General features: G+C 35.8%; 46 protein-coding genes and 1 tRNA gene (2 of these 47 cut by a window edge). 17 read left to right on the top strand and 30 right to left on the bottom strand.

Going from position 1 to position 57,671, the window contains the following annotated elements; translation table 11 throughout:
* From KIK00_RS21310 to KIK00_RS21280, 7 genes are all read right to left on the bottom strand, one after another.
* Window positions 1-329, bottom strand: partial view of a peptidylprolyl isomerase gene (locus tag KIK00_RS21310; RefSeq protein WP_255814268.1) — the 5' portion only. The gene continues 1,039 nt to the left of window position 1, outside the view; only the first 329 of its 1,368 coding nucleotides appear in the window; it begins with the start codon at window positions 327-329; the stop codon falls past the left edge of the window.
* Window positions 330-415: 86 nt separating this feature from the next.
* A complete protein-coding gene (locus tag KIK00_RS21305) occupies window positions 416-1,339 on the bottom strand; it encodes a PfkB family carbohydrate kinase (RefSeq protein WP_255814267.1) in 924 nt (307 codons plus the stop codon).
* A gap of 27 nt (window positions 1,340-1,366) precedes the next feature.
* Complete coding sequence (gldD, locus tag KIK00_RS21300) at window positions 1,367-1,924, bottom strand: gliding motility lipoprotein GldD (protein WP_223600534.1); 558 nt, start codon at window positions 1,922-1,924, stop codon at window positions 1,367-1,369.
* Between the two features lie 44 nt (window positions 1,925-1,968).
* On the bottom strand, window positions 1,969-3,003 hold the full coding sequence (gene mutY, locus KIK00_RS21295; RefSeq protein ID WP_255814266.1) for an A/G-specific adenine glycosylase: 1,035 nt from the start codon (window positions 3,001-3,003) through the stop codon (window positions 1,969-1,971).
* A gap of 76 nt (window positions 3,004-3,079) precedes the next feature.
* Complete coding sequence (locus tag KIK00_RS21290; RefSeq protein WP_255814265.1) at window positions 3,080-3,541, bottom strand: hypothetical protein; 462 nt, start codon at window positions 3,539-3,541, stop codon at window positions 3,080-3,082.
* Window positions 3,542-3,619: 78 nt separating this feature from the next.
* Window positions 3,620-4,981, bottom strand: coding sequence for a DUF5458 family protein (locus KIK00_RS21285; protein WP_255814264.1), 1,362 nt, complete (start codon window positions 4,979-4,981; stop codon window positions 3,620-3,622).
* Window positions 4,982-5,001: 20 nt separating this feature from the next.
* Window positions 5,002-5,448, bottom strand: a complete 447-nt coding sequence (locus KIK00_RS21280; RefSeq protein ID WP_172625737.1) for a type VI secretion system contractile sheath small subunit — start codon at window positions 5,446-5,448, stop codon at window positions 5,002-5,004.
* Window positions 5,449-5,801: 353 nt separating this feature from the next.
* Here KIK00_RS21280 and KIK00_RS21275 point away from each other — a divergent pair, with 353 nt between their 5' ends.
* Window positions 5,802-6,848 carry a hypothetical protein gene (locus tag KIK00_RS21275; RefSeq protein ID WP_255816692.1) on the top strand — a complete coding sequence of 349 codons (1,047 nt, stop codon included), beginning with the start codon at window positions 5,802-5,804 and terminating at the stop codon, window positions 6,846-6,848.
* A 61-nt stretch (window positions 6,849-6,909) separates the two neighbouring features.
* Here the strand turns inward: KIK00_RS21275 and KIK00_RS21270 are convergent, their stop codons facing one another.
* From KIK00_RS21270 to KIK00_RS21255, 4 genes are all read right to left on the bottom strand, one after another.
* Entirely contained in the window at window positions 6,910-9,006 is a 2,097-nt protein-coding gene (locus KIK00_RS21270; protein WP_255814263.1) for a M13 family metallopeptidase, read from the bottom strand.
* A 284-nt stretch (window positions 9,007-9,290) separates the two neighbouring features.
* Window positions 9,291-11,348: a M13 family metallopeptidase gene (locus tag KIK00_RS21265; protein ID WP_370647719.1), complete on the bottom strand. Its 2,058-nt coding sequence runs from the start codon at window positions 11,346-11,348 to the stop codon at window positions 9,291-9,293.
* 180 nt (window positions 11,349-11,528) lie between these two features.
* Entirely contained in the window at window positions 11,529-14,927 is a 3,399-nt protein-coding gene (locus KIK00_RS21260; RefSeq protein WP_255814262.1) for a polysaccharide deacetylase family protein, read from the bottom strand.
* A gap of 87 nt (window positions 14,928-15,014) precedes the next feature.
* Entirely contained in the window at window positions 15,015-16,265 is a 1,251-nt protein-coding gene (locus tag KIK00_RS21255; protein WP_255814261.1) for a CinA family nicotinamide mononucleotide deamidase-related protein, read from the bottom strand.
* A gap of 115 nt (window positions 16,266-16,380) precedes the next feature.
* On the opposite strand from KIK00_RS21255, the gene KIK00_RS21250 reads away from it, so the two are divergent.
* Entirely contained in the window at window positions 16,381-16,854 is a 474-nt protein-coding gene (locus KIK00_RS21250) for a hypothetical protein (protein WP_255814260.1), read from the top strand.
* 62 nt (window positions 16,855-16,916) lie between these two features.
* Here KIK00_RS21250 and KIK00_RS21245 read toward each other — a convergent pair whose 3' ends face one another.
* The 3 genes from KIK00_RS21245 to KIK00_RS21235 all read right to left on the bottom strand — a co-directional run bounded on the left by KIK00_RS21245 (window position 16,917) and on the right by KIK00_RS21235 (window position 20,185).
* Complete coding sequence (locus tag KIK00_RS21245; protein WP_255814259.1) at window positions 16,917-17,459, bottom strand: lipocalin family protein; 543 nt, start codon at window positions 17,457-17,459, stop codon at window positions 16,917-16,919.
* 75 nt (window positions 17,460-17,534) lie between these two features.
* Window positions 17,535-18,269, bottom strand: a complete 735-nt coding sequence (locus tag KIK00_RS21240) for a LytTR family DNA-binding domain-containing protein (protein ID WP_255814258.1) — start codon at window positions 18,267-18,269, stop codon at window positions 17,535-17,537.
* Between the two features lie 122 nt (window positions 18,270-18,391).
* Window positions 18,392-20,185, bottom strand: coding sequence for a histidine kinase (locus KIK00_RS21235; protein WP_255814257.1), 1,794 nt, complete (start codon window positions 20,183-20,185; stop codon window positions 18,392-18,394).
* A 295-nt stretch (window positions 20,186-20,480) separates the two neighbouring features.
* Between KIK00_RS21235 and KIK00_RS21230 the strand changes: the two genes are divergently transcribed.
* Together KIK00_RS21230 and KIK00_RS21225 are read left to right on the top strand one after the other, a co-directional pair.
* Entirely contained in the window at window positions 20,481-21,155 is a 675-nt protein-coding gene (locus KIK00_RS21230) for an SIMPL domain-containing protein (RefSeq protein ID WP_255814256.1), read from the top strand.
* Window positions 21,156-21,357: 202 nt separating this feature from the next.
* Complete coding sequence (locus tag KIK00_RS21225) at window positions 21,358-22,548, top strand: VWA domain-containing protein (RefSeq protein ID WP_255814255.1); 1,191 nt, start codon at window positions 21,358-21,360, stop codon at window positions 22,546-22,548.
* A 296-nt stretch (window positions 22,549-22,844) separates the two neighbouring features.
* Here KIK00_RS21225 and KIK00_RS21220 read toward each other — a convergent pair whose 3' ends face one another.
* Window positions 22,845-24,050, bottom strand: a complete 1,206-nt coding sequence (locus KIK00_RS21220; RefSeq protein ID WP_255814254.1) for an FAD-binding oxidoreductase — start codon at window positions 24,048-24,050, stop codon at window positions 22,845-22,847.
* A gap of 115 nt (window positions 24,051-24,165) precedes the next feature.
* Between KIK00_RS21220 and KIK00_RS21215 the strand changes: the two genes are divergently transcribed.
* Window positions 24,166-24,546 carry an STAS/SEC14 domain-containing protein gene (locus KIK00_RS21215; protein ID WP_223600550.1) on the top strand — a complete coding sequence of 127 codons (381 nt, stop codon included), beginning with the start codon at window positions 24,166-24,168 and terminating at the stop codon, window positions 24,544-24,546.
* A gap of 73 nt (window positions 24,547-24,619) precedes the next feature.
* Here KIK00_RS21215 and KIK00_RS21210 read toward each other — a convergent pair whose 3' ends face one another.
* On the bottom strand, window positions 24,620-25,822 hold the full coding sequence (locus tag KIK00_RS21210; protein WP_255814253.1) for an MFS transporter: 1,203 nt from the start codon (window positions 25,820-25,822) through the stop codon (window positions 24,620-24,622).
* Between the two features lie 182 nt (window positions 25,823-26,004).
* On the opposite strand from KIK00_RS21210, the gene KIK00_RS21205 reads away from it, so the two are divergent.
* Window positions 26,005-26,904: an AraC family transcriptional regulator gene (locus KIK00_RS21205; protein WP_255814252.1), complete on the top strand. Its 900-nt coding sequence runs from the start codon at window positions 26,005-26,007 to the stop codon at window positions 26,902-26,904.
* Between the two features lie 261 nt (window positions 26,905-27,165).
* Here the strand turns inward: KIK00_RS21205 and lipA are convergent, their stop codons facing one another.
* A complete protein-coding gene (gene lipA, locus KIK00_RS21200; RefSeq protein ID WP_002981042.1) occupies window positions 27,166-28,032 on the bottom strand; it encodes a lipoyl synthase in 867 nt (288 codons plus the stop codon).
* A 114-nt stretch (window positions 28,033-28,146) separates the two neighbouring features.
* Here lipA and KIK00_RS21195 point away from each other — a divergent pair, with 114 nt between their 5' ends.
* Window positions 28,147-28,779 carry a hypothetical protein gene (locus tag KIK00_RS21195; protein WP_255814251.1) on the top strand — a complete coding sequence of 211 codons (633 nt, stop codon included), beginning with the start codon at window positions 28,147-28,149 and terminating at the stop codon, window positions 28,777-28,779.
* Between the two features lie 72 nt (window positions 28,780-28,851).
* Here the strand turns inward: KIK00_RS21195 and KIK00_RS21190 are convergent, their stop codons facing one another.
* Window positions 28,852-29,412 (bottom strand): RNA polymerase sigma factor, encoded by a 561-nt coding sequence (locus KIK00_RS21190; RefSeq protein ID WP_047420407.1) that lies wholly within the window; start codon window positions 29,410-29,412, stop codon window positions 28,852-28,854.
* Between the two features lie 186 nt (window positions 29,413-29,598).
* Between KIK00_RS21190 and tyrS the strand changes: the two genes are divergently transcribed.
* Window positions 29,599-30,894, top strand: a complete 1,296-nt coding sequence (gene tyrS / locus KIK00_RS21185; protein ID WP_255814250.1) for a tyrosine--tRNA ligase — start codon at window positions 29,599-29,601, stop codon at window positions 30,892-30,894.
* A gap of 70 nt (window positions 30,895-30,964) precedes the next feature.
* Here the strand turns inward: tyrS and KIK00_RS21180 are convergent, their stop codons facing one another.
* Window positions 30,965-31,384, bottom strand: a complete 420-nt coding sequence (locus KIK00_RS21180) for a hypothetical protein (RefSeq protein WP_255814249.1) — start codon at window positions 31,382-31,384, stop codon at window positions 30,965-30,967.
* A gap of 200 nt (window positions 31,385-31,584) precedes the next feature.
* Here KIK00_RS21180 and KIK00_RS21175 point away from each other — a divergent pair, with 200 nt between their 5' ends.
* Both KIK00_RS21175 and KIK00_RS21170 read left to right on the top strand, forming a co-directional pair.
* The gene (locus KIK00_RS21175; protein WP_255814248.1) at window positions 31,585-33,558 is read left to right on the top strand and encodes an ATP-binding protein; all 1,974 of its coding nucleotides are present in this window, start codon (window positions 31,585-31,587) and stop codon (window positions 33,556-33,558) included.
* Window positions 33,548-34,201 carry a response regulator transcription factor gene (locus KIK00_RS21170; RefSeq protein ID WP_255814247.1) on the top strand — a complete coding sequence of 218 codons (654 nt, stop codon included), beginning with the start codon at window positions 33,548-33,550 and terminating at the stop codon, window positions 34,199-34,201. Before KIK00_RS21175 ends, KIK00_RS21170 begins: the two co-directional genes overlap by 11 nt.
* A 30-nt stretch (window positions 34,202-34,231) precedes the next feature.
* On the opposite strand, the gene KIK00_RS21165 is transcribed toward KIK00_RS21170, so the two are convergent.
* Window positions 34,232-34,663, bottom strand: coding sequence for a hypothetical protein (locus KIK00_RS21165; RefSeq protein ID WP_255814246.1), 432 nt, complete (start codon window positions 34,661-34,663; stop codon window positions 34,232-34,234).
* A gap of 246 nt (window positions 34,664-34,909) precedes the next feature.
* Between KIK00_RS21165 and KIK00_RS21160 the strand changes: the two genes are divergently transcribed.
* The 3 genes from KIK00_RS21160 (at window position 34,910) to KIK00_RS21150 (ending at window position 37,520) form a co-directional block, all read left to right on the top strand.
* On the top strand, window positions 34,910-35,548 hold the full coding sequence (locus KIK00_RS21160) for an alpha/beta hydrolase (protein WP_255814244.1): 639 nt from the start codon (window positions 34,910-34,912) through the stop codon (window positions 35,546-35,548).
* Between the two features lie 120 nt (window positions 35,549-35,668).
* Window positions 35,669-36,988 (top strand): PDZ domain-containing protein, encoded by a 1,320-nt coding sequence (locus KIK00_RS21155; RefSeq protein ID WP_255814243.1) that lies wholly within the window; start codon window positions 35,669-35,671, stop codon window positions 36,986-36,988.
* Window positions 36,989-36,992: 4 nt separating this feature from the next.
* Window positions 36,993-37,520 (top strand): hypothetical protein, encoded by a 528-nt coding sequence (locus KIK00_RS21150; RefSeq protein ID WP_255814242.1) that lies wholly within the window; start codon window positions 36,993-36,995, stop codon window positions 37,518-37,520.
* On the opposite strand, the gene KIK00_RS21145 is transcribed toward KIK00_RS21150, so the two are convergent.
* Complete coding sequence (locus KIK00_RS21145) at window positions 37,513-38,541, bottom strand: L,D-transpeptidase (RefSeq protein WP_255814241.1); 1,029 nt, start codon at window positions 38,539-38,541, stop codon at window positions 37,513-37,515. The genes KIK00_RS21150 and KIK00_RS21145 overlap by 8 nt on opposite strands.
* Before the next feature lie 302 nt (window positions 38,542-38,843).
* A complete protein-coding gene (locus KIK00_RS21140; RefSeq protein WP_255814240.1) occupies window positions 38,844-39,017 on the bottom strand; it encodes a hypothetical protein in 174 nt (57 codons plus the stop codon).
* Window positions 39,018-39,212: 195 nt separating this feature from the next.
* On the opposite strand from KIK00_RS21140, the gene KIK00_RS21135 reads away from it, so the two are divergent.
* From KIK00_RS21135 to KIK00_RS21125, 3 genes are all read left to right on the top strand, one after another.
* Window positions 39,213-40,262 (top strand): helix-turn-helix domain-containing protein, encoded by a 1,050-nt coding sequence (locus KIK00_RS21135; RefSeq protein WP_255814238.1) that lies wholly within the window; start codon window positions 39,213-39,215, stop codon window positions 40,260-40,262.
* A 135-nt stretch (window positions 40,263-40,397) separates the two neighbouring features.
* A complete protein-coding gene (locus tag KIK00_RS21130; protein ID WP_255814237.1) occupies window positions 40,398-43,244 on the top strand; it encodes a TonB-dependent receptor in 2,847 nt (948 codons plus the stop codon).
* An 18-nt stretch (window positions 43,245-43,262) separates the two neighbouring features.
* On the top strand, window positions 43,263-44,444 hold the full coding sequence (locus tag KIK00_RS21125) for a phosphatidylinositol-specific phospholipase C domain-containing protein (protein WP_255814236.1): 1,182 nt from the start codon (window positions 43,263-43,265) through the stop codon (window positions 44,442-44,444).
* Between the two features lie 77 nt (window positions 44,445-44,521).
* On the opposite strand, the gene KIK00_RS21120 is transcribed toward KIK00_RS21125, so the two are convergent.
* Complete coding sequence (locus KIK00_RS21120) at window positions 44,522-44,848, bottom strand: helix-turn-helix domain-containing protein (protein ID WP_255814235.1); 327 nt, start codon at window positions 44,846-44,848, stop codon at window positions 44,522-44,524.
* Between the two features lie 484 nt (window positions 44,849-45,332).
* Here KIK00_RS21120 and KIK00_RS21115 point away from each other — a divergent pair, with 484 nt between their 5' ends.
* Complete coding sequence (locus KIK00_RS21115; protein ID WP_255814234.1) at window positions 45,333-50,033, top strand: T9SS type A sorting domain-containing protein; 4,701 nt, start codon at window positions 45,333-45,335, stop codon at window positions 50,031-50,033.
* Window positions 50,034-50,186: 153 nt separating this feature from the next.
* On the opposite strand, the gene KIK00_RS21110 is transcribed toward KIK00_RS21115, so the two are convergent.
* From KIK00_RS21110 to KIK00_RS21080, 7 genes are all read right to left on the bottom strand, one after another.
* A tRNA-Asp gene (locus KIK00_RS21110) sits at window positions 50,187-50,260 on the bottom strand.
* Window positions 50,261-50,578: 318 nt separating this feature from the next.
* A complete protein-coding gene (locus tag KIK00_RS21105; RefSeq protein WP_255814233.1) occupies window positions 50,579-51,763 on the bottom strand; it encodes a glycosyltransferase family 4 protein in 1,185 nt (394 codons plus the stop codon).
* Between the two features lie 669 nt (window positions 51,764-52,432).
* Window positions 52,433-53,539: a right-handed parallel beta-helix repeat-containing protein gene (locus KIK00_RS21100; RefSeq protein ID WP_255814232.1), complete on the bottom strand. Its 1,107-nt coding sequence runs from the start codon at window positions 53,537-53,539 to the stop codon at window positions 52,433-52,435.
* Window positions 53,536-54,621 (bottom strand): glycosyltransferase, encoded by a 1,086-nt coding sequence (locus KIK00_RS21095; protein WP_255814231.1) that lies wholly within the window; start codon window positions 54,619-54,621, stop codon window positions 53,536-53,538. The genes KIK00_RS21100 and KIK00_RS21095 overlap by 4 nt, the downstream gene beginning before the upstream one ends.
* Window positions 54,596-55,909, bottom strand: a complete 1,314-nt coding sequence (locus tag KIK00_RS21090) for an O-antigen ligase family protein (protein WP_255814230.1) — start codon at window positions 55,907-55,909, stop codon at window positions 54,596-54,598. Before KIK00_RS21090 ends, KIK00_RS21095 begins: the two co-directional genes overlap by 26 nt.
* The gene (locus KIK00_RS21085; protein ID WP_255814229.1) at window positions 55,887-56,906 is read right to left on the bottom strand and encodes a glycosyltransferase family 2 protein; all 1,020 of its coding nucleotides are present in this window, start codon (window positions 56,904-56,906) and stop codon (window positions 55,887-55,889) included. Before KIK00_RS21085 ends, KIK00_RS21090 begins: the two co-directional genes overlap by 23 nt.
* A protein-coding gene (locus KIK00_RS21080) for a polysaccharide pyruvyl transferase family protein (RefSeq protein ID WP_255814228.1) crosses the window boundary here: on the bottom strand, window positions 56,896-57,671 show its 3' portion. 220 nt of this gene lie beyond the right edge of the window; the window shows 776 of its 996 coding nt (coding positions 221-996); its start codon lies beyond the right edge, outside the window; the stop codon is at window positions 56,896-56,898. Before KIK00_RS21080 ends, KIK00_RS21085 begins: the two co-directional genes overlap by 11 nt.

Here is a 57,671-nt window from a genome sequence, read left to right as displayed (position 1 = left end):
GAAAGCAACTGACGGTATTTTGCGTTAGCCTGTTCTTTGATTGCTGCAGAACGGTTTTCAATTAAGGTATCTTTTTTTGCTTCGTATACAAGAAGCTTGTTGCTGATAAGGTTTTCCAGGAACTCACACTTATCTGTATTGGCAGCTCCCTGCTGTTTCCCATAATTCATTTGTTCAAGTACATCAGATTCCAAAACAATCTCATCCCCGATAACAGCTGCAATACCATCCACCAAATCTCCTTGTTTTAACTGAGCATTCATCATATTTGAAGAGAATATCATGATGAAAACCCCAAGAAGAAAAGTGATTTTTAGTTTATTTGTCATTTTACTATTTTAACAAGTTGCAAATTTAGAATTCTTAACGAATTTCACTCAATTTTTTATTATAAATATTTCTTAAAAAGACTTATTTACTGCAGTTCAACATCAAAAGTCGTTAATTCTTTGAATTGTCTCAATCTGCTGAACATATCTGCTTCGCTTACTTCCTCTATTCTTTCTGTCCCGAACTTCTCCACAGTGAATGAAGCCATAGCAGATCCTACGATAAGAGCTGATTTCATTGTATCGAAATCTATTTTCTCTTTTTTAGCAAGATATGCTGCAAAACCTCCTGCGAAAGTATCTCCAGCTCCTGTTGGATCGAAAACATCTTCTAATGGAAGTGCCGGAATAGCAAATACTTTATTGTCATGGAAAAGTAAAGCTCCGTGTTCTCCTTTTTTGATGATTACGTAATCAGGTCCCATTGTATGAATCTTTTTAGCTGCTTTTACTAAAGAATATTCTCCTGAAAGCTGTCTTGCTTCTTCATCATTGATGGTAATTACATCTGTTTTTGCAATCATATCCATTAGGATATCCCATGCAGAATCCATCCAGAAATTCATGGTATCAAGGATTACCAGTTTAGGACGGTTGTTCATTTTTTCAAGTACGGATAACTGAACTCCGGGGTGTAGGTTTCCAAGTAATAAAATTTCGGCATCCTGCATTGAATCCGGGATTTTTGGATCAAAATTCTCCAGCACATTTACTTCTGTAACCAAAGTATCTCTTGTGTTCAGATCGTTGTGGTATTTTCCAGACCAGAAAAATGTTTTTCCTTCTTTTACAATTTCAATTCCTTCGATATTTACACCTCTGTCTGTAAACATATCCAGATGTTCTTGTGGAAAGTCTCCTCCTACTACAGAAACAATTCCGGATTTAACGCCTAAAATTGATGAAGTGATTCCGATATAAGTGGCTGCACCTCCTAAAATTTTATCCGTTTTACCAAATGGTGTTTCAATTGCATCAAATGCAACACTTCCTACAACTAAAAGTTTCATATATTTTTCAATGTATATTAAAAGTAATTATTTTTTCCATTCAAAAGAATCCAGCATGTGTTTCATATCATTCTTGATATAGTTCACTGCAGGCGCCAGAGAGTCCGGTTTCGGTCTCGTATTAAAGTATAAGTAAGCAGTAACGAAGTGTTTCGTACTGTCTGTAATGTAAAACTGAAGGTTGGAAGCACTCTGTCCTTTCAGTTCATAGAAGTTTCCGTATACTTTCTTTTCAGGGTATTCAAAGGATTTCGTATCTATGGAACTGGCTTTGATGGTATGCTCATATACCATTTTTTCAGCTTCTTTTATATGGTCTGCAAAGTCATTTTGTATAGGGTAATAGGTAACGAAAAGCTTCGCCTTCATTTTAGGATAATTCACATAGAACCAGCAAGGTTTTTTAGCAGGTGCAATAGAAGCAAAGTCCGAGTACTCAAAGGTATAGGCACAATCGTTTTCAAACTTTTGGTATTTCGGTGCTGGATATTCAAGACGCAGTTCTCCATAAGGTTTTGGGGAAGGGTCTTTTCCACATGAAATTAAAAGCAGTGATACAAAAATAAAAATGACTTTTTTAATCATTTTGCAAAAGTACAAATTAGATTTCAGATTTCAGAAGACAAATTTCAGTCTTTCAGAGAGTTTTGAATGTAATTTTCCAGAGGCTTTGGAAACGATTTTTCATGAGAGCCTTCAACATCTGTAATCAGGTATTGATTTTCAGCTATAAAATCATTCCATATCTTTTCTGAAGTGACTTCAACATTCAATATTTCAATACTTAAATTCTTATGAGTCAATTTATGATTGACTGTTTTTGAACCTGTAATGAATGCTTCCATTTCCGAAGAAATAGTGTCAGGAAATTCAAACAGTTTTTTCCAAATGAAATCATCTTTTCTCTGACGAATTAAAAACTTTCCGTTTCTATGAACAAAATAATAGGTCAAAGCAAGATCTTCTGCTTTTATTTTTTTTGTTTTTACCGGATAGTCTGAAGTTTTCTGCATAGAAAATGCAAGGCAGTCTTCATTCACAGGACACTCCCCGCAAAGTGGATTTTTGGGCTTACAGATTTCTGAACCTATGTCCATCATCGCCTGATTAAAATCACCCACATTTTCCGGCATCACCAAAGCAGCCAGTTCAGAAAAATAAGTGAAGGCTCTTGAATTCGAAATATCAAAATCATCTGCAAAAAGGCGACTCAGAACGCGGTAGAAATTCCCGTCAACAGCGGGCATTCTTCCACCAAAACATATGCTTGAAACAGCCGCAGCAGTATATTTCCCTACTCCTTTTAATTTTAGAATTTCTTCATACTGATTGGGAAACACACCCTGATAATCATTCATGATCTGTTGGGAAGCTTTATGAATATTGATGGCCCTTGAATAATAGCCTAATCCTTTCCAATAAAGTAAAACTTCATTTTCCTCAGCTTCCGCCAGCGTTTTTACATCGGGAAATCTTTTAATGAAATTATTGTAATGATTTAGTCCCTGACTGATCCTCGTCTGCTGAAATACAATTTCACAGATCCAGATTTTGTACGGATCTTTTGTCTGTCTGAAAGGCAGATCTCTTGCATTATTACTGTACCATCCCAGAATTTTGCTGCCAATGTGTAGAAAATCTGAATTGCTGTTATCCTTCTCCAAAAATTTTTATTTTGCTTTTTATGAGATACTTCATGAACATAACTTACGAAGCATTTTCAATTTGCAAAGATAAAATTTATTTATCAGCTTTTACGGAATATACGGGCGCTGCTTTTAACCATTCATATTTAAGGTTTCTGTCTTTAGCTATAAAACGGTACCCTTCCAGTTTTTTCAGATAAACATACATGGAATCAGTATTTTTTATCTTTAATTTATATTGGGACAAAAACAGCATTGGCATTTCTACGGTGGAATCTCTTACTGTTTTCAATACTTTTCCTGATCTTACTTTGTAAAGGAAGAATGATTTTCCACGGCCTTTGGAACTGTCTGTCAGTTTTACATCTGAACTTGAGATGACAAGCTCACTGCCATCAAAGCATTCGTCCTTATTCATGATGTATGCTTTTCCTTCCTGATGTTCGTCTGCAAAAAGATCGTTTTCGTATTGTCCGGGACTTTGGTATTTTTTTTCACAGCTTATCAAAATCACCATTAATATAGCAGGTAAGCTAATGATAAGTTTCTTATTCATATTAAATTTCATAGGTGTTGGTTGAAAAAAAACCGATGTAAAATTGCATCGGTTTTTGTTATATAAAGTACGTTTATGTTACTCCTGAGTGTATTCTGCATCCCATTCGTTTCCATCATCTCCTTTGTGTCCGTCAAGTTTAATAACAAAACTCTTTGTAGGGAAATAAGGTGTCATACGGATATCCAGCCATACTCTGTCTTTGTTTACTCTATCCTGCTCGAAACGAACAATTTTGAATTTTTCGATCAATTTGTCCGGTCCTTTGATATTATCAAGGAAGGTTACGATCTGTCTTCTCAAATCATCTTCGTTTTTAGCATTCCAGTTTTCGAAAGCTCTTCTGTTAAGGAAGTCAAGTAATACTTTAGTCACATAGTCGAATACACGAACTACGGAATACGTCTGAAGACCGATATTGTCTCCTGTAAATAATGTCTTCGCAGAGAAAGCCATAATTTTTCCGTACTCGTTTACCATTGGTACAAGACCCATTTTTTCCAGCTGAGAAATTTCACTTTTCTTCAATTCAAATTTTACAGCGTCTACTTCGTTGATGTTACCATGTTTTTTACCTGCTGCTACCTGAGACATCAGGGTTTTATGGATTTTTCCGGCTAATGAAGTGGAAGGTGGAAGTTCTACGTTTTCTTCTTCCCCTACTTCTTCAGCTTTACCACGTCCTACCAGCCAGTTACACGTCATAATAACGTTACTTCTGTGAAGTTCACCTCCTGTAAGGTTGGCAGAGTGGAATAAATCTACCACGTCATCCGGCTTATCAAGGTTGGCGAAGTCTGTAACCATCATTACTTTGTTTTCGTTACAGATTTTTGCCCATTTCTCGATTACCTTATTGGATCCTAAATATCCTGGTATTGCAAGGATGGAGTAGTTATCTCTAAGGTCAAGACGGTCGTAGTAATTTTTAAATTCTTCTGAGATTGCATCAATGAACAGAGGATTGTCCAAATCTGAAACCTGTTCAATGCTTGCGTTTACAATACTTACGTTGTCCACTTTATCCAATTCTGTGTTTTTGTAGAATTGAGCTACTGTTCTGTAGTTGGTTTCCAACAGACGAACAGCATCCAGTGTATTTTTTAAGTTTGTCTTTAAGTTTTGGTCGGCCTGCTGTGCTTTACTCTTGCACGTATCGGCCATTTTATCAGCAGATTCATTACCTTCTAAAAGGTTTACCCAAAGATTGATCTTCTGAAGAAGTTCTTTTCTTTCATCTGCTTTATTGCTGTCATTCAGGAAGATTTCTTTTCTTGCCTTTCTTGTTGGGTTCATATTGGCAATACCGTCTACAACGGATTCAACAAAGCCAAATCCTCCCATTTTATTGAGCTCTGCAAGCGGGTTGCCTTTCGGTTGTCCCGAGTGTTGCTGCTGACCCTGCTGCTGGCTTTCTTGTGCCTGTAATTTGCTATCCATGATTTAATGTAAGTCTTTAATTATTTTTCAAGTTCTTGTGCCACTTCTTTCAATACATCTATGAACGCCGCTCTTGTCTGATCGTTCTCCAGCATATTGCGTAGAATTTTGTTTGTTTTCAGCTGACGTACTATTTTGTTGTACTGCTCCTGCTCCATGCTCAGCTGCTGCAGATAATCTGACTTCTGAGTAAGGCTTTTAGGGGTAAAGTCTCCAAGGTTTTGAAAACGGAATTCTTCTTCTACCATTCCTCCGTCTTCTGTTTCGTGTTGTACCGATATTGAAGGCTGAAAATGTTTGAAAACGTCTTCCACTGTTTTTAATCCTGTTACGATTTCAGGGGTATAAGACTCTTCTGTTGTAAGCTGGCTTACTATCAGTGATTTATTTTCCTGTATTTCCTGAATAGCTTCATTAGCGTCTACTTTTACTTCGTTTCCGCCAACACCATAATTAAACATTGCCATATTATTGTTATTTTGAGATTTCTTATTTTGGTTTGGATCTGTCTTTGAGTAATTTACAGATGAATCAAATAAATTACCAATCCAGTGTTTAAATTTAAAAAAAAACTGTAACATAAAAAATTTTACTAAGATTTTTCTTGAATCATCTAAATTTATCTACATTTATTCAACATAAAATCACCATATTACGATATCACTAAGCTATGAAAAAATAAATAAAAAAATTCAAGAAAAAATAAATAAAATTTTTGTTCGCTTTATTCTTATACAAAAGTATCCAATGAATGTTAAAATAAGGATTCCTCAATTATTACAAAAAATATTCTTTATATTTAATGAAAGTGAACAGTGTCATGAAAGATGTAAAAATAGCGTTCAGAAAACCGATATTTCCAGTTTCAGAAGCATTACAGCAATATTTGGAAAAATATAACCGAACTACCAAGATTAAGTTTTTGTACGAAGACCTTCTAAGGTTCAGTGACAGTGTGAGTATTCTGGATAAAGACGGAAAAGATACTTTGTGGCTTGGTGTATTATATCCTGAATTTGAGTTTAAAGAAATAGAGGCAAATTTAAATAAGATTTATACCCTCCTTCATTCTGATGGAGACATCGCTACTTTACCTTATCTGAAAGTGGATACGATCGACTTTTGTACCTTCGGAAATTCTAAACCTTTTCGGGTTCGGGTGAGAAATATCCTTAATGATAATTATACTTATTTTTATATTAAACAGGCAGATGCTTCCCGAATATTCGGGCTGGAACTTGAAGACCTGCTTTCTCCCAACCGAATTAATTTTCTGGTTTATAAAAACACTTTGATTGAAGAGCATATTTTAGGAATTCCCGGGGATGTTTTTATTCAGAAGCATATGTTCAGCTGTACGGAATTGGAAAAGGCACAGATTTCCAAGGAATTTGTGAAATTCAATGAACGTTGTCTTATCGGGCTTCTTGGTGATATGCGTTCCTATAATTATGTTGTTATTCCCATACATGATTTCGACCAGGTAATTTACAGAATTCGTCCCATTGATTTTGACCAGCAGTCTTATGAGGGAAATCTGAAAGTCTATCTTCCACAGTATTTCAAAGAAAACAGTCAAATGGTGAATATGGTACTGGAAAAACTGAAACCCAGCTCTATAGAGCAATACCGTAAAGAAGTACGTTCACAAATCGTAAAAAGAGTGACGAGCAGCCAAAACAGATTCGATGAACTTATTTCTATTATGAAAAAAGATAATATTGCACCGGAAGCCAATGTTACAGAACTAAAAACAGCTTTACAAAAACTTACTTATGATGTAAATTTCAAGTATTGCACAACAATGGGAGACATTATAGAAACCGGAATAAAATTTGTGCTCCGGAATTATAAGAAAGAATATTAAAAAAGAGAATCCGTCTCACATTGAGGCGGATTCTTTCTTTTCTAACAATTTTCAGGTAAAATTACCAGATTTTTATTCTGTCCTGAGGAGCTTTATATAGTTTATCTCCCGGTTTGATATCAAATGCTTTGATGAATGAATCCTGGTTTACCAGTGGCCCAAAAGCTCTGAACATTCCCGGAGAGTGCGGGTCTGTTTTCACCTGATTGATCATGTACTGATCGGTAGCTTTTGTTCTCCAAACAGTAGCCCAGCTCATAAAAAATCTCTGATCCTGAGTGAATCCGCTGATCTTACCGGGGTTTCCTTTATCTTTTAAATACATTTGAAGGGCGTCGTAAGCAACAGCTACTCCACCTAAGTCACCGATGTTTTCACCACTTGTAAATTTACCGTTTACGAAGCTTCCTTTTACAGGTTCGTAAGCACTGTACTGAGCTGCCAGCTGACCCACTTTTGCATCAAAGTTTTTACGGTCTGCATCACTCCACCAGTTATTAAGGTTACCATCTCCATCGAAACGGGAACCACTGTCATCAAATCCGTGAGAAATTTCGTGACCGATAACGGCTCCAATACCTCCGAAGTTTACTGCGGCATCAGCTTTAGGGTTATAGAAAGGCGGCTGAAGAATAGCTGCAGGGAACACAATTTCGTTGTTTGATCCGCTGTAGTATGCATTCACAGTTTGTGGAGACATTCCCCATTCTGTTTTGTCAACAGGTTTTCCTACTTTATCTAAACTTCTCTGATACTGCCATGCAGCTACATTCTGAAGGTTAGAATATAGTGTGGCACCTTCTTTTGGGGAGTCTACTTTCAATTGGGTATAATCTTTCCATTTATCAGGATAAGCGATTTTCACGGTAAACTTGGATAGTTTTTCCTGAGCTTTTACTTTAGTTTCAGGAGACATCCAGTCTATATTGGCGATGTGCGTTTTGAATGATTTTAAAAGGTAATCAATATAGGTCTCCATCTGCTTTTTAGCTTCCGGAGTAAAATATTTGTCTACATACAGTTTCCCGAAAGCTTCTCCAAGAACACCATTCACAAGGGTAAGCCCTCTTTTGTTCATCGGACGCTGCTCTTTCTGGCCCTGTAAATATTTAGCATAGAAATCAAATCTGATCTGCTCTAAGCTGTCATCCAGATTGCTCGCATTTCCATTGATGATATGGTATTTAAGATAGTCTTTCAGCAAAGGAAGATTTTTCTGTGTAATGAACTGATCCATATTCTGGTAGTATTTCAGTTCTCCGATGATTACTCTGTCTGTATTTACGCCTGCATCTTTCAGATATTTTGCAAAGTCTACATTCTTAACAAGCCCTGATAATTCAGATACATTTTTAGGATTGTATCTTAAATTGGCATCTCTGTTCTGCTCAAGCGTTAATAAGTAGTTAGCAAGCTGCTTTTCAAAGTCTACCACATTCTGTGCAGCCTGAGTAGTATTTTTATATCCTAAAACTCCGAATAGTTTTCCAACGTAAGTCTGGTATTCTGCCAGTGTTTTAGTATTGGCTTCGTTTACTTTCTGATAATAATCTCTTCCCAATCCCAGATCAGGACCACCAAGATACACTGCATTCATATTGGAATTCTTCATATCAGCACCCACTCTCCATCCGTAGAAAGAGTTATCACCTAATCTTGTAGCATCCAAAAGGTATTTCTGAAGGTCACCAAGACTTTTAATAGCATCTACTTTGGCAAGATCAGCTTTGATAGGCGCCAGGCCTTCTGCATTCCTCTTGTTGGTATCCATAAAAGAGGCATACAAATTCTGGATTTTCTGCCCTTCAGATCCGGCTGGATATGATTCTGTAAGAATTTTGTTTAAAATATCTAATGAAGCATCATCCACATTTTCTCTCAACGCATTGAAAGAACCCCAATTGGCTTTATCGGAAGGAATCTGAGTAGTCTTTACCCAATTCCCATTCACATAGCTAAAAAAGTCATCCTGTGGACGGACACTGGTATCCATATATGATAAATTAATCCCCTCCTCTTTTGCTTCTTCTTTTACCGGTTCAGCCACTTTTGCTGTAGCTTCAGTTTTATTGTCTGTCCCTGCAGTCTTAGCTGCACCACACGAATTAAGAAATACAATACCCGAAAGAGCAAGTATTCCAATATTTAGCTTTTTCATTAAAGATAATTTTTGATTTTACACAAACTTATCAAATATACAAACTTTAGTGATATGTAATGAATGATAATTGATAATTCAGGGTTTAATGTTAGTTTAGAACTACCCCGTCAAAAATTCTTTGAATTTTTACCACCCCTCCGAGGGAGGGGAATGATGGAAGCCGTTATTACGAATAGAAGTCTGCTGATCTCCTAATTCCTAGCTCCTGTCACCTACTACCTAACATCTGCCACCTGCTACCTAAAAAAACAAAACCGCCCATTGCTGAGCGGTTGTTATTTTTACCAGATTTTGATTCTGTCTTCCGGAGTTTTATATAATTTGTCTCCTTTTTTCACATCGAATGCTTTGTAGAAGGCATCAACGTTGATTAGCGGACCAAAACTTCTGAAATATCCAGGAGAGTGCGGGTCTGTTTTCACCTGATTCACCATATATTTCTCGCTTGACAATGTTCTCCAAACTGTAGCCCAGCTTAAGAAGAATCTCTGATCCTGAGAAAATCCACTGATTTTCCCTGGGTTTCCTTTGTCTTTTAAATACATCTGAAGAGCGTCATAAGCGATGTTTACTCCACCTAAGTCAGCGATATTTTCACCGTTTGTGAAAGTACCGTTTACAAAAGTACCTTTTACAGGCTCATATTTGTCATATTGAGAAGCAAGAGCTTTTGTTGCTTTTTCAAAGTTCGCTTTATCTTCCGGAGTCCACCAGTCTACCAGGTTACCGTCTGCGTCGAACTGTGCTCCTGAATCATCAAATCCGTGGCTCATTTCGTGACCGATAACAGCACCAATACCTCCAAAGTTTACAGCTGCATCAGCTTTAGGGTTGAAGAATGGCGGCTGAAGGATTGCTGCAGGGAATACAATCTCGTTGTTTACCGGGTTGTAATATGCATTTACAGTCTGTGGAGTCATTCCCCATTCTGTTTTATCTACTGGCTTACCAATTTTAGCTAAGTCTTTGTTATACTGCCATTCTCCAATGTTCTGAAGGTTTTTGTAAAGGTTTCCACCATTTGCTTCAGAAAGGATATTTAACTTTGAATAGTCTTTCCATTTGTCAGGATAAGCAACTTTTACAGTGAACTTATTCAGTTTCTGCATTGCTTTTTCCTTAGTCGTTGAAGACATCCAGGCTAAGTTATTGATATGAACTGCGAAACTTTTCTTTAAATAGTCGATCAATTCTACCATCTGAGCTTTTGCTTCAGCAGGGAAATATTTCTCAACATATAATTTTCCGAAAGCTTCTCCCAAAGTACTGTTGATCAGCTCAAAACCTCTTTTATTAAGAGCTCTTTGTTCCTGCTGTCCTCTAAGATATTTACCATAGAAGGCAAATTTCATGTTTCCTAAATTTTCACTTAAGTAAGAAGCGCTTCCATGAATCATGTGGAACTTCAGATAATCTTTGATTACAGGAAGGCTCTGAGCATTGATTAATTTATCAAAGTTCTTATAGAATCCTAATTCACTGATAATTACTTTGTCAGAATTTACACCTACTTTTTTAAGGTAACCTGGAAGATCAACATTTTTTACCAGTGCAGAAAGTTCAGCCATCGTCTTAGGATTGTACTGAAGCGTGTTATCACGGCTCTGCTCGTTTGTAAGGTAAGTCTGTGCAATACTTTTTTCAAAGTTAACGATACCTTTTGCTGCTTCATCAGCATTTTTGTATCCTAATTCTTTTAGCATTGAAGCTACATATTTCTGATATTCAGCAATAGCTTCTGTATTTTTCTCGTTTACTTTCTGATAGTAATCTCTTCCTAAACCTAGAGAAGCGTTTCCTAAGTAAACGGCATTCATCTTAGAATCTTTAAGATCTGCATCAACTCCCCAACCGTAAAAAACGTTTTCACCTTCTTTAGTTACAGAAGTAAGATAGCTCTGAAGATCAGCCATGTTTTTAATGGCATCAATTTTATTTAGGTTTTCCTGAATAGGTTTAATTCCATCAGCATTTCTCTTCTCCATGTTCATGTAAGTAGCATACAGATCCTGGATTTTTTTACCTTCACTTCCGTCAGCAAATTTATCTTTCAAAAGAGAGTTCAGGATTGTCATGGAATTGTTATCCGTGTCCTCAGCCAGTTTGTTGAAGCTTCCCCAAGTTGGTTTATCAGATGGAATTTTGGCAGTTTTCATCCAAGTTCCACTCACATAGTTGTAAAAATCATCCTGAGGACGCACTGAAGTGTCCATCAAGCTAAGGTCTAAGCCTTTGTCTGTGTTGTTCACTGCTACTTTAGCAGCTTTAGCTTGTGCGCTCATTGTAGTCTGAGTGCAGATCCCTGCTATTAAAAACAAAGAAAGCGTTATTTTTTTCATTATGATAACAATTTTTAGAATATGTATGATTTATTTCTTATTTGTTACTTTTCAAGGAAACAAATTTAAACAAATAACGTCATAGCATGATAAGAATTTATAAAAGCTGGAAGAATGAAGCTGGAAGTTATTATATGATTTTCATAACTCTCAGTTTCCTCCTCCCAGTTCCCCAACTTCTTAAGAAGTTGCTATCTCTTTTACATTCCCTGTTCTTTTCAGAAATCCCCAGGACTGCATTTCGCCTTTCAATGCTTTTCTTAAACTTTTAAACAATACAATATACATCAGCCATCTATACCCGAATCTCTGCGGAATAATATACAACAGGTTGATTAATTTTTCGCGCTGCATGATGAATGCCACTAAAGCTAAGGAAGCGTCCACCAGAAGAAAAATCAGGTAATAAGTAAATATCTTATCTCCGTTTCCGGATAGAATTCCAAAGAACATAATCACGTCCGCCAATGGCGAGAGAAATGGTATGATATATTGGAATAATAAAATATTCGGCATTGCCCAAAGTCCCAATCCTTTATATTTGGGGTTAAGGAAAGTCTGTCTCTGTTTCCAGAACATCTGCATAATCCCGTATGTCCAGCGGAAACGCTGTTTTAAAAACTGGCTTGCAGTTTCCGGAGCTTCAGTAACTGCAACAGCTCTGTTTTCATTGGCAACCGTATATCCTGCTTTTAAAATCTTCACGGTTATGTCACAATCTTCTGCTAAAGTATCAGATGAATAGCCTCCGGTTTCCATGATCACAGATCTTTTGAATGCCCCGATAGCGCCCGGAATGACAGTAATCGCATTGATATTCGCGTATGCCAGTCTGTCAAAATTCTGACTTGTTGTATATTCTATAGCCTGCCATCTGGTGAGCCAGTTTACTCTGTTCCCTACTTTCACATTTCCTGCTACGGCTGCAATTTTTTCTTCCGGATTTGAGTTCAAAAATCTTGCAATCAGGTATTTTACAGCATCCTGCTGCAGTTTGGTATCAGCATCAATACATACTACATATTCTGCTTCAGTTTCTGAGATTCCGAAGTTTAAAGCTGTGGCTTTCCCACCGTTTCTTTTGGTGAAAATTTTCAGTTTCGGATGATCCGGGAATGCTTCCAATGCTTTTTCATAAGTAGAATCCTTACTTCCGTCATCTACCATAATGATGTTAAAATTCGGATAGGTCTGCTTCAACAGATTCTGCAGTGAAGAAACAATATTCACTTCTTCATTATAAGCAGGCACAATAATGGAAACTTTCGGATAGGATTCCAGAACCGGAAATCCTCCCAGTTTTTTTTCTTTTTTTCTTTCTTTAAAAGCCCAGTACGCCATCAACAACAGTCTGATTAATCCTAACACGATAAAAATGGTAAATAATGCAACCAGAAAATGGCTTATTCCATAAATAACGGTGGCCAGTACAAGGTTAAGCTGCATAATGTAATACGACTTTGTTTTCGGAACCTCAGGCATCAGCTCGCTTCTGGTTTTATGCAGAATACTGGTCAGATTTGTAAAATGATAGCCCTGTTTCTGAAGCGTAGGGATCAGGATTTTTAAAGCTTTCACTGTTTCTTCTCTGGTATCTCCGCCCGCATCATGAAGAAGGATGATATTCCCTCTCTGCAGTTTGAGCCCGGCCATCACACGTTTTACAATTTCATCTGCTTTTATTCCCGGCTGCCAGTCCTCAGGGTCAATGTTTTCCCCTATATCCAGATAATTTTGCTGTCTTGCCAATGCTACCGGGATAATCTCTTCCGAAGTGGTAGGCTCAGAGTCTGCGTTATATGGAGCTCTGAACAGAATCGTGCTGTGCCCTGTCACGCATTCTATCAGTAATCTTGTCAGTTTCAGTTCCAGCAGGGCTCTTTCTGGACTTACTTTCGCTACATTTTCATGGGTGAAGGTATGGTTTCCGATCTCATGTCCTTCACGGTAAATGCGTTTAACAAGCGGAAGATTCTTTTCTGCATTTAATCCTACTAAAAAGAAAGCTGCCGGAACATGGTATTTAGACAGCACATCCAGTATCTGTGGAGTATATGTTTCGTCCGGACCGTCATCAAAAGTAAGCACCAGTTCTTTTTGTGGAGCACTTCCGTATTTTTTTACTTCGTAAGAACTTGGATAGGTAATATAATTTTCATCTGTGATTATTTTTTCTTTCGGATCAATTTCCAGTGCTATTTTTCCATCATGAGGTGTATTCAGAACATCCAGCACTTCTCCGTCTCCGATGTAGTCTACCATCGTCTGCCCTTTTACATTTTCAAGGGTTTTCAAGTTCAGTTTGGAAAGACCGCCAAACGTAAGGTCTTTATCATAGAAATTCCAGACTCTGCTGTCTTCACTCCCCAGTCTCCAGAGTGCAGTTCCCGCCAATGGATATTCTGAGGAAAAACGCATTGTATTGAAAATGGAAGCCGCATCATTGAAAAATACGGTATGAGTGAGGTTTTTAGAATCTGTATAGGAATAATTTAAATTAAAAGTATTGTCATTAAAATCAATTACGGCTTTGCTGGCACTGGCTTTCGTAATCGCCTGCATGTAGGTAACAGAGGTGTTATCATCTTTATTGGAGCTCCAATCGTATCCATAAGCTCCCAAGCCAAGTATAATTTTTTGCGGAGAGGTTTGTTTTACGATTTTTCCTGTCTGTTCTTCTATCCATTTTTGAGAAGAAACCGGACCGGCATCACTTCCTGCAGAATATTCGTCATAAGCCATCAGCACGAAGTAATCTACATAAGGATTCAATCTGGGGATGTTGTAATCATCATTATCCGTCATGATATCCATCGTTACCAGCAGCTGGTTCTTTTTGAAAGTTTCTGAAAGTTCTTTCATAAAGGCAATCAGGTTTTCATCAGAATTCAGGTTCATGTCCTCAAAGTCAATATTAATTCCTTTGAAATGATATTTTTTACACTGCTGGGTAATTTTTTGGATCAGATGTGTTCTTTTCTGAGGATCATTGAGTACTTTCACTAATCCTTCTGAATGAAATTCCTGATCAGAGTTGTTACTCAACATTGGCATTGCGGCAACTCCTGTTCTTTTGATCACTTTGTATCCTTCCGGATCTACATTGGTTTTCAGATCACCTGTTTTGGGATCAAGGAAAAACCATTCCGGGAAAACCAGATTAACGTGTCTGATATTTCGTTTCAGAGACATCAGAGACTGAGGATCCCATGCCACATAAAATGCAGACCGGATTCCCCCTGGAAACTGAGCCCAGTTTCTGTTCTGATTTTTATATCTTTCTGCTCTCGCCTTCTGAATTTTATCGAGGTTGGTATGGATTGTCTTTTCCGAGATAAAGCTTCTGAAGCCTTTATATTCTTTGGAAATTTTGTTCTCCTGAAGATACGGTTTATTAGCAGTAATTACAGCTTTATAATCTTCTTTAAAAGGAATTTTAGGACTTCTGTCCAGGGTCATCATCAGCCCCAAAGCAAGCAAAAGCAGTATTCCTACAAAGATAAAAATACGGCTTCCCCATTGTACACTTTTCCAGCGTTTCTTACTGTTGGTCTGAAAAATCTGTTTGGAATTTTCCACGATTTTGAAATTTATTGAATGACTCTCAAAAAGTGTGAAAAACTCTACTAAAATTAATTAAAAAAAAATTAAAAAACAGAAATGTATCTAACTGTTTATAAGAAGGCTTACAAGATCCTGAATCACCTTTTGGGAAACGAAATCCATGAAATCTACTCTTTCCAGATGCGGCATGTATAATTTGGACGTTACCGCTTTGTCATTAATTCTTATGGTATAGTAAACCGTCCCTATATCTTTACCGTCTTCTCCTTTTCCCGGGCCAGCCACGCCTGTTGTAGAAAGAGATATATGGGTTTCAAATAATTCCTGACAGCCTTTCGCCATTTCCTGAGCAACCTCTTCACTTACCACAGTAAAATGATCTACGGTTTCTTTAGAAACATTTAAAATTTTAATCTTTTTTTCTGTAGCATAAGCCACCACTCCGCCAAGGAAATATTTTGAGCTGCCGGAAACTGAAGTGATCATTTTTGCCAGCTCACCTCCGGTACAACTCTCTGCAGTTGAAATCGTCAAGCTCCTTTCTGTAAGCATTTCTGCAAGAATATTTTCAATTTTATCTTCAGATACTGCAATTACATGGCCTTCTACCAGAGGAAGCAGTTTCTGGATTTCTTCTTCTGTTCTTTGTTTCAGCAATTCTTCATTCTCACCGGAAGCCGTCAGACGAAGCTTTACACGGGTTCCCACCGGAAGATAAGACAGTGCAGTATTTTCCGGAAGTGCCAGTTCCCAATCTTCAATGATGTCTGCAAGGATACTCTCAGGAATTCCCACCACAGAAACAATTCTTGTATGGATATAATGAAGGCTGAATCTTTGCTGTAAATAGGGAATAATCTGATCTTTAATAAGCGGTTTCACCTCGTAAGGAACTCCCGGAAGGCTATAGCACAACTTTCCGTCCTGCTCCATCATCATACAGGGTGCCGTTCCGTAATGGTTCTGAAAAACGATGGATTTGGTAGGTACAAAAGCCTGCTCTCTGTTTCTTTCGAGAATATCTGCTCTTCCTCTTCTCTCCATATATCCTTTAAGATGATTGAATGTTACCTCATCCAAAGCAATTTCATCATTAAAATACTCTGCCAGTGCCTTTTTGGTTTTGTCATCTCTGGTTGGCCCAAGTCCCCCCGTTGTAATGACTAAGTCACCTGCTTCAAAAGCAACATTCAATGCTTCTTTAATGGTTTCAATTTCGTCTGAGATTGTAAGAATCTGAGTAACTTTTATTCCTATGTTTTTAAGTTCAGCAGCAATAAAATTAGAATTGGTATCTACCGTGTTTCCCGAAAGGATTTCATCACCAATGGTAATCAGAACAGCTTTTTCCATATGCTTTTTTGTTGAAAAAAATTCTATGCAAATGACGGAAAATTATGTGGCAGCGGCAATATAAATTGATTTTTTCTATTTTTGACGAAATTTATTTAAAACAACAATAAGAATTATGTCTAAATATGATGATGCTTCATGGCATTATGGTGGTGATTTTCCTGAAGGGCTTCCTCATAAAAACGGAGCAACACATACAGGAATGTTCCTGAACTGGTGCATTCACAATGATCTGATTTCTGATGAACTGAAAGAAGATAGTGAAGAGAAAATTGAGAAATTAAAACGCAGAGAAATTACTGGTGCAGAATTCATCATGGATTCCTGCGATGGAAAATTTTCAGAATATGACCTGAATGAGCTGGGAAATCTTTTTGCAAAGGATTATTACGCAGATGATACCGATTTCGGAAACAGATACAGCTCGTTTGCTGATGATTATGTGAATATTTTTGATGCTAAAGCAGAGGAAAATGACTATGAATATGAAACATTCTACCACATCGAAGACACCTACGAAAACTATGATCTGATGAAACAGGTTATTGACCACCGTTTTGAAGAATGGAAAGAGTATATTAAAAACTAAAGAGAAGGAGAGCAAAATCACTGAAAATCATCAATTTTTCTACGATTTTGCTCTTTTACTTTTTATTGATTATGCTTCACCCAGATCAGTTCATCGGTATTATAACCGATTTTTTTTGCTTTCTGAATGAAACGCTGGCGGATGCTTTCAGGAATGTTCGGCGTGCGAGAAAGAATCCATAAATATTTTAAACTGCTTCCTGCCACCAGAGCATATTGATAGTCTTCATCAATATCTATAACGTTGTAACCAGCCCAGATTGGTTTAAAAAATGAAACTTTCAGCCGGGCTTCCGTGGTATCTTTTACAAATTTTGCTTCACCAATAGATTCATTCCATACTTTTTTAACGTAGTCATAACCTTTATTTCTGACCTGAACTGTTCCATCCGGATTCTCCGTATATTCTGCGGTAACATTATCCATGTTTTTTTCGAACCTGTAATCAAAACGGGCTATCTCATACCATCTGCCAAGATATTTTTTAAGATCAAAATTCTTTACCGCAAATGCTCCTCTGGGAATTCTTACAGAATAGGAATTGAAAACAATAAGCCCCAATGCTCCTAACGAAACGGGAAGTATAATTTTATGAATGGTTTTCATGATGGGAATATTTTTGTGTGGTTCTTATAAAAACTTCAAAAATAATGCCTTAAATCTTTTAAGGAATAATGAATTCTATGAAAATACTTTCAGGAAATTATCTTTAAAACTTCCTGAAACTTCAATTTCAGTATCGTCAGACAACATTACGGTTCCGCTTTTATGGTAGGATTTTACAAAACCTGTATTAATGATATGGGAACGGTGAACTCTCACAAACGGGTTTTCCAACAGGTCATCGAAATGTTTTAAAAACCGGCACACCATTTTCTTGGAACCGTTGGTAAGATAGACTTGCGTAAAGTTTCCATCAGCCTGAAGCCTCACAATATCTTCAGTCTTTACAACATCAAATCCCTGCAGGGTTGGAAGAATCAACTGCTGCTTTTCAGGTTTTAATTTCAGATTTTCAAGCAGAATCTTATTCCGGTTGAGCTCTTCTTTTTTCTCAAGGCTTTCCAACACTTTATTGACCGCAAGAATCAGCTCCTGAATATCAATGGGTTTTAAAATATAATAACTTGCCGATTTGTTTAATGCCTGCAAAGAGTATTGTGAAAATGCAGTAATGAAAATGGTTTCATAGGAGAAATCTTTGGTAGCTTCCAGAACGTCAAAAGCATTTCCAAAAGGCATTTCTACATCGAGAAAAACCAATTGAGGCTGCTTTTCAGTAATCAATGGTACGGCTTCTTTAATATTTTCAGCTTCACCCAAGATTTCCACCTGCGGGCAGTATTTGGTAAGATAGCTTCGTAAAACTTCTCTTGCTATGAGTTCATCATCTACAATTACAGCTTTTATTTTCATTACGTCAGATATTAATAGCAGGCAATAGGTTACAAGTGCAAATTAGGAATATTTAATCAATCTTACAATCTAATCATACAACTTCCTGAGCTATATTTTCTTTCATTTCCATTGAACTCAGCTTAGCTCAGATTGATTTGAATTGTCACCAAAACGCCACTATTATTTTCCTTATCTTTTACAGAGCAGGTAATATCTTTTTTATACAAATCGTTGAGAAGCTGAATTCTTTCCACAGTATTCTTCATTCCTCTTCCCTCTCTGGTCTTCTGATGCTGGGTTTTCTGCTTTTTACTTTCTTCAATTCCTATTCCGTTGTCTTCGATAAGAATCTTCAGATGCGATTCATTTTTTTCAAAGTTCAATTTTAAAAATCCTTTTTCTGTTCTGTAGCGGAGTCCGTGCCATATTGCATTTTCCAGAAACGGCTGTATCAGCATTCCCGGAATCTGCAGATTCTGCATATTAAGTGCTTCATCTACAGCAATCTCGTAATCAAATTTATCAGCAAAACGCGTTTTTTCAAGGGCAAGATAATTTTGGAGAAGGTCAAGCTCCTGCTGGAAAGGAATAAAATCTTCTGTAGAGTTCTCCATCACGCCACGCATCAGCTTAGAGAATTTTGTCAGATACTGGTTGGCCTCCAGTTCATTATTGGTTGCTATAAAATGGTTGACACTATTTAAACTGTTAAAAATAAAATGCGGATTCATCTCTCTGCGCAGCGACTGAAGTGCAATCTTTTTATTCTTCGTCTGAACCTTTTTCAGGGTTCTGAAAATAAAGATAACTAATCCGGTCAGCAAAATTAAAACTCCGATCAGGCTGTAATTAAAGACATTTTTCTTTCTGATAAGCTCGTCTTTCAGCTCTCTTTCTTTTTCCAGCTGTGAAATTCTCTGCTCTGTATCTTCCAGAATTTTATTATCAACAAGACTTCTGTCTTTGGAAACAAGATTCGGTAGTTTTCCCAAAAAATCTCTGTACAATTGAACGGAGGCATCAATATTACCTGAAATAGCATACAAACTGTCCAGCTTTTTTACGCTTTTCTGCGCTTCTAATGTATGCCCTTTGTCCAAAGCAATTCCGTAGGCATTTTTCAACAGATCCACTGCTTCTTTCGGATCATTTTTCTTAATATAAATATCTGCAAGCTCCTGGATCTGGTTAACTTTTTCCTGAGAATTTTCTTTTACAAAGTCTTCTTTCAGCACCTTCTTTTTGGCTTCAATAGCTTTCTCAAAGTTTTTGTTTTCAACGTAGAGATCTGCAAGTTTTTGATTGATGGCCAAAGCTTGCTGCGGAGCTTCTTTTTTAGAGATTTTATAAGCTGTATTCAGATTTTCTTCGGCACTGGAAACATCTTTCTGTTTCAGATTGACATCAGCCAGCTGGCTATAGCTTTCCGCAAGATCTCCCTGTTCATTTTCTTTTTTAGTCAGATTGATATTATTCTGAATTGCTTCTGCTTTCAGTTCGGGGGTAGGAGAAGAAAGTCTTGCAGCATCATTAGAATTCACTGCTTTACTTTTTTCGCTATAACTCACTTGTGCTGCCATACTGTAATTGCTGATGGCAGGCGTTATTTTATTCTGTTTTTCCTGTGACTGGGCTAATCTTCGGGTTGCTTTTTCAATATTGGGTTTGTCATTGAGTTTTTCATACAGTTTTTTGGCTTTTGTATAATACTCTTCACTTTTAGGGAAGTTCCCTCCATTAAAAAATGTTTCACCGATATTATAATAAGAATCTGCCTGGGCAGGCTCATTTCTCTTATCCATTGCTTTTTTCAGCTTCTTCGTTTCTACCTGCACTTCTTCCACAGCGGCACTGCTGTTATTAGTGGTTTGGGAATAAATTGTATTTCCCAAAAGCACCAGTAAAAAGACAGTAAAGAGTTTAAGCATTTTCATAAAACAAAGATATACATATATATAGTCTGCTCAAAAACTATTCACCAAGTGAAGCATCTCTTTCACCAAGTTTAGTCATTGATCCTGTGAGCATAAGACTCAGTTTGAGGTGTGTTAAAATGAATACTCACCGTCATATAAATAACTTAAAGCATCTTAATGGTTCAAAAGGACACTTTTATTCTTTTTGTAAAGACTCACCAAGTGAAAGCTCCATTTCACCAAGTCTCCCTGTTTTGGGCTTCTGATCGTCGTAATTTTACATCAGAATTTAAAATTAAAAAAACAGGAAATTATGAAATTGAAACATTTTTTATTAATCGGAATTTTAACTCTTGGAAGCTTTATAAACGCTCAGGAAGTAAAGAAAAACGCAATTGAAGTAACGGGCGTTGCCGAAATGGAAGTAGAACCGGATGAAATAATCTTCAGCATCGGAATAAAAGCAGATAACAAAAATGATCTGGCGGATAATGAGAAGAAGTTATTTGAAACTTTAAAAAATGCAGGAGTAAAGAACGAAGACATCAAGTTCAAGTCAATGTACCAGAATATTTATTCCAAAACAGCTAAGTTTTCTAAAAACTATCAGTTTAAAGCCAGCACAAAATCAAGTCTGAGCAAAATTTTTGAAGATCTGAATCAAAAATGGGTAAGCAGCCTGAACATTGCAGAGGTAAAGAGTACTAAAATTGCAGATTTCAGAAAAGCAGTTAAGATCAATGCTTTGAAAGCCGCAAAAGAAAAGGCAGATTATTTACTGGAAAGCATGGGTAAAAAGACAGGAAATGCCATTGAAATTGTAGAAATAGAAGACTACACCAGCGATATGATCATGCCGGCAGCTTATAAAGGAAGAGTAAGCAATATCCAGATGGAAATGGCTGATGCTCCGGTAGATTATTCTTTTGATAACATTGAAAACATCAAGCTGAAATACAGCATAAAAACACGATACGAAATTCTTTAAAATAACAGATAAAAAAAAAAGACAGTTCCTCTAGAGCTGTCTTTTTTTATCTGTTGCCAAGTTCACCAAGTCAAACTACTGATTCACCAAGTTTCCCGATTTACAGTCATAAATAGGGATAATTTTACTTTAGGAATTAAAAATAATAACCTCTGAATTTCTATTACCCAATTACAGCAGACAACTTATAAAAAATAATAATATGACAACTTTAAAAATCTTAGCACTTGCAGCGGGTACAGCTTTTTTAAGCCACGGTAATATTCCGGACAGCCGCTCTACACAAAGTAATGTTGACAGTCATTTACCAGTACAAAAAACAGCAGTAGTTCCGGCCAGCTCAACCCTAAAGGACAATAAAATTCAGGTCGCTCTTTTACTGGATACTTCCAATAGTATGGACGGGCTGATTGATCAGGCAAAATCCAGGCTCTGGAATATTGTGAATACATTAACAACTTTAAAATACAACGGAAAAGCTCCCCAGATTGAAATTGCCCTGTATGAATATGGAAACGACGGAATCCGTGATGAAAATTACATCCGCCAGGTTGCTCCTCTTACTCAGGATCTTGATCTTATTTCCGAAAAACTATTTGCCTTAAGAACCAATGGCGGCAGTGAATATTGCGGTGCTGTTATTCGTGATGCTTCTGTTAACCTGAACTGGGACAGCAATGATAAAAGTATGAAACTGATTTATATTGCCGGGAATGAAGCATTTGATCAGGGAAAAATAAATTATAAAGATGTTGTTTCAAAAGCAAAGGATAAAAATATTTATACCAATACCATTTTCTGCGGAAGCCGGGAAGAAGGAATCCAGACGTTTTGGCAAAACGGAGCATCATTGGGAGGTGGAAAGTATTTCAATATAGACAGTGACAGAAAAGTAATCTATATTGAAACGCCTTATGATATCAGAATTTCCGAATATAATGCAAAACTGAATGATACGTATATCTATTATGGAAATCACGGTTCAGAATACAGACTAAAGCAGATCACGCAGGATAAAAACGCAGAATCACAATCAGCATCCAACTTAGTGGAAAGAGCCGTTGCCAAATCTAAAAAGAATGCATACAAAAATGATCACTGGGATCTGGTAGATAAAGCGGAAAAGGATGCCGGATTTATTGCCAATGTAAAAGAAAGTGAACTTCCTGCCGAGCTGAAAGGAAAAAGCAAGGAAGAAATTCAAAAAATGATCACGGAAAAATCTGCCGCTCGTGATAAAATTCAGAAAGAAATTGAAGACCTTTCCAAAAAACGTCAGACCTATATTGACGGAGAAATGAAGAAACGTGGGACTGATGATTCTGACGATCTTGGAAAAGCAATTGAGAGTTCTATTCTTGAACTTGCGAAAAAGAATGGGTATAGTTTGTAGTATTAAAGCGGGGTAAACCCGCTTTTTTAGTTTTATTCAATTTATTTTATAAACCACCCTGTCAAAAATTCTCTGAATTTTTGCCCCCTTCCGGAGGAGGTGAATTGAGCATCTTCAATTGGAATATTTGTTGGAGATCTTTATTATTATTTTTTTCAAATAATTTAAGCAGAATTCCTACGGAATGACACAATTGGAATAATTGTTTATCCGGATAGCCTCATTCCGTAGGAATCTAAATAAGCTTTTGTGTACTGGATATCCGTAGAACCTGAGGCTTAAAATGAAACATAAATTTATCTCCCAAATTTAAAATACCTTGACAGTGGATGTTTTTTGTTCTTCATAAATAGAGAAGCCATCTCCATCCCTGTTACTGAAAAAGTAATCCCATTTCCTCCGAAGCCTAATACGAAATAAGAGTTTTTAAACTTTTCATGTTCGCTGATATAAGGTAAACCATCCTTCGTTTCACCGAAAGTTCCGGCCCATGTGAAATCTGTATAAAAATGATAATCAGGTTTTATTTTCTTTAGCTTTTTAAGGATCTCTTTTTCTTTTTTATTAAGGAGCGCGTCCCGTTTTTCAGCCCCATAAAAATCCTCGTCCCCTCCTCCGATAAGAATTCTTCCATCATCAGTAGTCCGCATATAGAGATAAGGCTCATCGGTATTCCAGACCAATGTACTGCTGATATTTTTAAACTTGTCTTTGTCTATTTCAGAAACGATCGCATAGGTACTTTTCAGATTAACAAAGTTTTCTTTCAGCAGATTTTTACTTTCATAACCAATGCAGTAAATGATCTTTTTTGCTTTGATCTTATATCCGCTGTTTACGGTAACCAGATTAAAACCTTTATGCTCCTCCACTTTTACCATTTCAGTCTTATCAAATATCTTCAGTCCTTTTTTCGTATTATGCATAAACAACTCATGGGCGAACTGAAAAGCGTCAATACTTGCTCCCTGTTCTGATAAGATTCCACCGTAGGTATTCTGAAATTCAAATTTTTCCAGAATATGTTCTTCTTCCAGCCACTGTACTTTACATCCGTTTTGTTTTCTGGCTTTATATTCTTTCTTCAGCCATTCCGAATCTTTCTTTTTTGAAGCAAAATACAATGATTTTTTTCGTTTGAAGCCTGCTTTCGACTTGATCATTTTTGTAAGTTTTTCTATTGAATCAATCGCATCACTGCAGGCTTTATAACTTAGGACAGCGCCTTTCTCACCTATTTTTTCTATTAATTCATAGAGTGGAACATCTATTTCGTACTGCAGCATTGAAGTCGTAGCAGAAGTGCTTCCATTACAAAGCTCTCTTTTATCAATAAGGATTGTATCATACCCGTCTTCTATCATTTGATGGGCAATCACGCTTCCGGTAATACCGCCTCCCACAACAAGAACATCACATTTTTCATTTGATTTTAAAGACGGATAAGATGCTATTAACCCATTTTTCAAAAGCCAGAAAGGTTCATTTGATTTGAGATCCATATTAATATTTTATATTAAAAGTAACAATATTTATACCTTTTTTAACAATTTTTCATTAAATTATGGTTTAATTATTGTAGTTCTTCTAAACTCAAACCACCATAAAATATTTATTATGATAACAATTATTCCAGAAGCCCCGGAAAATGTTGCAGCATTCAATGCAACGGGAGAAGTAACGAAAGAGGATTTTGAAAGACTGGTTATTCCGCGTGTAAAAGAGAAGGTAGAGCAATTCGGTGAACTGAATTATTTATTGTATTTGGATACCGATCTGGATAATTTTACCATGGGAGCATGGCTTGAAGATTTGCTGTTAGGATTGAAAAATCTTACCAACTGGAATCGGTCAGCCATTGTTACTGACAAAGAAGGTATACGTAATTTTACCAGTATTTTCAGTGTTCTGATGCCGGGAGAGTTTAAATCTTTCCCCAAGGAAAATTTATACAATGCCCTCTACTGGTGCAAAAACGGAGATGAAGTGGAGGCATAAACTCATTTTATACAAAAAAGCCTGTTTCTTATGGAAACAGGCTTTTTTTATATTCAATAATATCATTACATTTTTATTTATCACACGAAACACATTCTGTAACAGTTTCCTCTTCATTTTGAGTTGCTGAGCCATACAGATACATATACCTTATACTTATCACCAATCCTATAAAAGTCATCCCTACTCCTACCAGCGATGGATAGTTGAATGCGTAACCGTATTCCAGAGGAATTCCACCCAGGAAAGCTCCCATTGCATTGGCAATATTAAAACCAGCCTGCATAAAAGCAGCAGCCATCATTTCGCTTTTTGGAGCGGCTTTCATCATCATAATATTGATAGGTGATGCAATAGACATAGACAAAGCACCACACATAAAGGTCAGTATAAGAGCAATATTCTGATGTTCAGCAAGCAGGAAAACTCCTCCCAGAGAGATCATCATCAGAAAAATGAGGAGAGCGCAGGTTTTTTCAGGTCCTAATTTATCTGAAACAATACCTCCCACCAGATTTCCAACTACCATTCCGGCTCCGGCAAGAACCATCACATAAGCCATCTGACTGCTTTTGATTCCGGCAACAACAGTCATCAACGGTGTAATATAGCTTAACCATGTAAAAAGACCTCCAAACCCTATCGCTGTAATGGCAAGGACCAGCCACGACTGCTTATTCTTAAGGAACTTCAGCTCTTCCATGAAGTGTGTATTTTGGTTGGATTCCATCGCCGGAAGCCACAGTTTCAGAAATAATATGGCAAAAAGACCAATGGCAGCTACGATAGCAAAGTACAGTCTCCAGTGGAATGTATGCCCAATGTAGGTGACCAGGGGAACCATAGCCAGGTTGGCGACCGTGAGCCCCGTAAACATCATCGATATATAAAATGCTTCTTTTCCTTTACCGGCCATTTTTGAAGCTACTACTGTTCCTACTCCGAAGAATGCTCCATGAGGAAGCCCAGACAGAAAACGGATAATCAGCATACTGTTATAATCGGGAGCGATAGCAGAAAGTCCATTAAATATTGTAAAAAGGATCATAAAAGCTATCAGAACTTTCTTCGGAGGAAATTTTACTGAATACCCGATCAGAATCGGAGCTCCAATAACTACTCCCATAGCATAAGCAGAAATTAAATGTCCGGCCTGCGGGATCGTGATCTGTAATGTTTTTGCAATATCCGGCAACAGTCCCATTACGGTAAATTCCGTAGTTCCTATTCCCAAACCACCTATAGCCAGTGGTATTATTCTTTTATCAATCTTCATTGTATCTAAATCTTTTTTCTGAATTAATTTCTTTCAAATTAAAAATATCTGCGCGTCTTCATTTTGAAAGTGCAAAAATCGAAAGAAAGTTTGAATTTCACACCTCTTTGAATGATAAAAATTTGCTCCATATTAACCTTTTTATTTAATTTTATATTCAGAAACAATCAAATGAGAACAAGATGAAAATCCAGAAGGAAATTATTGAATTTGAAAAAGGGAAATCATTCAAACTATTTGCCCCTTCTCTGAAAAACTGTTTTTTCTGGCATTATCATCCGGAAATAGAGCTGGTATACGTAGAAGCGGTGAACGGAATCCGACACGTGGGAAAAAATATTTCAGGCTTTACAGACAGTGACCTTCTATTGATTGGCTCTAATGTTCCCCATCTTAATTTCGATTACGGTATTCAGACTGAATGTAAACAGCTGGTGCTGCAATTGCGGGAAAGCTTCCTTCAGGATATTATTCTTCCTGTTCCTGAGTTTGAAAATATTAAAGCACTTTTAGAACGTTCATATCTTGGATTATCATTTTCCGGGGACACTAAAAATATTGTGGTTGAAAAGCTACAGATTATTAAAGACAAAAGCTCCTTTGAATCATTAGTTGGATTAATTGAAATTTTACAAATTCTCGCAGATTCATCAGAAGTGAAGGAACTCAATAAAGAAGATACCAGAATCAAATGGTTTTTGAATGATAAAATCAGAATGGGAACCATCTACGACTATATCCACGAAAATTACGACAGGAAGCCCAATGTAAATGAAGTGGCCAAAGTTGTGAGTTTGAGTACTCCTGCTTTCTGTCGATATTTTAAAAAGCAGACGAATATGACTTTTACAGATTTTGTCAACAATTACAGGATCAATCAGGCTAAAATATTCCTGTTGAAAGATTATTCTGTGACTGAAGTTTGTTTTCAGGTAGGATTTGAAAGTCTTTCTTATTTTAATAAACTATTCAAACAGCATACGGGAGAAACGCCTTCTGAATTTAAGAAGAAACATTTTAAACCGATTGAAATCAATGGGCGGATTGGAGTGATCACAAAGGAAACGGCTTGTAATAAATAAGATTCTTCCTTCGTCAGAAATCAAAGATTCGACGTAGTCAATGACGTTTAGTTTTGAGACAACCTCTACTATTGATACACATGTGAGTGTTGCATTGTAAGCCACACCATCAAAAATTCTTTGAATTTTCGCCACCTCTCTGAAGGAGGGGAATGACGGAAATCGTTATTACAAATGGAGTCTTTCATTCCCTAATCCCTATAACCTGCTACCTTCAATCTTCTAAAAACAAAAACCGTTCATTTCTGAACGGTCTGTATATTAATGAATATGTTTTTCTGCGTGGTAAGAGCTTCTTACAAGAGGAGAACTTTCAACATGTCTGAAACCTAAGCTTCTTGCAAAATCTCCGAACTCATCAAATTCTTCAGGAGTGATGAATTTTTTTACAGGAAGATGTTTTTTAGTTGGCTGCAGATATTGTCCAAGAGTAATAACATCTACATTCGCGTTTCTGATATCCTCAATCGTCTGGAAAACCTCATCTTTAGTTTCACCTAATCCAAGCATTACTCCTGTTTTGGTTCTTCTTTGCCCGGCTTCTTTCAAATATCTTAATACCTCAAGGCTTCTTTCATATTTTGCCTGGATTCTCACTTCTCTGGTCAGACGTTTTACAGTTTCCATGTTGTGAGAAATCACTTCCGGAGCTACTTCTACCAGCCTGTCAAGATGTTTTGTGATACCCTGAAAATCAGGGATAAGAGTTTCCATCGTAGTTCCCGGAGAGATTCTTCTTACAGCATTCACTGTTTCTCCCCAAAGAATAGATCCCATATCTTTCAGATCATCACGGTCTACAGAAGTAAGAACGGCATGTTTGATCTTCATTAATTTGATTGATCTTGCTACTTTTTCAGGTTCATCCCAATTTACATCAAGGGGTTTTCCTGTTTTTACGCCACAGAATCCACAGCTTCTTGTACAGATATTTCCTAAAATCATAAAAGTAGCTGTACCTTCACCCCAGCATTCTCCCATATTCGGGCAGCTTCCGCTTTGGCAGATTGTATTTAATTTATATTTATCAACCAAAGTTCTCAGCTCTCTGTAATTCTTTCCGGTAGGAAGTTTTACGCGGATCCATTTTGGTTTTTGAACGGTAGTGTCTTGAACTGAATTTTCCATTTCTAAAATTGAAGTTCAAAGTTAAGGAATTTTTAATGGAAACCATCAACCGGAAATATTGATGAAACTGATAATTCAAAATTTCATTGTACATTTAAGTTTTCAAAATTCTTTATGAGAAAAATAGTCTTTCTTTTATGTATGGCAGCCGGAACATTCTGTCTTGCTCAAAAACAATTTCAGCCAGTAGGTTCTACAGTCATTGAAACGGTAGATGGAGATCTTGATGGTGATAAAATTCCTGAAAAAGTAATTATTTACAATACAAAGGATACAACAGATATGGGAAACATCCGTGAAATTCAGATTTTGAAAAAAACTGGCGGAGCATGGACAATTCTTGAAAAATCAAGAAACGCTGTTATGGAAAGCAACGGCGGAGGGATGATGGGTGATCCTTATAGAGAAACTAAAATAGAAAAAGGAATTCTGATCATTTCTCAAAATGGCGGAAGCAGCTGGAAGTGGGATGTCACAGACAAATATAGATTTCAGAACGGACATTTTGAATTAATAGGTACATCCACCACCTCCGGAAGGCCGGGAGATTATTGGAAAGATATAGATTTCAACCTTTCAACAGGGCAATTGCACTATACAAAAGAGGTAGAGAATACGGCTGAATATGGTAAGTCTTTAAAGGAAATCTATATTCATAAAGGACTGAAGATCAATCTTCAAAACAGAAATCAGGAAAAACAAAGAAAAATTATTCTTCCGAAAACAAAAGAAGAGGTTTATTTTTAAAATAAGATTTTAAATTTTGGCTGAAGCCAGTTTTGAGACTTCCCCATTTCTATTGAATAACATGTATTGAGCTTAATTATCATCGAACTCATTATTCTTTAACAGTTCTGCTAAGACTTTTTTAGCACGCATTACCCTTACTTTGGTATTGGCGACAGAAATTCCCAGTTCTTCGGCAATTTCTTTAATGCTTTTTTCTTCAAAAAACCTCAACTTGATAATATCCTGATAGTTGGCATCCAGAGATTCTATGGTTTTGATAATTTTCTTCTGCTCTTCTTCCGAAATCAAAAGTTCTTCCGGAGACTTTGCATATTGATTTTTAACTTCATCAAGATTTTCAACAGCATCTTCGTTTTCCCGGTTCTTTTTTCTCCAGAAATCGATAACAGTATTCTGGGCAATGGTAAGAATCCAGGTTTTAAACTGAAAATGAGGATCAAACATATCGAGTTTAGATAATACTTTTGAAAAAACATTTACGGTGATTTCATCGGCATCATTTTCATCTCTTACCTTTTTCATTACAAAAGAGAAAACATCCACCCAAAAAACATTGATGAGTTTAGTCTGGGCCTTCTGATCTTTATCCTTGGCCTTCTGTATGAGCAGGAATAGCTGTTCGTCATTCATTAATAACAAATATAGAGTATTTGGGGCACAATTGCAAAAGGGAAAACAATGAACCTGCTTCTGCTTGCAAAGTTATTATCAAAGCATTTTTAGGTTTCCACGAATTTGCTTATTTGCGGTTTCTGCTTTTTCTCTTCCTTCTGAATTTACTATCTTTGCTTCTTAAAATTTTAAAGTTAACAATCAATGAATTCCTTTATAGAAGAACTGAAATGGCGTGGTCTGTTTGCCGATATGATGCCAGGAACCGATGAACAACTGAATAAAGAGGTAACTACTGCATATATTGGTTTTGATCCTACTGCCGATTCTTTACATATCGGAAGCCTTATCCAGATAAAAATTTTAGCTCACTTCCAACAGCATGGCCACAAGCCGATTGCTTTGGTAGGAGGTGCTACAGGAATGATTGGAGACCCTTCCGGGAAATCGGCTGAAAGAAATCTTCTGGATGAAGAAACTCTTTTACACTATGTTGACTGTTTAAAGAATCAGCTTTCAAAATTCTTGAATTTTGATGGAAATGAGCCCAATAAAGCTGAATTGGTGAATAACTATGACTGGATGAAAAATATTTCTTTCCTTGATTTTGCTAAAAATGTAGGGAAAAACATCACAGTCAACTATATGATGGCGAAAGATTCAGTAAAGAAAAGACTTTCCGGAGATGCAGGTGTTGATGGAATGAGTTTTACAGAGTTCACCTACCAGTTAATTCAGGGATATGATTTCCTTCACTTATACCAAAACAACAATGTAAAATTACAGATGGGAGGTTCTGACCAGTGGGGAAATATCACTACAGGAACAGAATTGATCCGTAGAAAAGCTCAGGGTGAAGCCTTTGCATTAACGGTTCCTTTGATAACAAAAGCTGACGGTTCTAAATTCGGGAAGTCTGAAAGCGGAGAAAACTATTGGCTTGATAAAAAGAAAACATCTCCTTACAAATTTTACCAGTTCTGGCTGAATGCTACTGATGATGATGCTGAAAGATTCATCAGGTTTTACACTTTCCTTGGAAAAGAAGAAATTGACGCTTTGATTGAAGAGCATAAAACAGCTGCACACGAAAGAAAACTGCAAAAGAAACTTGCTGAAGAGGTAACAGTTTGGGTACATGGAAGAGAAGAATATGAAAAGGCACTGAAAGCTTCCGAAATTCTTTTCGGACGTTCTACTGCTGAAGATCTGGTAAGCCTTGATGAGGAAATATTTCTTGAAGTTTTTGATGGGGTTCCTCAGAAAGAAATTGCAAAAGCTGATGTTTTAGGGGTGAATATTGTAGATCTTCTTTCTGAAAAATCTGGTTTCTTAAAATCTAAGAGTGAAGCGCAAAGAGAGATCAAAGGAAATGCAATCTCTGTCAACAAACAAAAGGTAAATGATACTTTTACAGCCAATGAAACAGACCTTATTGATGGTAAGTTTCTATTGCTTCAAAAAGGTAAGAAAAGCTACTTTATTGTAAAAGTAGCCTAATCTTAAATACCATAAAAAAACAGGCGCTGAGATTCATCTCAGCGCCTGTTTTATGTCCTAAAATTTGATATTAAAATGTATAGCTTGCAGAAGCTGATAAATACTGTCCGCTGGAAGTTCCTTCTTTTTTTAGCTCTCCGTCTACCCAGATCTGAACCTTCAGCGTAGAAGAAGCATCGGGTCCAATTGCATTTACAGCAACGTTGGCATTGTATGCTCCTGGCTCTGAGGTTACTTCCGGACTGCTCCAGGTTGTTCCGCTAAGACTTGATGCTGTGGTAGGGTTACCGTCAATTCCGTAAACCGCCACATCAATATTACTTCCCGAAGAAGCAATTGCTTTAAAAACCACTTTATGACTTTTTCCTGCTCCATTCACATTGTTGTCATCATCATCGTTACTGCATGAAGCTGTAAATCCAATAAGCATTACTGCCATTACTGCCACAAATGCACCTCTTAACAGCTGGTTCATTCTCATTTTTTTCATAATCTTTTTGTTTAAATTTTAATTACTATATTGAATATTCTATGATTCTTTGTTTGATGTTTGCAAAGCTATGAGCATCACCCATGTCTATCAATCCTGAAAAATCAGTAATTTTTTCTACCTAAATTCAGGTATTTTTTATCATAAAATTTTTAATTAAATTGAGCATTTAAAGAAATATTTTACAGAATTGATCCATAATGAAGAGATTACTTGCCCTATTAAGCCTATTTTTATTTTTTAAGCTACAATCACAGCAAATCATTCCGCTTAATGAGAAATCTTATATAGACAGCTTGCAACATATTACAAAAAGCAGACTTCCCGATACCTCAAAAGCAACGGCATTTTTTCTTTTATCGAATTATTATAGAAACAGTGATTCTGTTTTGAGTAAAAAATATCTTGAAAATGGAAAGATTCAGGCCCAAAGAAACCCTTTCTTTTCAGCAAAATATTACTATTATGAAGGACAATATAACCTGGACAGAAACAAAAGGAAAGCGGGCATTTCTTATCAGCAGGCTATTAAATCTTTATCTAAATTTAAAAATGAAGAATCCGATTTTTTTCAGGCACTGGCCTGGTACAGCTATGGAGTTACCCAAAAGGACAAAGAGGGTTACATTCCGCTGGTAAAGATTATTCTTGAAAAAAGTATTCCGCTGGTTAAAAAATATGAAAACAGCAGAAATTTAGGTTTCTTATACACTCAGCTTGCAGTGATCCTTACTTATAATGCCCAGTTTAAAAAGGCAGAAGATTATAATAATAAAGCATTGAAAATCCTTGAAAAACAATATCCGGAGTCCGCTGAGTTATTTTTCACTTACCTCAATTCTGCCAATAATTTCTGCTATCAGGCCAAAGGAGATGAAGCTGAAAAGTTTTTACATAAAGCAGAAAAACTCATCCGTCCTTATCCGGAATCTTCATCCAATGCATTTTATTATTACAGTAAAACACTTTTCTATATTACCCGCCAAAAAAATGAAGAAGCACTTCCAGTTATAGAAAAAGGGATTTTTTATGCAAAAAAATTCAATCAGAATCTTCTGGCTCAGATGTTTTATTTCAACAAGTATGATATTTTAAAGAAACTTAAAAGATATCAGGAAGCCAAGACTACCCTGGAGGATGTTTTAACAGAAAAGTCCTTAGCCATTGATCTTAACAACAGGAAGACTTTTTATAAGCAGCTTTCTTTACTTAATGAAGAAACAGGAAATACTAAAGAAGCTCTCCTATGGGAGCAGAAATATTCTAAACTTAATGACAGTCTAAACACAGAGAATGTAAAGCTTGAAATCAACAAACTCGAATCTAAATTCAATACCGCTGAAAAAGAGAGAAAAATAGCAACTTTAAATGCTGAAAAAAATCAAAAGGATCTGGAAGTAAACAAAAAGAACTCTTATTTATGGGGAATGGGTCTTATTTTACTGTTAGCATTATGTCTTCTGGCCTTTCTTTTTATCATTTTCAGAAAAAATAAGAAAATAAACGAGCAGAAAATAGAGGACATTAAACAAAAGGAAGAATTATCTCTTACCAAAGCTATTCTTGATGGTGAAGAAAGAGAAAGAGAACGTATTGCAAGGGATCTTCATGATGGTCTGGGCGGAATGCTTGCGGGAGTTAAAATCAATTTTTCTACATGGTCTTCCAATCATCTGCATCCTGAAAAGGATCAGGAATTTTATAAAATCTTAGGCCAGCTGGACAACTCGGTAAGTGAGCTCCGCCATGTGGCAAGAAATTTAATGCCTGAATCATTGCTTAATTTTGGTTTGGAAACGGCCATACATGATTTGTGTGAATTCTACAGCAGAAAAAACCTCGAAATTGATTTTCAGGCTATTGATATTAGTAACACATTGCCTTTAAATATTCAGCTTAATATTTACAGAATTGTACAGGAATTATTGGCCAATGCCATAAAACATGCAGAAGCCAGCAGCATCTTGCTTCAATGCTCGCAATCGGGTGAAAATTTTCTGATCACGATTGAAGACAATGGAAAAGGTTTTGATCAAAATATAGAGAACACTACCAAAAGTATGGGGCTTCGTAATCTGAAAAACCGGGTCAGCTACCTGAAAGGGAACATGGAAATACATTCCGATGATCAGGGAACAGCTATTAATATAGAACTCAACATCCATGGAGAATGAGAAAATAAATATCATCATCGTAGATGATCATCCTATTGTCATCGAAGGTCTAAGAATGATGCTGCACAGTCAGCCTATTTTTAACGTAGCGGGAAGTTTTACTTCCGGTACAGAAACGATCAGTTTTATCCGGTCGCAGATGGTGGATATCATCCTCCTTGATATTACTCTACCTGATGCCAATGGAACGGAACTCTGCAGAGAAATAAAGAAAATCTCTCCGAATACCTCAGTAATTATGTTCAGTAACCGCTCTGAACGGAGCATCATTATGCAGTCTATACAAAACGGGGCAAGCGGTTATCTTCTCAAGAATACTTCTATTGATGAACTTGTAATATGCATCAAAGGTGCTCTTTCCGGAGATATTGTTTTCTGCAATGAGACAAAACAGATCATCAGCCGCCCTTCTCAGTATGATCTGCCTACACCACGGCTTACCAAAAGGGAAAAACAGATCCTGCAGATGGTAGCGCAGGGAAAAACAAGTCATGTGATTGCTGAAGAGCTCTTCTTAAGCCCGCTTACTGTAGATACCCACCGTAAGAATCTGCTTCAGAAATTTCATGCAAAGAATTCAACAGAACTTATCAATCTTGCGGTACAGCAACAATTGATTGAAAAACAAAAAAACCGCTCTTAGAGCGGTTTTTTGTATATATATTGCAATATTTTATGGTTCTAGGAAACTGTAATCTATAGATGCAACTAATACTCCTTTCCCTTTCTTCTTAACAGTTCTGGCAACTTCTCCATCTATGTAAAGATTGATCGTTAATTCAGAATTATCATCCGGCATTGACGCGTTAGCATCAAGATTCAACTGTGCCTGGCTGGAGTTCACAAAGAATTCCCCACTTGTCCATGGTGAAGTTACCGGTGACTGCGGAGTATTGTATATAGTGTTCTGAGCCGTGCCCACCTGTGTTACAACACTTATAATGTTTCCTCCTGTAGTAGTTTTCACTTCGAATTGAACTACATGATCCGTAAATTCTTCATCGTCATCTTTTTTACAAGAATTAACAACGGTAATTACAGAAAATAATAAAACGAATAAAAAAGAAAGTCTAAGTAAACTTTTTGAATTGTAAAATTGCTTCATTTCTCCAAATAGATTTTTTAATGTTTCAAATATAAGTTTTTTATTAATATAAAAATAATTTTTATGAAAATTTTCCAATAAAGATTTCCAAATAATATCAAATCAACAAAAAGAAAAACTCACCTCTAAAGTCCAAAAATACACTTCAAAGAACCAATCCTTACACATAAAGCATCACCCAGCCAAAGTTCATTGTATGAATAATAAAAGTTAAGATTCTGAATGTAATTTAATTATCTTTGCTGTATGAATTTAGATTATCTAGTAAGGGAGCCGGAAAATATTACTTCCAATACCCCTATTCTTTTTATGCTTCATGGCTATGGCAGTAACGAACAGGATCTTTTCAGCTTTAGGGAAACGCTTCCCAATGACTGGATTATTGTAAGTTTCAGAGCTCCGCGCGATACTCAATTTGAAGGATATTCCTGGTATGATATTAATTTCAACGATCCCGAAAACTTTATTGATGTCCCTCAGGCAAAGGAGTCTTTAAATGCTGTATTGGAAAGTATGCTCAAAATCATCAACCATTATGGACTTACAGAAAGTAAAGCTCATCTGTGCGGTTTCAGCCAGGGAGGAATTTTGTGCTATGCTTTGGCTTTAAAACATCCTGACCTTTTCAATTATGTTGCCTGTCTAAGCAGTTATCCTGAAGATAAAATTCTGGACGGTATTGTAAAAGATAAAAAGAAACTGGAAGGACTTCGTTTCTTCATTTCACATGGTACTGATGATGCTGTGATTCCACTTGAATGGGGAAGAAAAGCGGCTGACCTTCTGTATGATCTCAGCTGTTATTTCACGTTCAGAGAATATATGAGCGGACACGGTGTCAATCAGAAGAATTATATGGATCTGATGGAATTCTTTTCCAAATAACCAGACCCCAATTTGAAATAAATTCAACAAAAAACCTTACTTCATTGTAGTTTATATAAACATTTCAGTCTCTGGAATGTTTTTTTATTATCATATAGATAATTTCAGTAAATTCAGTAAATGAAATTTAAATTGCTTTTACTGGGATTATTTCTAAGCATTTTTGTAAATGCCCAGAACTCTTTTGAGTTGATTAATACGAAAAAAGCGGTGATTCCTTTTCAGTTTATCAACAATCTTATCTTCATTCCTATCAATGTTAATGGTGCAGAGCTTACCTTTTTGCTGGATACGGGGGTTTCGGAGACTATTCTTTTCAGTCTGGAAAATAAAGAACTGAAACTGAGCAATGTTGAAAAAGTAAAGTTTTCCGGTCTTGGAGGCAGTTTAAGTATTGACGGTTTAAAATCTGAACGCAATTTAGGTAAAATAGGAAATGAAATTGTCAATACTTCCATGGCTATTTACATCATTATTGATGAAGAATTTAATATTTCACCTCACGTAGGAATTCCTGTAAATGGAGTTATCGGATATCATTTTTTTAAAGATCACCTTATTTACATCGATTATGCTTCAAAGAAAATAACTGTTTATGAAAACGCTGATCTTTTAAAAAAGAAAATCAGAAGGTTTGAAGAATTCCCAATAACTATTGAGAAGGATAAACCTTATCTGTATGCCGGTGTAGAAATGACAAATGAAAAGAAAGATTCAAAACTGCTGATCGACCTTGGCAACAGTGATGCTATCTGGCTCTTCCCTACCCTGATTAAAAACTTCGTTTACAACAGACCGAATATTGATGATTTTCTTGGACGCGGATTCAATGGAGATATCTATGGTAAAAGAAGCCGGATTCATAATTTTTATCTTGGAAGTTTTAAATTTGAAAAGCCTCTTACTGCTATGCCGGATGAATTTTCTATCCAGCATGTCAAATTGGTAGAAAGCAGGAAAGGTTCTGTGGGAAGCGAAATTATGCGGAGGTTTACCGTAATTTTTGATTATCCTAACCAAAAACTGTATCTGAGAAAAAATAAATATTTTGATGATCCTTTTCATTTTAATATGAGCGGCCTGGATTTCAAACAGGATGGCCTGGAATGGCAGGAAGACAAGTTAAAAATAGAGACCCAAAAATCTATGATGGTAGCAACTGAGGTTTATAAAGACGCTTTCCAGTATAAGTTCAGTTTAAAACCTATATTTTCTATTGCAGGGGTAAGAAAAGATTCTCCCGCTTATGAAGCAGGATTGCAAAAGGATGACAGAATTCTAAGTATAAACGGAGAGCAAACCTCAGAGATGACTCTGGAAAAAATTGTAGAGCTTATGAAATCTAATGAAGGAAGAAATATCACCATGGTAATTCAAAGGAAAAATCAAAAACTGACATTGAGTTTCGCACTGGAAGATCCCATTCCTTATCAAGAATAAAAATATGAATACTGAAGAAAGCACCTTAGACAGAATAAGAACCCGGCCAAGATTTAAAATGTTTACTCATCTCACTAAAGAAGAGTACGCTGACAATCTGAAAAAATATATGGACGAGCATAAAGATGAGTTTTCAGGCAATATCAATAAAGAAGTTGCTACCATTTGGATAAAAACAAAAGATGACAACTACTGGAAACCCTGCCTTGCTTTACGGGTAGAAATGGAAGATGAACATACGGCAATACGTGGAGTATTTGGCCCCAGTTCTGCGGTATGGACATTTTTCATGTTTCTTTATTTTTCTTTTTCTATTCTCTGGATGACTTTCTTCACAATGTATTACGTAGAAAAGCAAATAAAAAGCGCTGAATACCCTTGGGCACTGAGCGCTTCTTTTATCATGTTATTTTTTATTCTCCTTACTTATATTGCTGCAAGATTTGGGCAACATAAAGGGAAAGAAGAAATGCTTAAATTGAGACGGTTTGCTGAGGAATCTACTCTGCAGTTTGAAAAGAAAATTAATTAGATTGAGGTTCTACAGGTTTTTCATTCTGAATAGGGGTAGCAGCTGCTTTTGCCGCTTTGATAGAATCCACCACTTTTTCCCTGTTGCTTTGTTCTTTAAGCATTCTTGGAACATCCGGTTCAAGAAGCTTAGTCAGTTCCTCAACAGATATATTATTGGCATTAGGATCATCCAGAAGCTTTCGCCATGGTTTTCTACCACCCCACTTATAATCTCCGAATACCATTACAGCTGTACCTTTAGCTTTGGTAGTAGCACCACCGGGATTCAGAATCCAGGTATCTGCATAGGAATACAGCCATTTCGCATCTTTTCTCAGCAATCGTAGACAAGAGTGTGAAGCTGGATACCCCGGAAGTGTATATTCATGCCATCCGATTCCTCCAATATTGTGAATATTGAAGTTATAAGGAAGTTTCCATTCACTGCTCACCGTAGAAATGGCCAGCTCTTTTTTCCAGTTGGCAAAAGTAAGTCCTCTTGTTGTCTGAGCGGCTTTTTTACCCATACTTGTAGGTCCCCATTTCACAAGACTTCCATTGGAATATACCGCAAAAGCCTGTATAGGATAGGAGAAGATAACGAACTTTTTCACCCCGCTTAATACGTCTAGCTGCATTGGAAATGGTGAATAAGACATCAAAGTTGTATCTATTTTCGCCGGAACTACCAGTGTATCGGCATTCCATTTACTTTTAGAGTCCAGCCTGTTTAAAGCTAAAATAGCAGTACGCTCTTCTACACTGTATTTCTTACTGTATTCCGCATAGATAGAATCACGCATCTTTTTATCCTTTGGAAGAACAAAAGCATTATAAAAACCATTTTCCTGCATTACAGGAGGAACAGATTCTTTTTTTACCACAGGAACAGAATCTTTCTTTATAGAATCCTTTTCTACCTCCGGGCTCTCCGAAGCAGACACGGTATCTTTAAAAGTATCGCTTATTTTATCTATTTCTTTTTTACAGGAAACAAGGAAAACTGCGCATAAACAAGCATAAAGAAAGGATTTTTTCACAGATATGTTTTTCATAAATAAATCGGCCATTTAGTTTGGCTACCCAGTACAAATATCAGACCTAAAATTGAATCACAAAAGACATTATTAAAAATACCGTAAAAAAACGGAGAGTTTATCACTGCAAATGAGGAGTTATAGCTGATAAATTTCTTAAGTTTACTGAATTCAAAGGAATTTTCACATATTTAAAAGAAGATTATTCTTCTGTCTGTAATTTCGTGGCAATCCATTCTAATGTTCCGTTTTACCGAAACGGTATACATCCTAATGCCATCTTGCACCACCTCTGCATCCTGTTTTTAAAAGTTCTTATCTTTTTCTACAGTTACATTACAGAGACACGAACAGCTGGAACGGGAATAATCCGGTTCTTTAAGCTTTTCAAAACGTTTGCTTTGAGGATTATAAAGATAAACATCAAACATTCTGTAAACGCCCATTCCATCATCAGGAACAGAATATCTCCTCACCATTATAATTTTCTTTTTAACATCCGAATTATGCTTACCAACTAAAATAACAATATCCGCTCAATATATAAAACCGAAAAAAAATACCTTTCAGAATTTATATCTTAATTATTGTCTGTTTTTCTAAATTGATATTTAATAATTTGTTAAAGATACCATGCCCATATTATCTATAATTTTGGCAAAATATCAGTTATCATGTTATATATCATTATGGTAGTTGTACTACAGGCACTTATCACCCTTACTCTGCTTATGTCTCTCATCAAAAACAGGGAATCTGTATTGAATATGCTGCTATTGTATATCGGAGTGGTCACACTGGATATGGGATATGAGTATTTCATCATTCAAAAATTCGGTTATGAATCTGTTCTGTATGAAATTCCGGGAAGTCTCCGTGTTTTTAAAGGGCTCATTTTTCTTTATATCACTACTCATTTAATTCATGCAAAATGGAGAGATAAGCTTAAATACCTGATTGTTCCGCTAACGTTGGTTGTTATTCATCATGCCATTGCCCTTTCTGCAAAAATACTTGATCTTTCCTGGGCAGATATGGCTATCAGATCTTATAAATCCTACTTCGTTTACTACAGCCATTACTGGATTGCCTGCCTTGTTTTATGTATTTATTTACTGACAAGATACCGCAAAAATATTACCCATCCTGTTGCCGGTAATTTTCGATATCTGGTTTGTTACGTATTACTCGGAGTATTGATTTTCTGGACGGTCTATCAATTGGGTTGGGATACTCTGATCTATCAGAAGATCTACAGCCTCCTGTTTCTTTTTCAATTCGGATGGATTTTGTATGTTTATATTTTAACGTACCAGCACAAACTGCAGGAACAGCAGAATACATCACAATTTTCCATTCCCAAAGAAACCTATCAGTATAAAGATCTTTCAAAAATAGATTTTGAAGCTGTGCAAAATGCCATTACCTCTTTCTATCAGGAGAGTCATGATTATCTTGACGAGGAATTTACTTTAGACCAGCTCTCGAGTCATCTGAAAATAAACAAGGCGGATTTAAGCATCACTTTTAATAAGCATCTTCATTCCAATTTCCACGAATATACTAACAGAAGCCGTATACAGCATTTTAAACAGATCTTATCAGAAGATCCTTCAGCAAGTGTTACAGATCTTGCGTTTCAATGTGGTTTTAAATCCAAATCTACTTTTTATAAATATTTTAAAAAAGAATTTGATTGTCTTCCTTCTCAGCTTGTCCATTAGTTACAATTATTTAACATTAGTAACTTATTGATTTACAATACAGTTCGCCTCGAACTCGAGAGAAGCAGTTGCATAAAATTTAAATGAACCAAAACTTTTGAATGAGCTGACATCTTTGCACCAAACTTTATAAGGATGTCACGAGAAAGACTTTTTTTAACAAAAGCAGCATTTTTTCTTCTTGGGCCTTTGGCCTTTGCTCAAACCACCGTTCACGGAACTGTAGTAGACAGTCAGGGGAACCTTCCCAATGCCCTTGTTTATATTGAGGACAGCGGACAGAAGGTAACTTCTGATACTGACGGTTCTTTTGTTCTTAATAATGTTTATGATGGCAGTTATAAGCTTGTTGTAGAATATAAAGGATATGATAATGTTTATATTCCTTTCACCATTACGGATAAAAAGGAAGTAGATCTTGGTTTAATTAAATTCGGAGCTAAGTTTAAAGAAAACAACCTTCAGGAGGTAGTGGTTACCAGTGTGTATAAAGCATCACAGGCCAGGGCAATTACGATGAAGAAAAACTCCAACACGATTACGGAAGTACTCTCTGCCGATGCCATCGGAAAACTGCCGGATCGTAATGCCGCAGATGCCGTACAGCGTATGCAGGGTGTTTCTATTGAAAGAGATATGGGTGAAGGACGTTTTGTAGCGGTACGAGGAACACCTATACAATGGACCTCTTCTACCCTGAATGGCAACAGAATGCCTAGTGCCAGCGGTGACAATGCCAATCGTGGAGTTCAGATGGATATCTTTCCTTCGGAACTTATTCAGAATGTACGTTTATCCAAAGCTCTGACACCGGATCTTGATGGAGATGCCATTGGCGGAAATGTGGATTTTATTACGAAAACCTCCCCCAATAAAGAGACTTTGGCAATAAGTATGGCTTCTGGATACGTCAACATGTCCAAATCCCCTTCTTACAATACATCAGTCGTTTACGGAAATAAAATTACAGATAAGCTGAAATTCATTACCTCAGCAGTGATCTGGGAACGTTCTACGGCTATTGACCAGATGAGAAATATTTACAACTATGGGCTGAAAGATAAAACAGCCTCTTACTCCATCAATCAGCTTCAGCTTCGTGATTACCTTGCAAACCGCAGAACTTTGGGATTCAATTTAGGATTGGATTATGAGATAGACAGCAGGAATAAGTTATATGCAAAAGCGTTATACAGTCAGTACAAAGACGGTCAGTCCGTAAGGGAAACCTATTTTAATTTTGACAGTAAAAATGTACTTCTTCAGGCTCGTCATGCGGATTATCTTACGGATCTGTATTCTATGCAGCTGGGCGGTAATCATCAGGTGGGACAGCGTATGGAGGTAAATTGGTCCGCATCCAAAGCACGTTCCGAATTTAAATTCAACTCTCCTGATAATCTTGAAAAAGACCAAAGGGGCTACCCTATGATCAATTTCATACAACCCATGACCTATGGGAATCTGTCTGCTGACGGAAGAAAGTATATGGCGATGGATGGTCCGGACGGTATTGGCGATACCGGAAGATATACTCTGCCTTATAACCAGCAGGTCATCACAGCAGACAAACTTAGACTGAATCAGATTATTCTGAGCAAGAACCACAACAGTGAGACAGATCTAAGAGGACAGATTGACATCAAATATAAAGTTGCTGATAATTTTGAAATCAAATTCGGAACCAAGTACAACAATAAGAATAAAATCGTCAACAGTTCCATACTGGTTTGGATGCCAAAATCATCATTGGGGATTCCCGGAACTCCGGTAACTTTTCTGAATCAGCTTGAGCGTGAAGCCTTTCAGTACAAAGGAGGTTTCATGAATCCACTGGGTAATCCTTATAATTCTGTTATTATAGATCAGATTACCAATGCACAGATCGACCAGATGTACAATCCAGGTACACAAAACAGTTTAGGACTTATGCAGGTAAGCAGTAAAGACAGCAACTCCAATATTACCAGTTCCTACAGAGGTACTGAAAATGTATGGGCGGCATATCTGATGGGAACCTGGAAAATTTCAGACCAGCTTCAGGTATTGGGAGGTTTCAGAAATGAATATAATGACATTACCTTCTGGGGCAAAAAAGTAATATCTGATAAAGACAATAAAACGGAAGACATTAAAGACAATAAAACCTATAATGTAGTGCTTCCTATGGTCAATATGAAATGGAATATCAGTAGTGACCGGATCTTGCGACTGGCCTACACCCGCTCTTTTGCAAGACCGGATTTCAACGATCTGAATCCAGGAACTATTGTCAATGATATTACCAACACCATCACTCAGGGAAATACGAAGCTGGATCCTACATTTTCAAATAATTTTGATCTTATGTTTGAAAACTACTTTGGAAAGCTGGATTTGATAACAGCCGGAGTATTCTATAAAGATATCACCAATCTTATTTACAAAGACCAGTCTGTGGTAGACCTGGCAGGAAGAACTTATACTTTTACGGCTCCTAAAAATCTGGAAGGAGCCAAACTATTCGGTTTTGAATTCGGAATATCCAAACGTTTTGAAAACCTACCCGGATTTTTGAAAAACATCGGTTTTGAAGGAAATTACACCTACATCTCTTCCAAAATGAATATGCCGGTGTACGAAAACGGCAAGCAAACCGGAACGATGTCTACCACCATTCCAAATCAGGCAAAGCATATTTTCAATACCATCCTGTTCTATGAAACCAGTAAACTGATGATCCGTCTAGCCGGAAATTATAAAGGAAATTATGTAAGCGAAATCAGAGCTGCTGCGGGAGCAGATCATTATCAGTATTTTGATAAAAACTTTACGGTAGACCTTTCCACTTCTTACAGTCTTACAAAGAAGGTCCGCCTATTTATTGAACTGAACAATATTTTTAATGAACCCAACCGCTATTATATGGGAACAAAAGACCGTGTAGAAAATATTTCTTACTCAGGAATACGAGGGCAGCTGGGATTCAATTTCAATTTTTAATCAAAAGTTTTTTTTCATATGAAAAAGTATATATATGGAGCTGCATTTTGTATGACAGCACTGCTGCAGGCACAGGATAAATGCCAGAATATAAGAATCAATCAACTGCAGATTGTAGGAACTCATAATTCATACGCCCAGCCGGCAGATCCTAAAGTACTGGATCTGGTAACTCCTATCATCAACGGAATGATGCAGAAATACAGCAGTATGATGTCTGAAGAGCAAAAAGCTAAATTTAAAGAGTACCATCCTTACGGAATGGACTTGAAAGAAGGATTGAATTATAATCATCCTGACTTCACAGAACAGCTCAATGCCAATCTGAGAGGCTTGGAAATAGACGTCTATTATGACCCGGAAGGCAGCAGATTCAGCCATCCTGCCACGTATGAGGTATTAAAGGCCAAAAGAGTCACTGATTTGGCATCTTTCAATACAAAAGGTATGGATCAGCCGGGTTTCAAAGTACTGCATATGGCAGATATCGATTTCAGAACTCATTATCCGACATTAAAAGATGCGCTTACAGCTCTTAAAACATGGTCTGATCAGCATCCAGGGCACTCTCCTGTTTTTATGATGATTGAAGCAAAAGATTCAGGATTTCCAATTCTTGAAAACAGCACAAAAGTCCTTCCTTTTGATAAAGCAGCCTATGATGATCTGGATGGAGAAATTGTAAAATACCTTGGCAAAGATAAGATCATCACTCCTAAAGAGGTTCAGGGTAAATACCATACACTCAAAGAAGCTGTGACCCACAATAACTGGCCTAAACTGGATGACAGCAAAGGAAAATTTATTTTTATGCTGCTTCCAGGAAGTGCCGGAACTTTACCTTCAAAAAACAATCCTTATCTGATAGATGGTTCATTAAAAGAAAGAGTCATGTTCCTGAACAGTGAACCTGATGATTCGTTCGCAGGATTTATCCTACGGGATAACGCCATTGTAAGACAGAAAGAGATACAGAATCTGGTAAAGCAGGGTTTTATAGTCAGAACCAGATCAGATATTGAAACCTATGAAGCAAAAACCAATGATTTCACCCGTTCTAAAGCAGCTTTCAGCAGTGGTGCCCAGGTGATTTCCACTGATTTTTTCCGCTCAGGAAATACTTATGGAACACCTTATTTTGTACAACCTCCTCAGGGGAAAGATTATATCAACAATCCTTTAAATTCTTCGTGCAAATAATTAACAAGCCGGTTCTGAGTAGAACCGGCTTGTTAATTAATATCTATTTTATCTGAAAGCAAATTAAAGTTCCACTTTTATATGAGACCTTCTAATTGTTGAAAAATGGGAATCAATGCTTTTCCTTTTTTAGTAAGATTATATTCTACGTGTAAAGGCTTCTGCCTGATGACCACTCTCTCCAATAAATTCATTTCTTCCAATTCTCTCAATGCAATGGATAATGATTGTTTATTAGCTCCTTCTATTTCACGCAGCAAACTACTAAAACGCAAAGTTGACTTAATTGCCAAATTCAGTATTTCCGGTTTCAATTTCCCTGAAATGGATTTTAAAAGCTTTTGGACAGGGCATATTTCTCTACCCTCAGCTGAAGTTTTATTAGTCAGATTTTTTTGACTCATTGTGTGTTTTTTTTAATATCGTATATTTGCAAAAATAATAGTTATTAACAGATTAATACAATTTTACATCCACATTTATTAAAAACATTGTAAAAAGCGCAAAAAAACCAATAGAAAATTCTCATTAATATAATATTTATTTTATGATATTTCTTTTTGATTGCCCCGGTTGTAAATTTGCATAACTGTATAATTGATTATTCATTATTTTTTATAAAAACTAAGAACCTAAAACACAAACATGAAAAAAAAATCTTTATCCCCAATCCGGGCTGCAATAAATCCTATTGTACCAGCCTCTATTCCACTACAAGACCACACGCTACAGACCTGCAATAATCATTTGGTTTTCATACAACTGTAATTTTAAAGCAGATATGCTTTATTATACTTCCTCTATATCTATAATGAGGAATCTTCAAATGCTTTAGAATTTGAATACAAGTTATTCATAGGATCAAATATTAATCTAAAAAACATGCGTATGAGAAAAAAAACTTTCTTATCAATCTGGGCTGTATTATGCTCAGCAGCATCCGTTTATGCCTCTTCAAGAGGTGATACGGATTGGCATTTTCGTAATGCCCCCATTATTTTGGGAAGTAACATCCCCGTGACAACCTACAATTTTGATCTGGATCCTTTAATTGTAATTTCACAAAACGTGAATGAAAAAGGAGCAGTTGTCATGAGCGGCCAGCTCCACAAACCTGTCACCACCAGTGACATTCTGATTTCCGTAAAATATCAGAATGCTCAGGGAGAATGGATCAGTGTGTGGTGTAAAACATTGTATGCTAGCAATCAGTATGATGAAAATCTTAATGCAACATTTGAATTACCCGCTTCTGTAAACAGTACATACAATTTAAAAGTTGAGCTAGGCTCAGAGACCAACAGCTTTTCAGACATCACATGGAATAAAGCAGTGAGCCATTACAAGTTCGGAGACTATACTGCGACAGCTTGTGAGCTGGATGAAAATGAATACACAATCCTTTTCACTCCCAAAAAAAGCGGTACGGTATTATTTAATCCTAACGGAACTGTTTCCGGTGTAAAAGACAGGGTAAAATCACAGCATTTGACGAAGAAACTGGATGATATTGTTTTATCAGTCAATGCAAACGGTACATTAGATAACACAAATGCCAATGCACCTGTCATCAACATTGAAAATCCTAACAATCTCGGTACGATTGCCAACTCACAGAAATTTATCTATCAGGGCAGTGACACAAGTCCTTTTGAGTTTTCTTATCATGATCCTGTTTATGTATTTGCCGGTAAGTTTTCAAGTTCGGGCTTCTTTATTAACTTCAGTAACTGGTTTTTACCTCCTGAGGAGGGCGGAGAACCCTGGGGCAGAGGATATTTGGATTTTACAAACCCTAATGCTTTAATTAACAGGTATTACAACCTTTACAATTACATCAACGAGAAGCTGACCGACATTATTGCGGATCAAGAACCTGTAGTTATTGTTGTAAGCGAAATAACAGGTTTCAGGGTATACAAATCTACCGGACAGTATATCACCGTCAATGCATTAAGCAATTATAATACAGTGAATGATTTCGGTTACCCTCCTTTATATGACAAACAGAGAGGACCCGGATCTGAAAATTTCTTTCTGAGCAATACTCCTAAAGCTTCATTATATGGAATAGGAGCCATCAGAAACAGAAAAGTACGTGCTGACTGGAACGGACCGATGAGACCACTTCCGGAAGTAGAAGCTGAAATCAAAAAATTCATAAAATACGTAGGAATTTTTGGAAATTCAACGGCATATGATTCAGCTGATTGCTCAAACAACTGTTTTGTAATCAATGCCGGAGCACAGCCTGACAATACAATAGCAGACTGGACCAAAGCTCCCAACAGCTATATTTTCACAGGTAAAGATAAGGATGGCAATAATGTAGACGGATTGTACATTCCTGTAAAAAAAGCCTATGAAATGTGGCGAAACGGGAATTATATGAAAGGTATCGACGTACCTTCCGGAACAGTAACAGCTGATGTTTTATGGGAAGACAATATGGGATTGATAAAATCTAAAGAAAATTATACTTTGGATATTATAGATTCAGGTGAAAATGCAAAAATAAAAGTACCTGTCAATAAAGTAAAAAAAGGAAATGCATTGGTTGCTTTTAAGGTAAATGGTGAAGTTTTCTGGTCATGGCACGTTTGGGTAACAGATGACCCAACAAATGGCTCTACCTATAAAAGCTATGACGATGTAAAAAGACAATTAAGCGACGGAACTGTAGAGACTATTCCTAATTCCGAATGGGGATGGATGGACAGGAACCTTGGTGCAATCGGGAATTCTTTAACTGGAGCCGGATGGAACAGAAGCGGTGGATTGTTATATCAGTGGGGAAGAAAAGACCCTTTTCCATCGTTAACAAATAATGATGCCAGTTTCTATCAAATAACCGGCAGCTTAGGAAAAATTGTATATGACGACGCTATATCAAGGTTAAGATTTACCAACAGTCCTTTTAATGATTATAAAAACTTTAATGAATTAATAAAGTTTGTCAATAAATCAACAGCCAACATAACAGATAATATCAGAGTTTCAGTAAAAAATCCTCTGAGTCTGATCTATGTCAATGACAATGGTACCAACACTTCTCCCCTTTCTACATATGGCACTATTAATACGGTTCCTTATTATTACAACTGGTTTGGGCAGGTACCGGGGTTACAAACTGACGAACTAAGTAAAGTGAACTTATGGTCTGATAATTCACTGGGAATACAGGCAGTAGATTATACAGTTTCGCAACCTTACAGAAATAAATCTTCTTTTGATCCTTGTCCTAACGGATGGAGGTTACCTTCAGTGTTGGTTGCATCATCAACCAAAAATGTAAGAATGGATTTTACGCCTTTCGGGCCTAAAGTAAACAGTCCGCTTTCAGCTTTAAATCTTGGCAGATCAAATATTTTCCCGGGATTATCTAATCTGAAAACATATCTTGCCGGTATCAAAATATATCCTCAATATGGTTTTGATATGACGAATGTAGGAGGCAACAATATCGGGATATTTCCAGGAACCGGATGGATAGGAAGAGGAATAAGCGGAGATACCAGATATCATACTAAAGCAGGATTCACAGACCAGCTTGAAACCTATTTGTGGACTTCAACAATGACTACGGTTTCCGGTTATTCTTCAGTAGCCAGTGCATTAAGATTAATACCATCTTCAGATCAGATAGTGAATGGCTTCAAACCTGATGAAACTAATTACCCGGATGTTTATGGTGTATACAGCTACAAACCATCTGATGATTATCCAACTAATAATGCACATGCATGCCGATGTATTAAAGATCCGCTATTTGTAAAAAATAACTATGACTTCAAAACCACTTTCTTTAGTGAATCTGAAACATATAAAGTTGGATTAGATAATCCCAATAGTTATATGATTACAAAATCTACAGCAGATAAGGTAATTTCAATACCGGTGAGTAAAGCTTTTTCTGTACAAAGTAATTATTTAGGTAATACCCAAATTCTGGATACTACAAGTTTTAATGATTTAAAAGCAAATATACTTTGGACAGATAATCCTGCTATGGTAACACAATTGACCCTGGATAATCCATCTTCCAAAGATGGCAATATCAATGTGAAGATAAACGCCAATCAGTCTGGAAATGCAGTAGTTACTCTACATAATGGTTCAATCAGTAATCCTGTTTACTGGAGTTGGCACATTTGGGTAACCAATACATCCGTAAATTCTTTTACCCATGTAAATGATACCCCAATCCCGACTGATAATTATATAAACTATACTCAGAAAGGAACTATCATGAAAACAGCTATCATGGATAGGAATTTAGGAGCCGTTGATGTCATGCCAAGTCCTTATAATCCAGGCGTAGCAAATGATGTTAATCAACTTAACCGCTCGCAAGGATTGCACTATCAATGGGGTAGAAAAGATCCTCTGCCTATATTTAATAATATAAACGGTACTAAATACAATATATTGCTGGGTACTACCAATAATGGAATCGTAACCTATTCAAGTTTTACAGAGGCTAGCTATAACTCAATGAATGTGGTAAATTATGACACTTATAAAAGCAGCATTAATGCCAATGATAAAATAGATGTAAGAATAGAAAAAATTCTGGGATATTCTACAGCAAACCCTTTAAAGCTTATGGTACCAACAGTTAAGCATCCGTCACGTGGAGCTAATTATGCTAATTATAATCTTGCTTCAGACTGGCTGTTTGATACTAACTATCATGGATTATATGCTGAACGATGGGGATTAGGTGATAAAAAATCTGTTTTTGATCCTTGCCCGAATGGATGGAGAATACCGGAGACTGGTACAGGTCCCACTTATAAACATCCTATTAGTGGGTCTTCTACAATAAAAACCACCCCTTGGAGCTTTAAAGAAAACTTTGAAACTCCAGCGTATAAAGATACTAATGGTGCAGTAAAATCTGGTCAAATTGTAGGTAATTCAGAACCTGGTTACTATGGATCAACTATTTATAGTAATCTCGCCAGCACTTATGGTAAAACGGTAGGATTTGTATTTAATAATAGTTTATATAATGTAGGAAATTATCCGAAAAGTCTTACAAAGGGTGGCAGAAGCGTAATGTATCCTGATCCGGCAATTACATTCCCTTATTCTAGCATTGGCTCTCTATCAGGTGGAATCTGGTATGCTAATTTAAATGGGGAATTGACAGGCAGAGCTACTTATATGTCTTTTGATAATTTTTCCAGAATTATGGTGAAAAATGCTGATATTGATCCTTTTGCAGCAATGAGCTGCAGATGTGTAAAACAGGAAGATAGCGATACACCAAGAGGACCGTTGCCAGGTATTCCTGTAACACCAAACACAGGTCTTCAGGCCAGAACGGCTTTCAGTAAAACGGCTATCGAGGAAAAAGTAAAAGATGATAAGCTTGTTTTATATCCTAATCCTGTAAAAGATATCCTGTATATTGAAGCAAAAGATGATAAGGATTATTATTATCAGATTTATAATATGTCCGGACAGCTGATGAAAGAAGGTAAATTTATCAATAAACAAACAGATATTACTTCATTATTGACCGGAGCTTATCTTGTAAGAATTAACAATTCTGAAACTATTGTAAAAATTATTAAAAGGTAAATTATAACACATTACTTTAAAGCAATGATGACCGGAATTTCTTCCGGCCATTTTTATTTATATTCAAATATATAAGCTCTTTCCTTTTCGATGATCCCAATTTTTCCAAAAGGAATAAACAAAAAAAGTCTTCTATTTCTAGAAGACTTTTTGCGATCCGGACGGGACTCGAACCCGCGACCTCCGCCGTGACAGGGCGGCATTCTAACCAGCTGAACTACCGGATCTTAAAGTAAATATACAAAACTTTTTCATGTTTAGCAGATCTTAAATAAGGTTCTTTTATAAACAAATTAAAGAGTGTTTGTTTTTTTTAACTGGCGCAAATATATAGCTTTTTTTAGTTTTTCCAAAGAAACCCTATCCTTTTCTTTTCAGGCGTTTGTTAAGATACAGATTATCAAATTAAAAAAAATCAGATATACCTACTTTAAAAATATTTATTTACCTATTCAATTCTAAGATGATGAACCCAAAATGGTATTAAACGAATGTTTTCCCATCATGAAAGTGCAAAAAAAATTGAATCAATCCCAACTTACACTCTATGCACGAAACTCCCTTTCTTTAATCAGTTTTTTATATTCGCTTAATATGGCATTCCAGATCACAGACTGCTCGAATCTATCTTCAATCATCGGTCGTGCATTCATTTTTAATGCCTGGTAATAATCTTTGTCTAAGATCATTTTCTCCATTTCTTCTCTAAGACTTTCACTGTCTTTTACAGGAACAATTACTCCATTCTGATTTTCTACAATGATTTCGTTGCATCCATTAATATCAGAAACTATACTTGGCAATTCCATTGCTCCAGCCTGCATCACCACATTCGGGAAACCCTCACGATAACTAGGGAAAACCAGTGCATCAGAAATCGCAAAATAAGGACGGACATCTTTCTGAAAACCTACGGAGACAATATCCGGGTTATTTTCAATTTCATTTAATGTTTCCGGATATAGAGGATCCAGCTCTTGTTCCAGAGGCCCTACCAATAATAATTTTGAACGCTGCTGATTTTCTTGGTTATTTAAAGCAGAAAATGCTTTTATCAGTTCATTAATTCCTTTGTCTCCCACCAAACGTCCTACAAACACAAAAACGAAATCTGTGTCTTCTATTTTTAATTCTTTTTTTAGAAGCGTTTTCTTATCTTCTGAAACTTGTTCGGGTGAAAAAAATGAAGTATCAATTCCGTTTGATGAACCATTTCCGATTACTTTCAGCTTGTATTTGTCTGCATATTTGTGCTTGATGATATAATCAGACAGCCCTTTTGAGTTTGGGTACACCTGCGTTGCGGAAGCATAGGTTAATTTTTCAACAAGATCTAAAACCTGACGTTTCACCCCTGTTACTTCCATCAATGGTAATCCTGCTACCGTATGCAGTCTATGGGGAACCCCTGCCATTCTTGCTGCCAACATACCTACAATACCAGCTTTAGGAGTATGGGTATGAACAATTTGTGGTTTCTCTTTTCTTAAAAATCGATAAGTACTCCATAAAGATTTGATATCTTTAATGGGGGTAATCTTACGAGACATATCAATCGCTATTACGTCTATTTCTTCATCCTTTTTCACTTCATCAAGCTCCTTACCGGGTGATGAAACTCCTATTACATCAAAATGTTCTGACATAAACCGATGCTGCCCTTTCAGTAGAATTTTTAAAGAAAGCGGCACTGTTGTAATTCGTACCAATTTAGTTTTCAACTCTTCCATTTTTTTTATTATTATTTCTATAAAACCTAGAACTAATTAATAAATTTTTCATAAATCTTTTGTGTGTTGGTGTTTTTACTCATTTATTTTTATTTCTCTTATTTGTGATTTTTAAAAAAACAACATAAATTTTTATGAATCCCTGCTAATCCAAAACTTGTTTCAAACTGAACTTAGTTTTGAATTGACATTGCATCATTCTATTAAGGAAAATCATTAATTCTCCTATTTGTATAAGTGTTTTTTGAGATTTAATAGCTTTTTGTGGCAGAGATAAATGTGCATCATTCTCACATCTTCGCCGGCTATTTATTGGTAATTGAATACCTTTATGTCATGTATTCTACATGATATAAATTTGATTAGATGATTGATTTAATTAATATTTTAATTTACTATTTCTTTAACATCATTAAAATTAAAGAAAATAAAATTTTTATTTATTATACAGAATATTTCAGTTTTCAAGTTTCATAAGCAATTTCATTACATTTTTAATATTTCCAGGAATATTAAAAATTTTCATTTCAATTTTTTTAAGTATTTTTTTTCAGCAATAATAACATAAGCAAAAACCCTTCCATTATCACTTTTTTGGGAAAAATTATTATTATTTATAGAATAAATATATTTTACACATTACCCTTATTTATTTCAAAGTAAAAGCAATTATTGATTGTATTTTATCTTTTGTTGAGAAAATTTTTGTAAATCAGTTACTATTCCTTTATTATCTTTATGATCTGATTTAAAATCAGTTACCTTCAAATTAATATTATCTAGGGATGAATTCTTATATAAGAAATTAAAAGGCACTTTGTTGTATTTTAAGTCAATACCTGAAAAAACAATATTCCCCATCAGTTTCTTTTTAGAATCATTTTTCTGATTAGAATAGGAAATTCCACTTTTGGAATAAAAATCCTTATAATTTTCAATAACTACATTAACGTTGTTTGCGTCACTATCCCCTCTTAGTCTGGCTAAATAAAAGGCAAGCCCGCTCACCTCGTTATTATATGTTATAATTGATTTTAATGAAATATTTACTTTTTTGTTATCCGGAGTATTAGGTTCTATATCTATACCCGTTTTAGGATTAGCTCCATTCGTATTTGAAACTACTAAATTCTGCAGCAAAATATTGTCGCCGCTTATAACAGAAATTCCGTTTCTTCGGTTATTATCAATAAGACCTCCTATTACAGAAATATTATTGGAGAAACCATTTCCTCCTATATAGATACCATCTCCCCAACAGTCTTTGATTACAGGATTATAGATTTTAACATTTACGGCATCTTTAATATTTATTCCCATACCCCATTCTCCTGTTTTTCCCATATGAACAGATCTGTCTCCTATAATATTAGGGTTATATATACTGACATTTTTCTTTCCTGTAATATCAATCATGGCATATCCCTGGTTGCTCGATGCTTTCAAATTTAATTGAGATTTATCATCAAATAACAAAGTAGAATTATCCTTGAGTTGAAGTCCCTTATCATTGATTAAAACAGGAAAATTGGGTAATAAAACCGTTGTATTTTCATTGATTGCTTTTTGAATATATGCTGTGTAATCTTCTGATCCGTCCTTTTTGTAATTCTTGGGAAGAAGTTTTACAACTTCAAAAGAAGTTGCTTTTAAATTATTGAAAGATGAAGTGACTTCAGCTTTTTTAATATAAGCATCAGGAACATCTTTATAACTAAATTTCCCCTGCGCACATGATAGATTAACTATAAGTAAAAAAATTAATAAGCTTCTCATAATGTATAATATATTTCACGATAATATTTGGCAATTTCTTCAATAGAGAAATTTGTTGATCTGGAAAAACATTTTTCGGCAGTTGTGTTATAAAAAGATGAATTTGAGTGTAATTTTTTAATTATATCAGCTAAATCCTCCTCTTTTCCTCTATCAAATAATATTCCATACTCTGAAACGACTTCTGAAAGACCCGGTACATTGGAGGCAACCACAGGCTTATTACAAGCCATACCTTCTACTGCTACGATACCAAACCCTTCATAATGTGATGATACAACTACTACATCGCTCATTTTGATAAGTTCGGCGATATTGGCCTGATTACCTAAAAAAAAGGCTCTACTTTCCAATCCATTGTTTTTCACGAGTTCTTTACAGTTTTCTAATTCCGGCCCATCTCCTACGAACATCGTTTTTACATAAGAAGGTAACAATGCTAGTGCTCTGATCAGGGTAGGCTGGTCTTTTGCAGCTCTGAAACTTGCTACCTGAATTAATAAGAAATCTTCGTCAGATAAATTATACGCAGTCCGGGAATAGGCTTTTGAATTATAAAACCTACTCAGGTTGACTCCATTATTTATGACCTTCATCTTTGCTTTAAATTCAGATCCTAAATGCTGAATAAGATTTTTTTCTGTGGATTCTGAAATACAGATAATAGAATTTAATTTGGAGTAAATAAATTTTTCTATCCTTTTTAAATACCACTTAGATCTTCTGTTATTTTCGGTACTATGTTCAGTAAATACTACTTTCTGTTTTCCGGAAAAGAAGAGCTTGTACAATACCCCCCAATATAATGTTGGAAATAAATGCAAATGAATAATATCTGCATCTGCCACTACTCTATTGATAAAAAAAGGTATCCTAATGTCATATAGGCTTTTTGAAGGAATTACTTCAATTTTTATTTTTCCGTTACTTTCTACTTCTTTTTTTAGAGAAGTATCAATATCGTCTAATAATAGCAAATGTATTTCGTCTGACCCTCTTTCAGATAATTCTGCGCAAAGGTCAACTACTAATCTTTCAGCACCGCCAAACCTTAAACTATTTATGATATGATATACTTTCATTATTATTGAGTGTTCCGATAATTAGAATAAGTGGAATAATGATATAATGTGTATTTATAAATGATGCATGAAAGTTTCCTCCAACAAGCATTAATAAAAAAAGGAAAAACAAAATTGGCTGCTTTTTTAAGCCTTTAAACCATACAACAATTACAAATAATAATAGCAGCAAGGTAAAAACGATACCATACTGCACCAGAAAATCTAAAATAAAATTATGGGGCAACATAGATTTTGAAGTCTCGCTAAAACCCAAAAACCTGGCACCAAACCAGAAGTTTTTATAAAAATAATTTAGGGCATTCAAATAATTGTCTAGACGTCCGGAATCATTAGACAAATTAGTTGTTCTGTTTAAAGAATAAATATATAATATGGTCTTAACCAGGGGAAAGCCTGCAATTAATGATATCACAATTACTTTTATATTCCTCAGGTATATAAGCAGAAAAAAAATGGCAATAAAAAGAGCTGCTATACCGGATCTTCCAGAGGTTAATACACTGGTTCCAATAGTAAAAAACAACAAAATGATACTCCATTTATAATTAATGAAATATTGCTTAGTCAATAATCCAAAACATAAAATTAAAGAAACACTTGACAAATAGATCGATGAAATACTGTAATCATAAAAAAGACCGGCAAACCCTGTTCTGGACGTACCAAATTGATTCTGAACACCCAGATAATTTATTCCCAGGAGTTTAAAAGACAGATATTGGATTAATACCATTAAACCTGCTACGGATCCCGCAAAAACATAAAACCTCATCATCGACAAAACAGTTAATTTGGATATTTTCAACTTGATCAACGCTACTATAATTATTAATAAGAATAACAGTGTTTTTATCAATGTTTCGACCAAAATTTTCGGATAATTGGACTGATTAAAAAAATAGACACCCAAACAAAACAACAATAATCCAAGCCCTAGAACTTGAATGAGCTGGTTCTTTTTTGAAGAAAAGTTACTTACAAGTAATACACAGATAAATAAAAACTGAATAATAATAAAAAGGCTGAAGAAGCTGCTTCCCACCAAAGGGCTGAAGCTGAATGGTAAAGTTAATATTAAACAAATAGTAAATGCTTCATTAATGGTAGCCCTCTTACGTATACGATTAAAGTAAAAAAGAAATAATAGAATAGATAAACCGCCTACTACAATCTGGTTTAAATTAAACATATATAATATTGAAATCACAAAACATATTGACGTACCTATAAGGTAATCAGATTTTGTGAATTTATCTATAGTATTATTTATTTCCAATCTTTTCATTTATCAATTCATATATTCCAAAAAAAGTTGATTTACTCAATGCTAACTTCATTACATGGGTAAATGGTAACCTTTTTAAGTTAAATAATAAAATTTTAAGATATCTTTTACCTAAAACACGATTAACATTGAATTCATTATTCGGGTAATTTGATTTTAGTTCTAAAGACAGTTTCTTAAAAAAGGAAAGAATGAAATCCACTGAAAAGTCTTCAAAACTGATATTTCTAATCTTATCCGATAAAGACAGAATATAAATAAAATCTAATTCTTTTTGATTTAAAACTATATTCTGCTGCTGTAAAGCCAGCTGCTGAATATTGGATATTGTTCTCTTTCTCTGTTCTATCTGGCCAGCTCCAATATTGGTTTGGCTATTGGGTGTATCTCTATAATACAACAAAGGCATTCTAAAATTGTATCCCTTACCATATTGTAAAATTTTGATCCACAATTGATAATCTTCAGCATACTTATAATCCTTCTCAAAAAAAAGATTATTCTCTTTAATAATACCAGCCCTGAACATCACTGCCGGATGGGTAAAAGGTGTACTGAAAATTGAATGTATTCTAATTGATGTATCATCAACTGGAAGTACACTTAGATGAAAATGAGAAATAGAATGGGCAAATTCCTTTCTGGATGAGCTGCAGATAATATATTCCGGATTTTTCTCCATGAAATCTATCTGCATTTGAAAACGGGATGAATGGCATATATCATCGGCATCCATTCTGGCAATATATTCACCTTTTGATAATAAGATCCCTTTATTCAAAGTATCTATTAATCCTAAATTCTTTTCATTTTCAATGTATCTTATCCTTTCATCATTATAGCTTAATATGATTTCTTTTGTAAAATCTGTGGAACCATCATTAATAACCAACAATTCAAAGTCTTTAAAACTTTGTGCAAGTATACTGTCTACTGCTGTTCTAAGATACTGTTCAGCATTATATGCAGGTAAAATTACCGAAATTTTAGGATTCATTCTTTACATAAAGTTTAACATTATTAAAATTCTTCAGCCATGCATCGTAAAAATTTTTACTTTTTCCATAAACGTTATCCAAGATAACAACCTCTTTATCCAATAAGATACTAAGGATTAAGCCATGCAAACGCGTTGTATATACTTTATGATATTGATTAATAAACTCCTTTCCACGATTGATATGCAGATCCATTCCATTCTTCTTTTTTAATCCATAAGCATTATCAATTATTAAAGAAGAGGCGGGCAAATACTTGATGACTTTTGAAAGCTTACCGTCCAGAGCTTCTACATAATTGGTGATGGTATTCATTCTTTTTGAAGAAGAATTGTAAGTAGGCCAATCTTTTATATCATATTCACCTTCAATAACATTTTGAAAAGAATCTTTACTTGCTTCTGCATCGGTTCTGTTCAGATATAAGTTCTTTCTTGTTTCCGGAGAACTGGTTCTAATATCAGCATCAAAATCTAAAAAGAAAGCCATATCCGGTGCTAATTTTAATTTTTTTTCATTAAAATTGGCTTTTAAAGTATCATATGAAGGCAGATCTCTTACTAATACATAAAGATCACGATGAGCATTGAAAATAGCAAAATCTCTTTTTAGGTTTTCTTCTCTATTGTAATGTACCGTTTGAGGTAAAACAATAATCCTGTTGTTAGGAAAATTTTCAATAATGTATCTTTTAAAACTTTGACTTGATTCATATATATCACCAAAGTTTCCTCCTCCGTGCAGCAGAATAATTGTCTTTTCAG

Source organism: Chryseobacterium sp. MA9 (assembly GCF_024399315.1).
Taxonomy (GTDB): Bacteria; Bacteroidota; Bacteroidia; order Flavobacteriales; family Weeksellaceae; genus Chryseobacterium.
Note: the sequence above shows the minus strand (reverse complement) of the source record. Positions and strands in the feature narration are given on the sequence as shown.

Excerpts from the sequence above, each read along its gene's own strand:
- KIK00_RS21305 (WP_255814267.1), bottom strand. The coding sequence starts at position 1,339 with ATGAAACTTTTAGTTGTAGGAAGTGTTGCATTTGATGCAATTGAAACA.
- gldD (WP_223600534.1), bottom strand. The coding sequence starts at position 1,924 with ATGATTAAAAAAGTCATTTTTATTTTTGTATCACTGCTTTTAATTTCA.
- KIK00_RS21290 (WP_255814265.1), bottom strand. The coding sequence starts at position 3,541 with ATGAATAAGAAACTTATCATTAGCTTACCTGCTATATTAATGGTGATT.
- KIK00_RS21285 (WP_255814264.1), bottom strand. The coding sequence starts at position 4,981 with ATGGATAGCAAATTACAGGCACAAGAAAGCCAGCAGCAGGGTCAGCAG.
- KIK00_RS21280 (WP_172625737.1), bottom strand. The coding sequence starts at position 5,448 with ATGGCAATGTTTAATTATGGTGTTGGCGGAAACGAAGTAAAAGTAGAC.
- KIK00_RS21275 (WP_255816692.1), top strand. The coding sequence starts at position 5,802 with ATGAAAGATGTAAAAATAGCGTTCAGAAAACCGATATTTCCAGTTTCA.
- KIK00_RS21270 (WP_255814263.1), bottom strand. The coding sequence starts at position 9,006 with ATGAAAAAGCTAAATATTGGAATACTTGCTCTTTCGGGTATTGTATTT.
- KIK00_RS21265 (WP_370647719.1), bottom strand. The coding sequence starts at position 11,348 with ATGAAAAAAATAACGCTTTCTTTGTTTTTAATAGCAGGGATCTGCACT.
- KIK00_RS21255 (WP_255814261.1), bottom strand. The coding sequence starts at position 16,265 with ATGGAAAAAGCTGTTCTGATTACCATTGGTGATGAAATCCTTTCGGGA.
- KIK00_RS21250 (WP_255814260.1), top strand. The coding sequence starts at position 16,381 with ATGTCTAAATATGATGATGCTTCATGGCATTATGGTGGTGATTTTCCT.
- KIK00_RS21245 (WP_255814259.1), bottom strand. The coding sequence starts at position 17,459 with ATGAAAACCATTCATAAAATTATACTTCCCGTTTCGTTAGGAGCATTG.
- KIK00_RS21240 (WP_255814258.1), bottom strand. The coding sequence starts at position 18,269 with ATGAAAATAAAAGCTGTAATTGTAGATGATGAACTCATAGCAAGAGAA.
- KIK00_RS21235 (WP_255814257.1), bottom strand. The coding sequence starts at position 20,185 with ATGAAAATGCTTAAACTCTTTACTGTCTTTTTACTGGTGCTTTTGGGA.
- KIK00_RS21230 (WP_255814256.1), top strand. The coding sequence starts at position 20,481 with ATGAAATTGAAACATTTTTTATTAATCGGAATTTTAACTCTTGGAAGC.
- KIK00_RS21225 (WP_255814255.1), top strand. The coding sequence starts at position 21,358 with ATGACAACTTTAAAAATCTTAGCACTTGCAGCGGGTACAGCTTTTTTA.
- KIK00_RS21220 (WP_255814254.1), bottom strand. The coding sequence starts at position 24,050 with ATGGATCTCAAATCAAATGAACCTTTCTGGCTTTTGAAAAATGGGTTA.
- KIK00_RS21215 (WP_223600550.1), top strand. The coding sequence starts at position 24,166 with ATGATAACAATTATTCCAGAAGCCCCGGAAAATGTTGCAGCATTCAAT.
- KIK00_RS21210 (WP_255814253.1), bottom strand. The coding sequence starts at position 25,822 with ATGAAGATTGATAAAAGAATAATACCACTGGCTATAGGTGGTTTGGGA.
- KIK00_RS21205 (WP_255814252.1), top strand. The coding sequence starts at position 26,005 with ATGAAAATCCAGAAGGAAATTATTGAATTTGAAAAAGGGAAATCATTC.
- lipA (WP_002981042.1), bottom strand. The coding sequence starts at position 28,032 with ATGGAAAATTCAGTTCAAGACACTACCGTTCAAAAACCAAAATGGATC.
- KIK00_RS21195 (WP_255814251.1), top strand. The coding sequence starts at position 28,147 with ATGAGAAAAATAGTCTTTCTTTTATGTATGGCAGCCGGAACATTCTGT.
- KIK00_RS21190 (WP_047420407.1), bottom strand. The coding sequence starts at position 29,412 with ATGAATGACGAACAGCTATTCCTGCTCATACAGAAGGCCAAGGATAAA.
- tyrS (WP_255814250.1), top strand. The coding sequence starts at position 29,599 with ATGAATTCCTTTATAGAAGAACTGAAATGGCGTGGTCTGTTTGCCGAT.
- KIK00_RS21180 (WP_255814249.1), bottom strand. The coding sequence starts at position 31,384 with ATGAAAAAAATGAGAATGAACCAGCTGTTAAGAGGTGCATTTGTGGCA.
- KIK00_RS21175 (WP_255814248.1), top strand. The coding sequence starts at position 31,585 with ATGAAGAGATTACTTGCCCTATTAAGCCTATTTTTATTTTTTAAGCTA.
- KIK00_RS21170 (WP_255814247.1), top strand. The coding sequence starts at position 33,548 with ATGGAGAATGAGAAAATAAATATCATCATCGTAGATGATCATCCTATT.
- KIK00_RS21165 (WP_255814246.1), bottom strand. The coding sequence starts at position 34,663 with ATGAAGCAATTTTACAATTCAAAAAGTTTACTTAGACTTTCTTTTTTA.
- KIK00_RS21160 (WP_255814244.1), top strand. The coding sequence starts at position 34,910 with ATGAATTTAGATTATCTAGTAAGGGAGCCGGAAAATATTACTTCCAAT.
- KIK00_RS21155 (WP_255814243.1), top strand. The coding sequence starts at position 35,669 with ATGAAATTTAAATTGCTTTTACTGGGATTATTTCTAAGCATTTTTGTA.
- KIK00_RS21150 (WP_255814242.1), top strand. The coding sequence starts at position 36,993 with ATGAATACTGAAGAAAGCACCTTAGACAGAATAAGAACCCGGCCAAGA.
- KIK00_RS21140 (WP_255814240.1), bottom strand. The coding sequence starts at position 39,017 with ATGGTGAGGAGATATTCTGTTCCTGATGATGGAATGGGCGTTTACAGA.
- KIK00_RS21135 (WP_255814238.1), top strand. The coding sequence starts at position 39,213 with ATGTTATATATCATTATGGTAGTTGTACTACAGGCACTTATCACCCTT.
- KIK00_RS21130 (WP_255814237.1), top strand. The coding sequence starts at position 40,398 with ATGTCACGAGAAAGACTTTTTTTAACAAAAGCAGCATTTTTTCTTCTT.
- KIK00_RS21125 (WP_255814236.1), top strand. The coding sequence starts at position 43,263 with ATGAAAAAGTATATATATGGAGCTGCATTTTGTATGACAGCACTGCTG.
- KIK00_RS21120 (WP_255814235.1), bottom strand. The coding sequence starts at position 44,848 with ATGAGTCAAAAAAATCTGACTAATAAAACTTCAGCTGAGGGTAGAGAA.
- KIK00_RS21115 (WP_255814234.1), top strand. The coding sequence starts at position 45,333 with ATGAGAAAAAAAACTTTCTTATCAATCTGGGCTGTATTATGCTCAGCA.
- KIK00_RS21105 (WP_255814233.1), bottom strand. The coding sequence starts at position 51,763 with ATGGAAGAGTTGAAAACTAAATTGGTACGAATTACAACAGTGCCGCTT.
- KIK00_RS21100 (WP_255814232.1), bottom strand. The coding sequence starts at position 53,539 with ATGAGAAGCTTATTAATTTTTTTACTTATAGTTAATCTATCATGTGCG.
- KIK00_RS21095 (WP_255814231.1), bottom strand. The coding sequence starts at position 54,621 with ATGAAAGTATATCATATCATAAATAGTTTAAGGTTTGGCGGTGCTGAA.
- KIK00_RS21090 (WP_255814230.1), bottom strand. The coding sequence starts at position 55,909 with ATGAAAAGATTGGAAATAAATAATACTATAGATAAATTCACAAAATCT.
- KIK00_RS21085 (WP_255814229.1), bottom strand. The coding sequence starts at position 56,906 with ATGAATCCTAAAATTTCGGTAATTTTACCTGCATATAATGCTGAACAG.